Origin of the sequence: Olivibacter sp. EAT-5 (assembly GCF_044784325.1) — a bacterium.
In the GTDB taxonomy this organism is placed as follows: Bacteria; Bacteroidota; Bacteroidia; order Sphingobacteriales; family Sphingobacteriaceae; genus Olivibacter; species Olivibacter oleidegradans.
Genome location: NZ_CP173028.1, coordinates 5,764,943 through 5,822,613, shown reverse-complemented (window position 1 = coordinate 5,822,613; position 57,671 = coordinate 5,764,943). Strand labels below are relative to the sequence as shown.

General features: G+C 40.5%; 51 protein-coding genes (2 of these 51 running past the window's edge). 23 read left to right on the top strand and 28 right to left on the bottom strand.

All coding sequences use genetic code 11. The features are described 5' to 3' along the window. Positions 1-2,168: the 3' portion of a glycoside hydrolase family 2 TIM barrel-domain containing protein gene (locus ACH11B_RS24375; protein WP_377610863.1), read on the top strand. Its footprint begins 715 nt before the window's first position; only the last 2,168 of its 2,883 coding nucleotides appear in the window; its start codon lies beyond the left edge, outside the window; it ends in the stop codon at positions 2,166-2,168. A gap of 82 nt (positions 2,169-2,250) precedes the next feature. Here the strand turns inward: ACH11B_RS24375 and thiD are convergent, their stop codons facing one another. The 4 genes from thiD to ACH11B_RS24355 form a co-directional block, all read right to left on the bottom strand. After that, a complete protein-coding gene (gene thiD / locus ACH11B_RS24370; RefSeq protein ID WP_377610861.1) occupies positions 2,251-3,117 on the bottom strand; it encodes a bifunctional hydroxymethylpyrimidine kinase/phosphomethylpyrimidine kinase in 867 nt (288 codons plus the stop codon). A gap of 183 nt (positions 3,118-3,300) precedes the next feature. Continuing rightward, positions 3,301-4,431, bottom strand: coding sequence for an acyltransferase family protein (locus ACH11B_RS24365; protein ID WP_377610859.1), 1,131 nt, complete (start codon positions 4,429-4,431; stop codon positions 3,301-3,303). A gap of 165 nt (positions 4,432-4,596) precedes the next feature. Next, a complete protein-coding gene (locus ACH11B_RS24360) occupies positions 4,597-6,174 on the bottom strand; it encodes a cellulase family glycosylhydrolase (RefSeq protein ID WP_377610857.1) in 1,578 nt (525 codons plus the stop codon). A 283-nt stretch (positions 6,175-6,457) separates the two neighbouring features. After that, positions 6,458-6,661, bottom strand: a complete 204-nt coding sequence (locus tag ACH11B_RS24355; protein ID WP_130858416.1) for a hypothetical protein — start codon at positions 6,659-6,661, stop codon at positions 6,458-6,460. A 236-nt stretch (positions 6,662-6,897) separates the two neighbouring features. Here ACH11B_RS24355 and ACH11B_RS24350 point away from each other — a divergent pair, with 236 nt between their 5' ends. The 3 genes from ACH11B_RS24350 to ACH11B_RS24340 all read left to right on the top strand — a co-directional run bounded on the left by ACH11B_RS24350 (position 6,898) and on the right by ACH11B_RS24340 (position 9,012). Then, the gene (locus ACH11B_RS24350; RefSeq protein ID WP_013667723.1) at positions 6,898-7,689 is read left to right on the top strand and encodes an SDR family oxidoreductase; all 792 of its coding nucleotides are present in this window, start codon (positions 6,898-6,900) and stop codon (positions 7,687-7,689) included. 50 nt (positions 7,690-7,739) lie between these two features. Continuing rightward, on the top strand, positions 7,740-8,219 hold the full coding sequence (locus ACH11B_RS24345) for a DinB family protein (RefSeq protein WP_377610855.1): 480 nt from the start codon (positions 7,740-7,742) through the stop codon (positions 8,217-8,219). Positions 8,220-8,418: 199 nt separating this feature from the next. Beyond that, positions 8,419-9,012 (top strand): DedA family protein, encoded by a 594-nt coding sequence (locus ACH11B_RS24340; RefSeq protein ID WP_377610853.1) that lies wholly within the window; start codon positions 8,419-8,421, stop codon positions 9,010-9,012. A 5-nt stretch (positions 9,013-9,017) separates the two neighbouring features. On the opposite strand, the gene ACH11B_RS24335 is transcribed toward ACH11B_RS24340, so the two are convergent. Continuing rightward, positions 9,018-10,460, bottom strand: a complete 1,443-nt coding sequence (locus ACH11B_RS24335; protein WP_157622289.1) for a WG repeat-containing protein — start codon at positions 10,458-10,460, stop codon at positions 9,018-9,020. A 131-nt stretch (positions 10,461-10,591) separates the two neighbouring features. Next, a complete protein-coding gene (locus ACH11B_RS24330) occupies positions 10,592-11,581 on the bottom strand; it encodes an AraC family transcriptional regulator (protein ID WP_013667716.1) in 990 nt (329 codons plus the stop codon). Between the two features lie 72 nt (positions 11,582-11,653). Between ACH11B_RS24330 and ACH11B_RS24325 the strand changes: the two genes are divergently transcribed. Both ACH11B_RS24325 and ACH11B_RS24320 read left to right on the top strand, forming a co-directional pair. Beyond that, positions 11,654-12,292, top strand: coding sequence for a CatA-like O-acetyltransferase (locus tag ACH11B_RS24325; protein WP_377610851.1), 639 nt, complete (start codon positions 11,654-11,656; stop codon positions 12,290-12,292). A gap of 141 nt (positions 12,293-12,433) precedes the next feature. Then, positions 12,434-13,405 carry a DUF1080 domain-containing protein gene (locus ACH11B_RS24320; protein ID WP_013667714.1) on the top strand — a complete coding sequence of 324 codons (972 nt, stop codon included), beginning with the start codon at positions 12,434-12,436 and terminating at the stop codon, positions 13,403-13,405. Between the two features lie 79 nt (positions 13,406-13,484). On the opposite strand, the gene ACH11B_RS24315 is transcribed toward ACH11B_RS24320, so the two are convergent. Both ACH11B_RS24315 and ACH11B_RS24310 read right to left on the bottom strand, forming a co-directional pair. Next, entirely contained in the window at positions 13,485-14,498 is a 1,014-nt protein-coding gene (locus ACH11B_RS24315; RefSeq protein ID WP_165447086.1) for a fatty acid desaturase, read from the bottom strand. A 191-nt stretch (positions 14,499-14,689) separates the two neighbouring features. After that, on the bottom strand, positions 14,690-15,430 hold the full coding sequence (locus ACH11B_RS24310) for an acyl-CoA desaturase (RefSeq protein WP_130858407.1): 741 nt from the start codon (positions 15,428-15,430) through the stop codon (positions 14,690-14,692). Between the two features lie 484 nt (positions 15,431-15,914). On the opposite strand from ACH11B_RS24310, the gene ACH11B_RS24305 reads away from it, so the two are divergent. From ACH11B_RS24305 to ACH11B_RS24275, 7 genes are all read left to right on the top strand, one after another. Next, positions 15,915-16,301, top strand: coding sequence for a hypothetical protein (locus tag ACH11B_RS24305; protein WP_013667711.1), 387 nt, complete (start codon positions 15,915-15,917; stop codon positions 16,299-16,301). 10 nt (positions 16,302-16,311) lie between these two features. Next, positions 16,312-16,446: a hypothetical protein gene (locus ACH11B_RS24300; protein ID WP_013667710.1), complete on the top strand. Its 135-nt coding sequence runs from the start codon at positions 16,312-16,314 to the stop codon at positions 16,444-16,446. A 256-nt stretch (positions 16,447-16,702) separates the two neighbouring features. Beyond that, on the top strand, positions 16,703-17,560 hold the full coding sequence (locus ACH11B_RS24295) for an RNA polymerase sigma factor RpoD/SigA (protein WP_130858406.1): 858 nt from the start codon (positions 16,703-16,705) through the stop codon (positions 17,558-17,560). 152 nt (positions 17,561-17,712) lie between these two features. Continuing rightward, on the top strand, positions 17,713-18,153 hold the full coding sequence (locus ACH11B_RS24290) for a cold-shock protein (RefSeq protein WP_013667707.1): 441 nt from the start codon (positions 17,713-17,715) through the stop codon (positions 18,151-18,153). Between the two features lie 961 nt (positions 18,154-19,114). Then, the gene (locus ACH11B_RS24285) at positions 19,115-19,378 is read left to right on the top strand and encodes a hypothetical protein (protein ID WP_013667706.1); all 264 of its coding nucleotides are present in this window, start codon (positions 19,115-19,117) and stop codon (positions 19,376-19,378) included. A 324-nt stretch (positions 19,379-19,702) separates the two neighbouring features. Then, positions 19,703-20,830 (top strand): sensor histidine kinase, encoded by a 1,128-nt coding sequence (locus ACH11B_RS24280; RefSeq protein WP_013667705.1) that lies wholly within the window; start codon positions 19,703-19,705, stop codon positions 20,828-20,830. A gap of 3 nt (positions 20,831-20,833) precedes the next feature. Further along, complete coding sequence (locus ACH11B_RS24275; protein WP_013667704.1) at positions 20,834-21,532, top strand: LytTR family DNA-binding domain-containing protein; 699 nt, start codon at positions 20,834-20,836, stop codon at positions 21,530-21,532. Here the strand turns inward: ACH11B_RS24275 and ACH11B_RS24270 are convergent. Genes ACH11B_RS24270 through ACH11B_RS24260 form a run of 3 tightly spaced genes read right to left on the bottom strand, consistent with a single transcriptional unit; the run spans position 21,529 to position 25,166 of the window. After that, positions 21,529-24,585, bottom strand: a complete 3,057-nt coding sequence (locus ACH11B_RS24270; RefSeq protein WP_377610848.1) for a lantibiotic dehydratase — start codon at positions 24,583-24,585, stop codon at positions 21,529-21,531. The genes ACH11B_RS24275 and ACH11B_RS24270 overlap by 4 nt on opposite strands. Positions 24,586-24,597: 12 nt before the next feature. Next, the gene (locus tag ACH11B_RS24265; protein WP_130858404.1) at positions 24,598-24,984 is read right to left on the bottom strand and encodes a LytTR family DNA-binding domain-containing protein; all 387 of its coding nucleotides are present in this window, start codon (positions 24,982-24,984) and stop codon (positions 24,598-24,600) included. Positions 24,985-25,010: 26 nt separating this feature from the next. Continuing rightward, complete coding sequence (locus ACH11B_RS24260; protein ID WP_013667701.1) at positions 25,011-25,166, bottom strand: hypothetical protein; 156 nt, start codon at positions 25,164-25,166, stop codon at positions 25,011-25,013. An 842-nt stretch (positions 25,167-26,008) separates the two neighbouring features. Between ACH11B_RS24260 and ACH11B_RS24255 the strand changes: the two genes are divergently transcribed. Next, the gene (locus tag ACH11B_RS24255) at positions 26,009-26,665 is read left to right on the top strand and encodes a TetR/AcrR family transcriptional regulator (protein ID WP_377610846.1); all 657 of its coding nucleotides are present in this window, start codon (positions 26,009-26,011) and stop codon (positions 26,663-26,665) included. Positions 26,666-26,682: 17 nt separating this feature from the next. On the opposite strand, the gene ACH11B_RS24250 is transcribed toward ACH11B_RS24255, so the two are convergent. The 8 genes from ACH11B_RS24250 to ACH11B_RS24215 all read right to left on the bottom strand — a co-directional run bounded on the left by ACH11B_RS24250 (position 26,683) and on the right by ACH11B_RS24215 (position 32,932). Further along, entirely contained in the window at positions 26,683-27,252 is a 570-nt protein-coding gene (locus ACH11B_RS24250; RefSeq protein WP_130858402.1) for an NUDIX hydrolase, read from the bottom strand. 166 nt (positions 27,253-27,418) lie between these two features. Then, complete coding sequence (locus tag ACH11B_RS24245) at positions 27,419-27,769, bottom strand: PleD family two-component system response regulator (protein ID WP_157622287.1); 351 nt, start codon at positions 27,767-27,769, stop codon at positions 27,419-27,421. Positions 27,770-28,135: 366 nt separating this feature from the next. Next, entirely contained in the window at positions 28,136-28,828 is a 693-nt protein-coding gene (locus ACH11B_RS24240; protein ID WP_149105962.1) for a sulfite oxidase-like oxidoreductase, read from the bottom strand. Positions 28,829-28,855: 27 nt separating this feature from the next. After that, positions 28,856-29,152 carry a hypothetical protein gene (locus ACH11B_RS24235; RefSeq protein WP_149105961.1) on the bottom strand — a complete coding sequence of 99 codons (297 nt, stop codon included), beginning with the start codon at positions 29,150-29,152 and terminating at the stop codon, positions 28,856-28,858. 437 nt (positions 29,153-29,589) lie between these two features. Next, entirely contained in the window at positions 29,590-30,003 is a 414-nt protein-coding gene (locus ACH11B_RS24230) for a hypothetical protein (protein ID WP_377610843.1), read from the bottom strand. Positions 30,004-30,008: 5 nt separating this feature from the next. Continuing rightward, positions 30,009-30,935 (bottom strand): alpha/beta fold hydrolase, encoded by a 927-nt coding sequence (locus ACH11B_RS24225; RefSeq protein WP_377610841.1) that lies wholly within the window; start codon positions 30,933-30,935, stop codon positions 30,009-30,011. An 89-nt stretch (positions 30,936-31,024) separates the two neighbouring features. Further along, positions 31,025-31,816 carry an alpha/beta hydrolase gene (locus ACH11B_RS24220; protein ID WP_377610840.1) on the bottom strand — a complete coding sequence of 264 codons (792 nt, stop codon included), beginning with the start codon at positions 31,814-31,816 and terminating at the stop codon, positions 31,025-31,027. A 42-nt stretch (positions 31,817-31,858) separates the two neighbouring features. Continuing rightward, a complete protein-coding gene (locus ACH11B_RS24215) occupies positions 31,859-32,932 on the bottom strand; it encodes an alpha/beta fold hydrolase (RefSeq protein ID WP_377610838.1) in 1,074 nt (357 codons plus the stop codon). 410 nt (positions 32,933-33,342) lie between these two features. Here ACH11B_RS24215 and ACH11B_RS24210 point away from each other — a divergent pair, with 410 nt between their 5' ends. The 5 genes from ACH11B_RS24210 (at position 33,343) to ACH11B_RS24190 (ending at position 37,087) form a co-directional block, all read left to right on the top strand. Further along, the gene (locus tag ACH11B_RS24210; RefSeq protein WP_130858396.1) at positions 33,343-34,365 is read left to right on the top strand and encodes a sensor histidine kinase; all 1,023 of its coding nucleotides are present in this window, start codon (positions 33,343-33,345) and stop codon (positions 34,363-34,365) included. Next, positions 34,346-35,107: a LytR/AlgR family response regulator transcription factor gene (locus ACH11B_RS24205; RefSeq protein ID WP_377610836.1), complete on the top strand. Its 762-nt coding sequence runs from the start codon at positions 34,346-34,348 to the stop codon at positions 35,105-35,107. The genes ACH11B_RS24210 and ACH11B_RS24205 overlap by 20 nt, the downstream gene beginning before the upstream one ends. A gap of 119 nt (positions 35,108-35,226) precedes the next feature. After that, entirely contained in the window at positions 35,227-36,207 is a 981-nt protein-coding gene (locus ACH11B_RS24200; RefSeq protein WP_377610834.1) for a heme-binding domain-containing protein, read from the top strand. Then, positions 36,200-36,640, top strand: a complete 441-nt coding sequence (locus ACH11B_RS24195) for a hypothetical protein (RefSeq protein WP_377610832.1) — start codon at positions 36,200-36,202, stop codon at positions 36,638-36,640. Before ACH11B_RS24200 ends, ACH11B_RS24195 begins: the two co-directional genes overlap by 8 nt. Before the next feature lie 60 nt (positions 36,641-36,700). Continuing rightward, positions 36,701-37,087 carry a DoxX family protein gene (locus ACH11B_RS24190; protein WP_377610830.1) on the top strand — a complete coding sequence of 129 codons (387 nt, stop codon included), beginning with the start codon at positions 36,701-36,703 and terminating at the stop codon, positions 37,085-37,087. A 60-nt stretch (positions 37,088-37,147) separates the two neighbouring features. Here the strand turns inward: ACH11B_RS24190 and ACH11B_RS24185 are convergent, their stop codons facing one another. Further along, on the bottom strand, positions 37,148-37,891 hold the full coding sequence (locus tag ACH11B_RS24185; protein ID WP_377610828.1) for a glucose 1-dehydrogenase: 744 nt from the start codon (positions 37,889-37,891) through the stop codon (positions 37,148-37,150). Between the two features lie 85 nt (positions 37,892-37,976). Here ACH11B_RS24185 and ACH11B_RS24180 point away from each other — a divergent pair, with 85 nt between their 5' ends. Both ACH11B_RS24180 and ACH11B_RS24175 read left to right on the top strand, forming a co-directional pair. Next, positions 37,977-38,321: a winged helix-turn-helix transcriptional regulator gene (locus tag ACH11B_RS24180; protein WP_377610827.1), complete on the top strand. Its 345-nt coding sequence runs from the start codon at positions 37,977-37,979 to the stop codon at positions 38,319-38,321. Positions 38,322-38,472: 151 nt separating this feature from the next. After that, positions 38,473-41,430 carry an AsmA-like C-terminal region-containing protein gene (locus ACH11B_RS24175; RefSeq protein ID WP_377610825.1) on the top strand — a complete coding sequence of 986 codons (2,958 nt, stop codon included), beginning with the start codon at positions 38,473-38,475 and terminating at the stop codon, positions 41,428-41,430. Between the two features lie 87 nt (positions 41,431-41,517). Here ACH11B_RS24175 and ACH11B_RS24170 read toward each other — a convergent pair whose 3' ends face one another. The 7 genes from ACH11B_RS24170 to ACH11B_RS24140 all read right to left on the bottom strand — a co-directional run bounded on the left by ACH11B_RS24170 (position 41,518) and on the right by ACH11B_RS24140 (position 53,218). Then, positions 41,518-43,284 (bottom strand): RagB/SusD family nutrient uptake outer membrane protein, encoded by a 1,767-nt coding sequence (locus tag ACH11B_RS24170; protein WP_377610823.1) that lies wholly within the window; start codon positions 43,282-43,284, stop codon positions 41,518-41,520. 34 nt (positions 43,285-43,318) lie between these two features. Next, complete coding sequence (locus ACH11B_RS24165; protein ID WP_377610821.1) at positions 43,319-46,585, bottom strand: SusC/RagA family TonB-linked outer membrane protein; 3,267 nt, start codon at positions 46,583-46,585, stop codon at positions 43,319-43,321. Between the two features lie 421 nt (positions 46,586-47,006). Further along, a complete protein-coding gene (gene ilvD / locus ACH11B_RS24160; RefSeq protein WP_149105953.1) occupies positions 47,007-48,695 on the bottom strand; it encodes a dihydroxy-acid dehydratase in 1,689 nt (562 codons plus the stop codon). Positions 48,696-48,760: 65 nt separating this feature from the next. Then, positions 48,761-49,330, bottom strand: coding sequence for a Crp/Fnr family transcriptional regulator (locus tag ACH11B_RS24155; RefSeq protein WP_377610819.1), 570 nt, complete (start codon positions 49,328-49,330; stop codon positions 48,761-48,763). 82 nt (positions 49,331-49,412) lie between these two features. Beyond that, positions 49,413-50,789: a sulfatase-like hydrolase/transferase gene (locus ACH11B_RS24150; protein ID WP_377610817.1), complete on the bottom strand. Its 1,377-nt coding sequence runs from the start codon at positions 50,787-50,789 to the stop codon at positions 49,413-49,415. 37 nt (positions 50,790-50,826) lie between these two features. Beyond that, a complete protein-coding gene (locus ACH11B_RS24145) occupies positions 50,827-52,332 on the bottom strand; it encodes a family 43 glycosylhydrolase (protein ID WP_013667690.1) in 1,506 nt (501 codons plus the stop codon). A 304-nt stretch (positions 52,333-52,636) separates the two neighbouring features. After that, positions 52,637-53,218: a YdeI family protein gene (locus ACH11B_RS24140; protein WP_130858382.1), complete on the bottom strand. Its 582-nt coding sequence runs from the start codon at positions 53,216-53,218 to the stop codon at positions 52,637-52,639. A 111-nt stretch (positions 53,219-53,329) separates the two neighbouring features. On the opposite strand from ACH11B_RS24140, the gene ACH11B_RS24135 reads away from it, so the two are divergent. Beyond that, the gene (locus ACH11B_RS24135; RefSeq protein WP_130858381.1) at positions 53,330-54,520 is read left to right on the top strand and encodes a thioredoxin family protein; all 1,191 of its coding nucleotides are present in this window, start codon (positions 53,330-53,332) and stop codon (positions 54,518-54,520) included. A gap of 56 nt (positions 54,521-54,576) precedes the next feature. On the opposite strand, the gene ACH11B_RS24130 is transcribed toward ACH11B_RS24135, so the two are convergent. Next, entirely contained in the window at positions 54,577-55,710 is a 1,134-nt protein-coding gene (locus ACH11B_RS24130) for a glycoside hydrolase family 43 protein (protein ID WP_377610815.1), read from the bottom strand. Positions 55,711-55,939: 229 nt separating this feature from the next. Between ACH11B_RS24130 and ACH11B_RS24125 the strand changes: the two genes are divergently transcribed. Beyond that, positions 55,940-57,671 carry the 5' portion of a two-component regulator propeller domain-containing protein gene (locus ACH11B_RS24125; RefSeq protein ID WP_377610813.1) on the top strand. 1,256 nt of this gene lie beyond the right edge of the window, so only the first 1,732 of its 2,988 coding nucleotides appear in the window; the start codon lies at positions 55,940-55,942; the stop codon falls past the right edge of the window.

Sequence of the window (57,671 nt, the reverse complement as noted above, 5' to 3'; positions counted from 1 at the left end):
ACACAGAAGGAAAGTTAGCACATGGATATGTGGAAGCGCAGATAAGCGATTTAGACGGAAAGCTTGTTGGCAAAGCATTTCAAGCGAAACTCGATCACAAATCAGGGAAAGTAACACTGAATAATAAAGTGACTAAACCTGCATTATGGTCGCCTGAATTTCCCAACCGTTATCAGGTAGTTGTTAGATTAAGAGACTATAAAGGCAAAATCATTCACAGCAAGGTCGAAAAGTTTGGCTTTCGAACCGCTGAGTTGAGACGTGGAGAAGGCTTTTTCGTGAACGGCGTGAAAGTGCGTTTTAAAGGCGTTAACAGACATAGCGCATGGCCTACCTCTGGCAGAACAATGAGCAAGGAAATCAGTGAGTTAGATGTTAATCTTATAAAAGACATGAATATGAATGCGGTTCGTATGTCTCATTATTCTCCGGACGCTCATTTTTTAGATATTTGCGACTCGCTCGGACTGTTTGTGATTGATGAATTGACAGGCTGGCAAAAAAAATACGATACCAGCGTCGGACGTAAATTACTTAAAGAAATGGTTATGAAGGACGTAAATCATCCTTCTATCGTTATCTGGGCTAACGGAAACGAAGGGGGGAATAATCACGAGCTCGTTGCCGATTACGCAAAATATGACCCACAAAAGCGCACCGTTATACACCCATGGAATAATTTTGAAGGTACCGACACGCAGCATTACAGAGCTTATGATTGCTGTGTCGGATCATTGTATAATGGAAAAGAAGTATTTTTTCCTACTGAATTCTTACACGGACTCTATGACGGAGGGCACGGTGCCGGGCTGGAAGATCACTGGAACCTGATGAGAAGTAAACCATTATCTGCCGGAGGCTTTTTATGGTCCTTTGCAGACGAAGGGGTTGTGCGGTTGGATCAGGAAGGACGCATGGATATAAAAGGTAACTTGGCACCCGATGGAATACTTGGACCTTATCGTGAAAAAGAAGGGAGTTTTTATACTATTAAAGAGATTTGGTCACCTATAAAGATAGCTCTTGATAAGCTTCCCCAAAACTTTGATGGCTTACTTCCGCTCAGCAATGATTACCTTTATACCAATCTCAATCAGATTAGGTTTAGCTATGAATGTCGGCAATTACCGGCACCATATGAATCAGATACCACCGTGAAAATTCTTGAGAAAGGTGATTTACAAGGACCCAATGTAGAGCCTCAGCAAAACGGCTATTTACGCTTACCCTTTCAGCATGATTTAGCGAAGACCGATGTGTTAGTACTTACCGCTAAAGATCCTTATGGCCGGGAGATTTTCACTTGGACTTGGTCACTAAAATCACCAACTGAAATGAATGAAAGATGGCTCAGCACAAAAATAAGCTGGCCTATTTCCGTTGACGAAGCTAATAATACTTTACGTTTACAATCGAATAAAACTACCATTGCCTTTGATACAAAAAGTGGCTTACTGCAAAGTGTGATTAGTAACGGCACGGTAATTCCTTTGACTAACGGCCCGCAATTGGCGGTAGGAAAGGCATCTTATGTAGGTATGAAACATTACAAAAAAGGAGACAGCCTTTATGTGGATGTTCAGTATACCGGTGCTTGGAAGAAGGTTCGTTATGTATTGGCTCCGAACGGTTTATTAACATTGGAATATGCATACAATGTTTATAATTCCAATCCGCATAACGAGTATCCCTTTTTAGGAATTAACTTTAATTTTCCTGAAAATTTAATTACCGGTGTTCGGTATATGGGACGAGGCCCCTATAGGGTATGGAAAAATCGGATGAAGGGAAATACCTTCGGTGTTTGGAACAAAAAGTACAATAATACGGTCACGGGCGAATCATGGGATTATCCGGAGTTTAAGGGCTATTATCGCGATTTCAACTGGGTTGTAATAAAAAATAAAGCAAAGGATTTTATTGTATATAACGGAAGTGATAAACTGTTTTTGCGGTTGTACACGCCGGAAAAACCAAAAGGCGCAAGGAATGAAAACAATTCTCCCGATTTTCCTGATGGTGACATTTCATTTTTGCACGCGATTAATGCCATCGGTACCAAATTTGACCGAGCCGTGGATCACGGACCTCAAGGACAACTGAATAGAGTGGGCTTTAACGCCATTGAAGGGAAACTGATATTTGATTTCGATCCTAAATTGCAGTAGTAGCCTTGCCTAGACGGCCTCGTGTGAAAGTCGAACATATCGGTTGCTCAGGCGTTAATAATTAATAGCATTCACACGGGCTTTACCTGTTTTTTTGATCTTGCTCGCTCTCCGAAAGAAAAGCGTTTTTTATTAATTTTTCAGGATCGAAAAAATGATTTAAAGGGCCGCGCCCTTTACCCGTTAAGACATCCATTCCGTTTTTGATAGCTTTGTACGTATAGCACTGTCCCGCAACTATTGCGCTTTCCATAGGGAAATCCCGGGCTAAGAAGCTTGTAATAGCAGATGATAGCGTGCAGCCTGTTCCATGTAGATTATTCGTTTCCAGTTTAGCTGACTCATAGGAATGGACTTTACCTTGATTGTCGAAATATAAGGACGTAAGCGTAGATGACTGCAAGTGGCCTCCTTTCAATAAAACATTCGTAGCTCCCAGCTTCAAAATCCGTTCGCCGGCAATATACATATCATCCAGGGAGCTGATTTTCATTTCGGCAAGTACAGCAGCCTCATCGATATTGGGGGTAATAAGATCGGTTTTCGGAATTAGCTTTTCCACAATAGTAGCTACAGTTGCGTCTTGTACTAGTCGATGTCCGCTGCTTGCTACCATCACGGGATCGAAAATAAGTGGAACTTTTGGATATTCTGAAAGGGTTTCTACGATGACATCCACTAAAGTTGCTGTGTGCACCATTCCAATTTTTATAGCTTTCGGAAAAATGTCGCTCAATAGAACCCTTATCTGTTCCTGTATGGCCCGATCCGGGATGGCATAAATCGCTTGAACCCCTTGTGTGTTTTGAACGGGAAGTGCTGTTAACACCGAGGTAGCAAAGCATCCCAATGCGGAGAAGGTCTTGATGTCTGCCTGAATTCCTGCGCCACCACTACCGTCAAAGCCGGCAATTGTCATGGCAATAGGGTATATATACTCTTTTTGCATTTAACGTATTATTACTTTTCCTCACTATTTCAATGCGATCAACTTCAGAGCATGCACTCCACGCTTCTTAGCAGAATTAAAGCTAATGCGAATGTACAAATCTTTAATAAGGGTAAAAAACAAGTCTTTACTTGATTTCGTTCAGCAGAGTAATTGCATCATATTTGTGATGTGCCCATCTCGTTAGACTTTTATATAAATCTTCTTGCGATCAAGTAGCCACCCTACACTCCAGCAGAAAAGCATATAGCATAGTGCAAATAATAACGATCCTGCCGGACCGGGGAGTAATTTCTGAAACAGATGTACATTGATGTAATCAAACAACGAAGTTCCACCTAAAGGTATTAAAAATAGGCTGATCAAAACAATTTCGGATAATAGGTAAACGAATAGCGGATTTTTTCCAAAGATAATAAAGAAATTAGTCCATTTTCTTGGGACGCCATTATCATTTTCTGAAATTGGAACCAACAAAGGAAGAATTAGTAGGTCTAAGCTAATCGTTAATAGCGCAAATGAACTGGACCATATTTTTTTATTTATAGGAAACACCTGATTCCATACCAAGGCTATCAATACACCGATAGCGCCAATAATCAACAATTTACCAAGGCTCTGTACCGTTCCGCCCTTTTCTTGTAAATACTTACCGACCAAATACCCTGCAATTGCATTGGTAATAGCAGGTATTGTGCTCAACAAACCTTCCGGATCAAAAATAATTCCGTGGCTATGATATAAATGAGACTCGCCAAGAAGCCATAGGTCGAGTTTGAATATGGCATTTCCCTCTAATGAATAGGGCGCATCCGTGCCAAAAATTAGTAGGATGACCCAATATATTAATAATAATGCAATCGCAAGCCAAACAAGATACTTTCTTCGAACATAGTACACCGCTAGGGCTGTAAAAAGATAACATAAGGCAATACGCTGTAAAACGCCAAATACACGAGTCTCATGTAAAGGGAAAGATATGATTTCATGTTGCTCCGTTATTTTAAAAAAGGGGAACCAATACATTAAAAAGCCTAATAAAAAAATCAATGCCGCTCTTTTGAAAATGGTCAAAAGTACCTGTTTGGATGAGAGATACTGAAATTTCCTTTCGGAAAATGAAAGTGCGTTCCCAACGGCAAATAAGAATGAAGGAAAGACAAGATCCGTAGGAGTAAAACCATGCCATGTTGCATGGTTCAAAGGCCAATACGGTGTTGCACCTGACCCTGGACTGTTTACAATTATCATGAAACATATTGTCATTCCCCGAAATACATCCAGGGCAGTGAATCGTAATTTCTGTTCCTTCATTAGCTGCGCTCGGCTTATTAGTTGTTGAAGTTTAAGCATAAAACAATCCAATTCACCGTACTAAGTGGCGATGGAATCGGATTGCTTTTACGTGCAATTTACAAAAACAGCTTACAATTACAATTATTTTTCTTTGATGATATTGATAGAGACAAGAAGAATAAATTAGGGATTCGACAAAAATTCAACCCAGTTTACATTGTAGCCGATGCCTTCAAATTCCAGTCGAAGAATTTTATTACTGCCCGATGGTACCGTCACATCACTTAACGTAAAGTTCTGATAGGTCTCCCAACCACCGGTACTTGTAATATCGACTGTTCCGAGTGGAACGTTATCAAGCTTTACGGTGATTTTTTTTCCGGTGGCTGCATCGCCACTTGCTACACGCAGGTTGATGTCGTAGGTGCCGGCAACTGTATTTGATAAGGTGTAAGCAAGCCACTCGCCCGTATTTATATAACCAAGCGTATATCCACCGCCGCCATCATTTGTGGTACCTAGGTCAACCGGTGTGTTACGGTAAACATTTCCTCCCTGATTGTCGAAGGTCGTTTCATGATAGGAGATATCTTGGCCGCCTTCATCGAAATCTTCAATTTCCATTCTGCCAGGAATGTTATGCACCTTAAACGCCGTTTGTGGTCCGGGTGTAAAACCGCCCGCCTGATTGTGATTTTGCAATTCGAAAAGCCAGTCCCGTATAAACTTTCCTTGATTTTCGCCGCTCATTAAATTCCAGTTCCAGTCGAATATCTGTGGTTTCCAATAATTGTCAAAAATGTAGTTAAGCCAACCGATATGGGCGTGGTCATCCATATACGTACGGAACTGTTTGCCCCAACCGCCGGACGTGCCATAAGTGACATTGTCGGAATAATTTGGGTCAGCATTCCATCCAAATTCAGTTATAACAATAGGAATGCTATTTGCAGCATTACCAAATCGAGCATCCAAACTGCTAGTAGTTGCCGACTGATTAGGATAAATATGATACACATAAGCCATATTTGGATCATCAAAAGGGTCAGAAACGGCTTGGTTGACCCGTGTGCTCCATTGTGGGTTACCCATGAGGATGAGATTATTAGGTGCAACTGCTCGGATAGTATCGACAACAGGTTGAATAAAATTTTTCCATGTCGTCCAATTATCGGGACTAATTGGCTCATTGTACACCTCGAAAATCACTTCCGGATTATTGGCATAGTGTGGCGCTACATAACGCCAGAAGTCGATCACTTTTGACTGTGGCGTCCCTCCATCACCATAATTTGCGACAAGATGAAGATCAACAATAACATATAAGCCTAACGAAATGGCCTGTTGCACAAAAGGATCAATGTGATTTGCAAAAGCACTGGCAGGATCGCTGTAACTTTGATGAACACCGATGCGCACAACTCGCGAAAACCATCCTTGGGCAGCATTAGCCTGTAATGCTAACATTTCACTAATCGGTCGTGGGCTACAGGTGGTACATTCATCGTTGCTTTCGTTTGGAAGGAGTGAAAAACCCCTAAGTGTAACAGGATTTCCGAAAGCATCTTTAATTTGATTGCCGTCTACATGTAACGAAGGTAACGGTGAACTAGTTCGCTTAAGTGAGCTAAAGGTCTGTTTTTGGGAAAGAAGTTCACTGGGCTCTATCGGCTTTGTTTCACAAGATGTCAACAGGACTGTCATCCCAATGAACACACAGCCCATCAATTTTCTTTTACAGAGATTAATTGGGGATATCATAATCGTTTTGGTTTATAAATGTTAATATCCTTGAGGACATTAGCTGCCTCTAATAAATGTATAGTATAAAATGCAAAAAAAAGCTTTTTTGTTTTAAAATAATAAACTAATTAATTACACATACATAATTAGCCAACTGACGATACATGCTTCATGCCATGGTGGATTTTGATGCGGTCCTATAAAGACGCAATTTGTATCATCCGTGAGACAAGGTTAAAGGCCTTATATGCCTATTGGCTAATAAGACAGGCATTGGGGCGGGTGGTGAGTAAACATTAGCTCAGAGAGCCCGGTGTTGGTATTCATCACTTACATCGATGTTAATTAAATCTAACAAATGAAGCGAAATTGCTTGTTCTTTCTGCTGAGTTACTTCCACTGCTTTCTCAGATTTAATATCCTTTGCAATGGTAAAGGCTATTGCCGCCATCATTTGATCACGGGCCTTCAATAGTTCGGATAGGTCTTTTGTTGTCGTTTGCATGCCAGTACTTTTGTTTTATATCCAAAGAATAGGGTAAGTTGTCCGCTCGCAAAAATTCAAAAACTACTTTAGCAAATCTTTAAATAAATGTTATTATAGCGTGATTACAAGTTACGAAAAATTTAGAAAAGGCAACTAAACTTTTTTAAAATTCACAATACACTTCATAAAAGCGTAATAGTAGGGCCAGCTAATTTTCGACTTGTATATTTGTGCTGATATTAAAAAGCCAAATTATGTTAAAAGACAAAGTAATAGTAATTTACGGAGCCAGCCAGTCGCTTGCCGGTGCCGTAGCTAAAACAATGGCTCAAGCCGGTGCAAAGCTGTTCTTAAGCAACCGCCACTTGACGCCGGCCGAAGAAGTCGCACGAGAAATAAATGAAGCAGGCGGTTTTGCCGAAGCAGCCGAAGTTGATGCCCTAGACAAGGGGGCAATTGAAAAACACCTTGTCAAGACACTAAAGAAAACGAAGCGAATCGATGCTTCCTTTAATCTTGCGGGGTTTGAAGTGCTGCAGGATGTTGATCTGATTGATATGTCGTTAGACGACTTTGTTCGTCCGATAACGACGGCGATGCAAACTCATTTTCTAACTGCTACGGCTGCCGGGAGAATCATGGCTAAACAAGGTTACGGGGTGATATTAACTTTAACGGCAACTCCCGGCGGAATAGGTTACCCCAAAGTCGGAGGCTTCGGGCCCATATGTTCGGCTGTCGAAACCTTTTCCAAAAATCTGGCAGCCGAATTAGGACCTGTAGGGGTAAGAGTAGTTAACATACGATCGGCAGGATCCTTAGATTCGCGCCCCTTTAAGGAGGCCTTAGCTTTTGGTGGTGATCGAATCATAGAAGTAATCAAAAAGATGAAATCTGATACGATGTTAAAAGAGTTACCGTCTATGCATGACATTGCTTCTACAGCGTCGTTTTTAGTGTCAGATATGGCGAAAAGTATTACAGGTACCACCATCGATGTAACAATTGGCACAACTACTGCGTTGAATTATAAAACAGACATTTGAACCTTATGTAATGGAGAGAAAGATTCACATACAAACAATAATTGGAATCAATGGAATCATTAAATGAATATATGGAGCACCAATATCAATGGGTGAAGCATTCACGGAAAAAACTATTTGACTATTGCAGCACGTTCGTAACCGAGGATTTTGTAAAGCCAATTTCTTTTTTTGGTAATGGAGGTAGTGTTCGGAGCTTGCTAGTCCATGTAGTTAATACCTACAAAGCTTGGATCGTATGTCGTGGCATGGCATTAAACACGGATTTTTTGAAGGAGGAAGTGGTTAGCTCTATGAAAGACGTTATTCCTATCTATTTGGACATAGATGTTCATGTTGATGCCTTCATAAAAAATAGCAGGCAGAAAAAATTGGGCGTTACTTTTATGCGAAATGGCCGTCTATGTACACTAAGTCCTTTTCACCTATTTAGCCATGTTATTACTCATGAGTTTCATCATAAAGGACAAATACTAAGTATAAGTAGATGCCTTGGATATCAACCTATTGATACAGATATAATTAGTTGAGGAAGAAGAGTTGGGTCAAGGTCCAACCTCATATTTCCTTTGCAATAATTAACTGTCCTGACGCAATTAATTGGGATGAATAGTGCTTTTTTTGGGATGAAAGGCTCCTTTGCTTGTTTTTTGCGTATCAACACAATTACCTCCTGCGCGTAAGACCATATTCTTCTTTTGCAAATACTGAAATTAGTATGTTTGTGTCATGTTTGATACGGAAGCGTTGCTAAACCAGGGGGGCTTGTTGTTTTTGATTTTTTCTGTTTATGGACAGATCGGGTTGATTTTTCTCTTTTTCTTACCGAGTGGTGGGTTTATGTTTACCGCCGGTGTGCTAATTGCAGCCGGTAGATATCATTATGACCTGCCGACACTATGTATGCTGCTAACTATCGCTGCTATTGCCGGCAATATAACGGGATATATATTCGGTAAAAAAATAGCACCATATCTGCATACGCGACAAGATTCCCGATTCTTTAAGCAAACCTACTTAATAAGTACACAGCGGTTTTTTCAAAAACATGGCTCTTTAGCAATTGCTGTTGCTTTATTTTTTCCTGTGGTTCGTACTTTTGTGCCTATTGTTGCCGGTATTACTAAGGTCCATTTCAATAAGTTTTTACTGTATGCCGCTGTAGGTTCCCTTTTTTATGTAGTTGGGTTTTCACTCACAGGATATTTAATAGGCAAAGTGCCAATGTTGAAGCCCTATCTCAACTATATCACCATAGGTCTTATTCTTTTACTAACATCACCGGTTCTTGTGCGATTAGTGAAAATTGTTAAGAATGCATAACCGATTTATTTCCTGATTTTATCCCGATATTCCTGTAAGCTCTCAAAATCGACGTAGAAACGTATATATTGTCCGTTCTCCTGTAGGGTAACCATCCCATCGCTATTGATGTCAAAATAGGTCGGGGTAATTAAAACCTCACCTGTTTTTGGACGATAAATACCGTAGGCCTTTTCACGTTCAGGCCTAAAAGACCATAACCCCTTTTCGGCATCCAAGCAGCGGATGCTATAATTATCGGGATTCCAAATCCAACGATTTTCCTGTTTATTCCAAAGGCCTTGTCTCTGGTGATCGCCTCGCTTAAGAGTTATGATCAACCAATGCATATTTTCGGATACATCTTCGTAAGCAATGGCACGAAAATCTTTCAAAGCATTTGGATTGATTACAGTGGATAATTCGGGCCATACGATATCGCCGGTAGGATAACGTAATGTAAAATTATGTTCGCCGGAAGGTTGGGACACCCACCTTCCATCCGATTGAAGAACTTTGTGTTTAATCTGGCCGGTTATTTGGTCGAACGAGCGTACTAAGAAGCAATTTGTTCCGGCAATGGGCGCTAATAACATCGCTTGCTGTAATACCGAATCAGCTAAAATATGATCATCAATTAGAGTTTCGACAGATTGGGGAAATGCTATCTTCATTTCAGGGAAGAGGTACTGCTTGCCTTCTGTATCTTCAAACACTTGCGCGATATTTTGGTAAAGGTAGTCGTCTTTATGCAGTTTAATGGCATGGCTTTCGCCTTTAACAGTATAAATTAAACTGTCTTTTTTTCTAAATATCCGTCCATCTGTTTTTCGGTTATTTCGATCGGTGATATAATAGTTGTTACCGTTAACTTGAAACAATTGGTCATATCCAATAACATTTTCAATATGGTTGCTTATGACCTTTGCTTTGCCATCATTTAGTTGATATAATTTTCTTTTGTGTAAAAAATATCCGTCGCCCAAATTATTAACCTCCATGTGGTAACGATAGCTTTCAGAAGTCTGTACTTCATTATCATAAATAACTTGCTTGTTTTCAATAATAGTGATTTTTAGTTTAGACATGTTAACCTTGGTGTCAAATAAACGGTTATCATTTTTTGAAGATCCCATAAGCGAAAGACCGGGAAGAAAGCGCCAATTCCAGAAACGCCATCGCGTAGTATAAGTCTCTTCCGTCCACATTAACGTGTAGTTGTCCAGTTCTTGAAGATAAATATGTTTATACTTTATAGGCACAACGATATTCCCAAGAGTGTTGATGACACCATATTGCAGTGTCGTATCTTGTACGACGGCAAAACCGGTATGAGTAAACTTATTCGCAGTAATATAACATGGGGAAACCACCAAGCGCATCGCCGTGTCAGCGTAACCATAAAGTCCATTGCTGCCAAGATAAGGATATAGCTGAAGGGAATTGGTTTCTACAGTGGTTGCGATCACCTTCGTTTTGCTTTGACAGGCGTGCATGGAGCAACAGAAAACAACTGAAATAAAAAAAGTGTAGCTAAAGCTCCAGGTAGCCATTGTTGATGTATGATTTCTACATCAAAATTAGTACAGGAAACTCATTTCTATAATCCCTGAAAACAACCATTTCCAAGGGGCTTACTTTTATTCGGCGCGTACCCATAATAGTTTTTAAAGGCACGTATAAAGGAGGCATCAGATTGATAGCCAACCAAGGCCGCAATTGCACCCAAAGGAAGAGCTCTTGCTTGGAGGAGTTTATAACTATATTGCATACGCAAATGGTTGATGTAGCCAAACACTGAATAGTTAAATAAGATTTTGAAGCCTTTCTTTAGTTTGAATTCATTGATACCGGCCTGTCTGGCCAGCCCGGAAAGGTTATGCTGCTTCAGGAAATTATCGTCTAAGTATATTTTTAAATCGTGAAGTAAGTCGACGTCGCGTTGACTGAAAGGAAAAGTGTTTCTTTTCTGACTAAGCGATGATTCATTTAGGATAAGTAATATCAATTCTTCTATTTTATGGGGGACATAGGTAGAAATTAAAGAATCGGCCACCGGAGGATGAATGATTGCGTAAAGGGTTTGTTTTAGTAAGGAGCCAAAATGCTTTGGTTTGTCAAATAAAGTAAAGGGTTGGTCTTTTGCTAGCTTTTTAGCTATTTTCTGCCATTCGGCTCCGCACTGTTCCAATAGTGATGTAAGGTATTGTTGATTAATCCCTAGGCATATATAACTATAGTCTTTCTGTTTTGGAAACGAGAAATTACTGATAGGATCAATACAATTCATTACATTAAATTCACCCTGCTTCATGGGTAGCGCATCCCCGAAACAAGAGATACGCGCGTTCGAATGCCCTTCAAGTTGGAAGTGGAAGCTGGTATGATTGAAGTCTCGAAAGTTAACGACACGTACTTCCTCCTGAAAGGACGACTCGAATTGAAGTATGTTAAAATGGCTGTTGTTGGACGTACGCGTTATAGCATTAAATTGACCGACATGCTTTAACGCTTTATACTGGCCTTTTTCCGAATCAGCAAATTGCCGGTCCACTAATTGGGTGAATTCATGGCTATATAAGGTATACATAAAAATCCGTTTGCGCTGTTTAAAATCCTTTTTTGCACCAAGGCTCCACGAGCAAAAATAGATATTTGTCCCATGAAAAAAGAAGTTTCTTATAACCAAGTCAATACGCTGAACTGGAAACGGCAAGCTCATTACTACTTTTTTAGATCCTTTGAAAAACCGTTCTGGGGTGTCACCACGCAGTTAAATTGTACGAAAGCTTTTGCATATTGTAAGACTTATAATGTCTCGTTTTTTTGCTATTATTTATACTTATCGCTGCGGGCGGCTAACGAAGTGCAGGCTTTTCGTTATCGCATACATGACAACAACGTGCTGGAGTATCACGAAATTGGTGGGTCCATTACCGTCATCAGGCCTGACGAAACTTTCGGCTTTGCCTATTTTGATTTTTACGATGAATTTGAGCGCTTTCAAGTAGAACTAAAAAAACAAATTAATTTAGAAAAGCAGTCGCGTGGATTACAAACGGATGCAAATTGCCGGGATGTTATACACTATTCGGTGCTGCCCTACATTTCCTTTACACAAATGGAACATGCTTTATATGGGGGGCAAGACAATGGCATACCAAAAATCACCTTTGGGAAATACCTATTTCAAAATGATCAGATCTTGCTTCCCATGTCTATACATGTACATCATGCGCTGTGTGATGGGGTTGATGTTGGCAAGTTCGTTACCACATTTCAGGGATATCTGGAAATGTAGCTTAGGCATTTTCCTAAACCGAAAACACCCATTTGAAAAATGGAAGCTATGGTTAAGAAAAGTCTATTCAGTCTAAAAATTTCGTGTATGGGTAAAAAACGATATCTTTATTGACCATAATAACTATTGAATACCATATTTATGAAGAAGAAACTATTTTTAGGCTTAGCATGTGGTTTATTGTTTGCTGCAATCGAGCCTTTTTGCGCACAGGCACAGGTAGCGCCTATCCACAGCAATGCGGTGCAAGGAGGGGAGCTCATCGGTCGTTGGGATATCACCGTCGAAGAGAATGGCAAACCGGCACCATCTTGGTTGGAAGTGGAGTTGTCGGGCTTTAAAACACTGGTGGGACGTTTTGTTAGTACAGGAGGTAGTGCACGGCCTGTTGCTAAAGTTAATTTTGAGAATGGAAAATTCAGTTTTGCTATTCCTCCACAATGGGAGCGCGAAGACCGTGACTTGGTCTTAGAAGGAACTGTATCGGGCGATCGCATTCAGGGGACAATCACTACAAGCGCCGGTGTAAAGCAGTCTTTTACTGGAGTAAGAGCCCCCTATCTAACAAGAACAGCTGAACCCGTTTGGGGAAAACCAATCGAGCTGTTCAATGGAAAAGATTTAACAGGGTGGACGGCACTTGGGAACAAAAATCAATGGGTAGTGAAAGATGGAATTCTGACGAGTCCGGAATCGGGTGCAAACCTGGTGTCGGAGAAAAAGTTTAACGACTTTAAGCTACACGTGGAATTTAGGTATAAAGAGGGGAGCAATAGTGGTGTTTATTTGAGAGGCCGATACGAAGTACAAATCATTGACAATCCAAAAACAGATCATCCCAATAGTCATTTGTTCGGTGGAGTTTACGGCTTTTTAGTGCCAAGTGAGATGGCGGTAAAAGGTCCGGGCGAATGGCAGAGTTACGATATTACACTGGTGGGGCGGATGGTTACCATAGTAGCCAATGGTAAAACGATTATTGCGAATCAAGAAATACCAGGTATTACCGGTGGTGCGCTCGACAGTAATGAAGGTGAGCCTGGTCCGATCTATTTTCAAGGAGACCATGGTCCGATTGAATTCAGAAAGGTTGTTATTACACCCGCAAAGTAGCTTTATACAAATAAAGATAGCCAGCCTCTTAACTAGATCGCTGGCTATTTTTGCCTCTCCAACAGGAGTAGTCGTTATTTTATGCCCCGTTATATCGCTTCATAAAAGAAGCTTTCGAATCATGGTAAGTGATTACGCCACCGATAAAGTGCAAGAACTTTATATAATACCAAGCCAAGTCTACCTGATGTTTTAAAAAGCCTGAACGCGCACTGCTCGGGTATAAATGATGATTATTATGCCATTCCCCTGCAACAAAACCTGGCCATAATTGATTAATTGACATATCTTTTTCGTTTAAATCATAGCCTTTTTTACGCTTATCTTTTCCTTTTCCATGTCCTTCATAATTAAACGTTCGCACGCCTATTGCCCAGAAAGCTGCGGCACCAAAGAGTGCGCAAGCCAGCGCATGACCGCCAATTAAATAAAATATACCGTACCATACCAGCCAATTTACTAAGCAAGCAGAGATAGCACGCATTGGATGTACAACTGATCCCCATTTCTGATACTTTCTATAGCAATTAGCTTTTACACCGGTGTGTGCCATTAGTTGCACAGTTTGCTTATATTCCTCTGCACTGAGGTCTTTAGCAATAGGTTGATGATTTACATCTGCTAAAAAGCAATATAAGAAACCGCCATTGGCATTATAAGGATCGCCCGGCTTGTCTGATTTCGCGTGATGCACGTGGTGCGAGATGGCATAAATTTCTTCGGGAATCATGCTGATCGTTAGGTTTTGTGTTAGCACCCGCCAAAATCGATTCTTAAAACGGTAGGCTTTGTGCGTGCAATACCGATGGTGCCAGATCGTTCCGTGCGTTCCCATAATGATCATGCTGTAAATAAACGCGGCAACTAATAAAGCGACGCTGAAATAGTTGAATATAAAAAGAAATAGCAGCGGAATCAGTAAAAGTACGCGAGCCCAGCTAAATAGAGGTAACCAATTTTTTTTGGATTGAAATATATTAATACGTTTTAAAAACTCGCGGAGTAATTGCTTGGTTGTAGGTTTACTGAAGGCCCCATCCCGATCCGTCCATCCATACGATGGCGGATCTAACACTTTATCTAATAACATCATATTTTTAATTGGTGTAAGGTACGTCTTTTAGTCGGTAGATTTTCAGCATAGCCCAAATCTTAACATAACTTAACATTTGCTTCTGTTCGGTACAATGATTTCGTTCCGGAAGCTGCATCGACACTTCGCGGCGCCTAGCACTAAACCGCCAAAAAAGCAATAAACCAGATCGTTATTCGGCTTTTAATGAGTTAAATTACTGGAGTAAGTTTGGGAAAGCGAATAATCCGAAGCCACTTCAACAAAACAATGATGGGATAAACAGGATCTATTTCATGCCAGCGATTTCCGAAATTTACAGATGAAGGATGCTTATGATGATTATTATGGTACGATTCACCAAGCATCAATACATCAATAACCAATAAATTTTTAGCGGTGTTTCGTAACCTGAAATTTATATAGCCATATTTATGCGCAAACCAATTAACGATCGCGCCATGAAACGCACCCATCGTGATTACAATAGGCAACAGCAAAAACCACCAATAGGTGTTGGCAAAAAATAGAAAAAAAGCGAAATAGGCAGCTACCCACAGAAGTCGCGATACTCCCGAATGTGCCCAGCGATCAAATCCTTTCCACTCAGGCAAGTTTTTAAGAAACCGTGTTTCTATCGGTTCTTTATTGTTAACAATATTCCCGTAAATATTTCGTGTACGCCACATCATACTGAAGATATTAGATGAGAACCGAGGAGAATGAGGATCTTTCTCGGTATCAGTATAAGCGTGATGCATGCGATGCATAATGGCGTAGGCTCGGGCGCTCATGTAAGAAGAACCCTGGGTGAGATAGGCGAAGATGAAAAAAAAACGCTCCCAAAACTTACTCATCGTAAAGGAGCCATGTGCTGCATATCGATGTTGAAAGAAGGTTTGTGAAAAAAGGGACAGATACCATAGTCCGATAAAAAAAATGAAAATAACCATAAAACTAATTGTGTAAATAAATCAAGAATGCAGAAAAAATTTGAAGCCCACTTTGGCAGTGTAGAAAGAAGGAAAGTGGTAACCTGTAGAATGCTAACTGTACTCTAAAATGTAAAGATAACTTTTTTGGTTGGTAATAACAAAAAAAAGCAATGATTTAAAGAGGGAGACTTAAAAAAATAAAGTGGTACAATTCATTGGTTGTCAATTATTTTATTACCTTTATTGCATATCTCCAAAAGAAAAGGGTAAAATTGGTTGATATAGGGCTACTAGGTAGCTCGAGGCTACAGATCATGAACCCTTGGAACAATACTTCTTTTTTTATCAAATTATTTAGCAATCGATATCGACTGAGCGGTAATTTTTAATAGAATAAGATCATTATGGTAATGAAGCAATGCATCTCATCATTCATTTTTTGAATGGATGCTCTGGCAAGTTCCTTCCTAAAAGAATATACTTTACTTAAAAACAATTTACGATGAAGAGCTATTATCGGTACTACCGGGTCTCAATAAATAATACCGAAATTACTGAGATGTCTTCGAATGATTTCACTCGGATTAATATGAAGCCTTTCAAGACAATTTGGAAAGACAACCATCCCGTGAAAGTGTATTATTCGTTAACCAATCAAGCATATTCGCTTACCGGAATGCGTTCTATTCAGCAGGATTTCGTTGATAAGATTACGGCGATGGAACATGCAAAAAGTGGCGCACTACATTACATATCATCTCTTATTGCACAGGCTGATGCGGTGATAGCAGTATTAAAGCAATACCGTATCGACCATTATGATGATCTAAACAAAAATTTACTTGAGGATAATATCCGTCGGTTAGAACGATTAATGGGAAATAATTAATAAATATACCATGAGCAGAGACAAAAAAACACCCAAAAGCACCGAGAAGAAGGGTTCTTCTGATTATCAAAACAGTAAAAAGACCTCTTCAAAAACAGAAATAATAACAACCGGAAAATCTAACTTAACAAAAGGAAAGAAGTAATAAGCTTAACAAAAACCATTATGCAGGAGGGAATAGTAAGAATTTTTAATGGATCTCGCGGTTTTGGCTTTACAATACCACAACGGGGAAAAATTCATGAAAACGATCAAGTTACCTACAAGGTAGTACAAAGGTCTAAAGGCCTAAGCGCCATCGAACTTAAGATAGCCTAAGCTATCCGCATATGTAAGAGCATTCTTTTTAGTCGAAGAATGCTTTTCGCTTTTAGGCATAACGTATCCGTAAAAAAAAATCAATGAGACAATTAAAAATATCCGATTCAATTACCAACCGTAATAACCGTTCCCTCAGTCTGTATTTAAATGAGGTTAGCAAGTTTGAATTAATCAGTGCCGACGAAGAAGTGTCTTTAGCTGAAAAAATAAGAGAGGGAGATCAACTTGCGCTCGAACGTTTAACCAAGGCCAACTTGCGCTTTGTGATTTCTGTAGCAAAGCAGTATCAACATCAGGGATTGGTATTGGAAGATCTAATCAATGAGGGGAATGCCGGCTTAGTAAAGGCTGCTAGACGCTTTGATGAAACGAAGGGTTTTAAATTTATCTCTTATGCAGTATGGTGGATTCGACAGAGTATCATGTCCGCTATTTCCATTCAGTCTAGAGCGGTCCGACTTCCGGGAAATCAGATTAGCAACTTGATCAAACTGCGGCGTTCCCAGGCTGAGATGGAACAACGCCTAGAACGCGAGCCGAGCGTGGAAGAATTAGCCGTCGAGCTGGGAACTACTACCGATCGTATTATTGCCTCTTTTGCAAATGCTGAAAGGCAGCTGTCGATAGATGCTCCATCAGTATTCTCGGAAGAAGAGCGATTGTTGGATAGTTTAGCTAGTTCAGATCCTGCCACTGATCAGCAACTGATTCAAGACTCGCTCTTTCTGCGGATTGATTTGGTGCTGAAGAAACTTTCATCACGTGAACGGCAAATTCTTACCATGTTTTATGGATTAAGCAATAGTGAGCCGCAAACGCTGGACGAAATCGCCTATCAGTTAAAACTTACACCGGAGCGTATCCGGCAGTTGAAAACAAAGGCGCTTCTACATATTAAAAATTCGTCTTCGGGACGCGATTTGTTGCAACATCTTTAGCTTATATGCTCTCCTTCATAGGAGATGTACAAATATTTTCGTATATTTGACGAAAACCTCACTTACTCTGTTTCCGGTCTCCTTTTTCCGCAGGTCTCCTTTTTCATTGTAAACACGGTCAATTTCATTTATTAATTCATAAATAATAACGTATGGGTAGAAGTCAAGAAACATTCAGAAAGAAAGAAAATATTAAAAAGCGCGAACAAAAGAAAAAGGATAAAGAGCTAAGAAAGGAAAATAGGAGTAGTCAATCTGACAAGGGAAAATCGTTGGAAGATATGTTGGCGTATGTGGATGAGAATGGAAACTTGACTACTGAAAAACCTGCAGAATTTAGAAAACAAAAGATTAACGTCGAAGAGATCCAGATTAGCACACCCAAAATGGTGGAGGAAGACGATGTGCATAAAGGAAAGGTGAAGTATTATAATGAACAGCGTGGTTGGGGCTTTATTAACAACGAATTTGGAGAACGTGTGTTTTTCCTCATTGCCGAGGCACCTGCGTCTATCAAAGTTGATGATGTTGTGAATTTCAGAACCCGAAAGGGACCTAAAGGCTTACAAGCCTACGAAATTCAGGTGGTATAAACTATAATCTTATGAACTAGCTTGCAATGGGCCGAATACCTAATAAAACGAAAGAAAATTTCTATACCTCAAAACAAAAGCTAACGTTGAGGGTTAATAGACAACAGTTATATCGCATTAAACACCAATGCTCAGCCTTGCCGTCGCGATGACCGCAAGGTTTTCTTTTGAATGGTTTACAAGCAACCTGTTTGTCAGTGGTTTATTAAACGGATCCGCTATAACCGTAAAAGAGTAATCGAATTTTTGCGCGTATGATAGTTGATGTTGCAGAAGTGGGCGTTTACTGCCAGCTTTGTTAAAATATGTTAATCATTTTGCAACATTGTCTCTTTAATGCGATATTTGTGTCATCATAATTTAGGTTTATAATTGGTTAGTAAAGGCCTTCAATCTCCCCGGTTGAAGGCTTTTCTTTTTTCGATACATGGTTTTTCGGATCAAGCAAAAAGGTTGCGGAAGAGAAAAGCCGATCTTGAGATTTTAGGGAATACGGTTTATGGATAAGCTACAGCTATATAAACCTGCGTATGGGCGTATGCTTCGGAGTAATTGACACAAACTAAGTTTAATAAAAGCGAAAAGCCCGGCTTTTGGGATCGCCGGACTTTTCTAATCAACCTAAACCTGTCCTTCTACTATCAAATCTTATGCCGAAAGCTGAATACACATTATATAGGACTTTAGCAGACAAGCTGTCAGGGTGAATGACATTTTATTCGCTTCATTGAGAGACGCTTTCCATGTGGGGTTGTTATGTAGCTGACACAGATTTTCGTGTAAGGTAGGGCTGTTTATGTGTAAATTTCTTTCCCTGAAATTAGTGGTTCCTTATTTTTGCTATAAATAAAACAGAAACAAAGTCGTATCATCAACAGAGGCCATCTCCGATTGAAAAGTGATCGTCATAACTGCATTACAAAGTTTATGGTTAGATGCCATCTGCTTTCTAAATCAAAACATGAGAAATAGAATATCCTATATATTGATCTGTCTAATCATTGTTTTACTGTTGGGACCTAACTTTTCCCTTTGGTTGCAGCATGGAGGTTTGCAGTTTGGACAGCCCTTCTCTTACCTCGAAGTGCAGCGTTTTGTATCTTCTCATGGTACAGATACATCTGTAGGTTTAATCCCTACCAATCTGTTTATTGATATGATGCTAGGGCTCGTCTGCTTTTTGCTATACGTACTCTGGATGTTTTTACGTAAAAAAAATGTCTAAACGATTTAATAATCATACTTATCTTATGGTGGACAGCATCCCCCATGTACGTTATATCGATCTGATAGATGGAACGATAAGTTAAGGGAGCGATTTTACATCATAATAAAAGCCGCTTTCTCAAGCGGCCTTTATTAAACTGTGCTGTAAAGTATGCCCTCTTGTCGAGAGTTTCGCTAAAATAACCAAACCGTATTAGAATGGTCTAAAAATAGTTGTTCAAGAATGGGAAACTATTTGCTAAACTATTTTATTTTTAAGCATTCCGATATAACGCATTTTGGAAATAAAGCCTATTTTTATGGCACTTAACCTGTCAATAAGATGAATGTTAGTGAGCTACGTATTCCAACGTCAAGTGACTCAGTATTTTCGCGGCTGGGTTTACGTTTAGCTTATCATAGTCTCTTTTGGCTATTAATCGCTGTAGTTTATTATTTTAACTACTATAGATTGATCGGTAACGCCGAGCACGTATGGATATTTGTAATAAAAGAGTTATTAGTGGTGATGATTGCTTTTTATTCACTATCTTCTCGAAAAGTTGTGTCTGTTTTCTCCAATCCACGTGGTATCCCTTTTGTGCTGTTATGGATAGCAGTCTTGTATGTAATTTGGGCCTTAACAACTTACGCTGCATGTTTTATCTTTCAGGCTACATTCAAAAACTATGGACCGAGATTCGGTAAGTATCTTGAGCTTGTACTGACAGATGGACCTTTAAGTATAGTGAAGAATGTTTACATTTTTGTGCTTGATTTTATCTTTCTTATTTCACTCCCCGTTGGGCCGAAATTCGTGAAAATCATGTTAGAACAAGTACTTACTAAAACAAGGCTAGAGCGCGACAACCTCGAGCTTGAGCTTAATTTTCTCAAGTCGCAGGTAAACCCACACTTTTTATTTAATACCCTAAACAATATCTATCAACTACTCGATACGGATTATGATAAAGGCCGAGATATGGTTCTGCGTCTTTCGACGTTAATGCGCTATACGCTATACGAATCCCAAAATCATTTTATTCCCTTACGAAAGGAACTCGAATTCCTTAAAGATTTTATAGCGCTTATGCATATTAGATACGGTGAACGCGTGCAGATCGAAGCGTATATTACGGATATAAAAGAGCCTTATAAAATCAGTCCATTGATGCTTATACCATTTGTGGAAAATGCTTTCAAGCACGGACCGGATAAAAGCCCTAACAATAATTTCGTTTACATTAACATTGACGTAAACGACGATTGGATATTTTTGCAGGTAGAGAACGAAGTAGAATCTACCCAACACATCGCTAAACCAAATGATAGTCAATCCGTAGGAGGGGTGGGTATGTCCAATATTCTCCGAAGATTGGACTTACATTATAAGGACAAGTATTATTTGTCCTATGGGGTACAAAAAAACGTATATTCAGTACATTTGAAAATTAATCTGAAATCTAATTGAAATATGCTACGATGTATAATAATTGAAGATGAACCGTTGGCGAGAAAAGGCATAAGTGAACATATCACTCAGATCCCCTTTGTAAGTTTGGAAGCTAGTTTCGAAACGGCGATGGATGCAATCGTTTTTTTAAGCAAAAACAACATCGATGTGGTCATTTCAGACATTAATATGCCTGGTATTAATGGGGTTGATTTCCTGAAATCGCTATCTAAAAGACCGCTTTTCATATTTATTACAGGACGAGCAGACTATGCATTGGAAAGCTTTGAATTGGAAGTATTCGATTATATACTGAAGCCTTATTCATTTGAAAGGTTATTCAAGGCCTTATCGCGAGCACAGAGCCATCTTACTCGAAATGATGTAGTAGAAAAAGTGCAGACTGGTACGTTTGCTATTAAAGACAATTATAGGAACTATCTGGTTCCCTATCACGAAATACAATACGTAGAGGGCGACCGGGAATATATCAGAATATCCACAACTGAACGGGAGTTCCTGATCATTTACTCATTAAAAAAAATCACCAACGACCTACCACAGGATGTGTTTCTGAGGACCCATAAGTCCTATATTATCAATAAAAACTTTGTGCGAGCAGTCGATCCGGACAAGATCATTATGAGAGGGAGTATAAAAGATATCCCAATAGGTGTTACCTATCGGGATGAGGTTTATAAAAAATTAGTGAATCACTAACTTGGACATAGTTCTCCTGTCGTAATTGCAAAGATGGTAGCGCTTTCATTCTTCGATCGAGCTATCCTTGATCGGTAATTTTTAGCCAAAAAGCTATATAGGACCATTTCGTTGGCTCGCTGATCCGAAAAGAAAAGTCGGTTAAAAAACATATGGCAGATGCTTCCAATTAGCTTATTTACCTCAATCTTATTTGGCTTCCATTTTTGTAATATATGGGTAATACCTTGGAATCGCTTTTCAAGAAGATCTTTCGCGAAAATCCAGGAAGGCTCTTGATGCCAAAGCAGAGCATCAATGGAAGCGGCATGATTTCGGTAATTTAGATTCATCTTTTTTTGCTTTACCTTATCAATTTTAAATTCTCTGGCCAGCGCTAAACTCCATTCTTCAGTTAATTCGAAACGTTCTGATAGATTTATTCCGAAAGCGTTAAATAGTTGATCAACGGCCTTTAATCCAAAAAGCCATCGCACATTTACGTCGTCCTTGGGCAGCGTTGCCAAAAAATCCAAAACAACCGCTGAATCAATTGAGAATATCGATTCGCAATGCTCGATATTATCAACGCCATAACGTTCAAGTTCTCTCACATATGTATCGTATTGAACTGTCCAAATTTTGTTTTGAGAGGCCAAATGTTCCATGGTGAAGCGTAAAATTTCTCGTAGTTTATTATAAGCCTTTTTACTGTTATTGGGTGCGTGTAGGCGCAAACGGATATGGAATTCGGGGTCATGATAGCGCGTAAAGAAACACTTATCGATGAGTTGCCATTCTTTAAGCTGTCTAACTAAGTTCATGATATCTTCAGCCAATATTTCATCCGCAGTTTTCTGTGGACAATAAAGCTTTATATAAATCCATTCGCTTCCAGGCAAGAAACTCCGTTTCACTTCCTTGTTCTTCAACGGGGTCATTTCGATGAACGCGCACTTTTTTACAATCGATTTGAAAGGAATGATAATTTCGTTAACAAAAGCATTACCGTTTGTATCCTTAATAATAGTGCTATGGTGCACTAAAGACTCATATAATATTACATCCCCTAAAGCCAGTTTGTCTTTCAATAACTGCATTCCCCAACTGGTTCTGATGTCAATGTATAATTCATTGTCGCCTTCAGCGATCAATATTTCGTTCGGTAATCGTAGATCCTTTTGCAGCTGCCTAAACCAATTTATATCGAACTGGCGCCTTTGCTTTATATACCAGCGCGCGCGAGATAAGATAAGATGTTTATAGCTGATTCTAGGTAAGAACGGAGCCATTTTATATTTGTCCCAGTTCCAATAGATGGAAAAAGGGGTGTCTTGATATTGCAAATCGCATAAAAATCGATAAACGGAGATTCCTTGTCTAAAATTGTGAGCGCAACTCAACCTTGGAATAACCCTTTTGTCTAGTTTTTTGGAGAACAAAATAACCTGGTTGTTTCTCACAGTTACTGTAAGGTCCGAAAGAGGGATTTGTTTTTTATTTTTTGTACAAGTAAGTCCCAATACGGGTATTTCATAACTGTACAGCTTCGGCCGCCGCAAGATGTTACCTACTTTATTCTCCGGTATATGTTTGATATCTGCCAGAATCACATTATCAAAGCATTGTTCTTCATAAATAGCGCAGCTTCGAAGGTTATTCTTCAGCGCCTCGTCCATATAAGCAAAGCGCGACATCAAATTTACTGCTGACGATCCACTACATGCGGCTAGGTGAAATTGAAAATTGCCGTTATCCAAATCCTCTACTTTTTTTGTCAAAAGATTGCCAATGGCGTAGCAGGTCGGCGCAACAGCACTGTTCTCCTGTCTCTTTTCCAAAAGAGGATAAATTGTTTCCAGATCTATATGCCGTGAACCAGAAAACAACGCATTAGTCATCACTTGTTCTTCAAGCGTAGATGTGAGCTGTTTCTTACCCTCGCTTATATCCAGGTTGTTAATTAAAGGATGTTCGCTTTTATATTGATTATCGAGGTTTCCATAGCCGATACCCAAATCCCCATCAAGTACTTCCAGCAGTGGTACCTCCATCATCTCGTATCGCCTTTTAAATTTTTGAATAAAAACCTGCAGTTCTTGTGGTATTGATGATGTAAACAACGGATGTAGCTCACACAATTCTCTAGCTATTAGCTGTATTACAGATTGTTTCAGGTTGACCTCCTTTGCGATGAATTTTTTATCAACCTGTGGTAGCACAACGTTGAATGGGAATTCATCTAAGGTAGCTATTCTGTTGGGGCAAGATGACAAAGTTAATAGGTCTCGCATCTCTACAACTGCGGCATCCGTTCCCTTTAACTTATGAGTAAGCTTGTGAATATCTTGGTCTTCCAAAATCGTGGGCTCTAATTCCGATATTAGAAATTGATTATCTAAGAGCTTAGATAGATAGGCTGTTATCTCGTTTCTCTCAATATCAAAGTCCATAAGAAAGGTTATGAGTTCACTGAAAGTTCTCCCTTCCCTGGCATAATCATAAAGCAATTTCAATAAAGGGTTTATCTTAAGTTTAACCTGAAAAAAAGTCCTTTTGTCTTTTACGGTTTCAAAACGTATATACCTGAAATAACCGCCTACTGCGTAAATACTATTATTCGTGTAGAATACAATGTCGTTTAGCCAATCCTGACTTTGTTGTAGCTGATGAAGTTGACGCATCAAGTGATCTAGACTCACACGAGCATAGATAGTTGCGTGCCCTGTAAGCGTTAATGTACTCGTATTATCATTGATATGCCCCATGCAGACACCGGCAAAACTACCAAAGGGAGTAGCGCGAGAAGCCATGCGAGAGACATATTTATACAGAGTAACCAGTAGCTTTAGATCTGGCATATATCCATTCTCTAACCAGCTAAGATAGGTATGATAGAGATCTTTGCTGGCAAATGAAATAGCTTCCAATACTTCCGGATTACGACTGAGCAAATCATGTAGGTTTTCGGCTAGGCTGGCCGTATTATCGGCATTGATCCTTTGAATTTCCTGCAATGGTAAACTTGGCAATCTTAATAAAAAGAAACCAAAATGTTCAATATTACTTAACATCGCATGCAGAGTCTACTGGAAGTGTCCTATTCCTAACAAAAAGTCAATGCATTCATTGAATTTTTCAAGCGAAAAGGGCTTCAATAATTCATAAACCTTATTATTGTTTTCTATTTCTTCTTTATTTCTGAAGTGGGATAGGGGTGAAGCAGATGTGTTGATAACAATTGAATTAGGTGAGATTTGATCCAGTATTTTGTCAACATCGCCATCAAAACCAGGTGTTTTGAAATCAAGGAAGATGATATCCGGCGTAATTCTTTTTATAATCACATGAAAATCGTACACATTATCAATCGTAGCTACCAACGTTAAATCGGACCGTTTACTGATATAGCCCTTGAGCATTTGTACAGCGAGCGGCTCATCCTCCACGATAGCGCATATCAAGCATCGCATATTCCTTTATTTTAGCAAGGTGAGTATTAAATGAAATTCGATGTGGTAAAGGTCATGCTGCTCACTGTTTCGTCACCATCTCGAAGATGCTGGTTACTTTCGCGCGGTGCGTCTATAGTGCAGATACACTCTGCTTCGATTCTTAAATAACTTTCTAAAAGACTTTTGTTAAACTTTTCCATGTTGTTTATAATTTATCCTAGGCTAATTTGAGGGGAATGAATTTGATAGGCATGTTTATTTAATCAACCGCCTATCTTCTTATACCAACTTGCATATACGCTCAACATCGTTTTGCCAAGAATTTTTGCTACCAAGTTGGTATGAAGAAATCTGTTGCTCGTGACGACTTATATTAGGTATTTAATAAATCATCAGTCAACCACAAATTCATTTTAGTGTAGAATAGATAATTCGGCTTCTTTAGTGCTTGATGTGCGCAATTGTCACCCGTTCTTTTAGGATATAACCGAGGTATTTTCTGTAAGTTATTGATTATCTGTTGTAATAAATGATTTTATCAACAAAATCAGAAAAGTGTAGCAATAATTTAATGAAAGTGATCTGCATCTGGTGGAGGCTCGTTCAGAGTGATTATAATACTTACATTTGCTCAAGGATATTTCATATTGAACAATATATTATTGTCAATTTGGAACATGATCGAAGGTATTCCAGTACTATGCTGTTTATTGAAAATTGGCTAAGAAAGTGTTATGCTCTCGCTTCAAACTATGTCTACCCGTAGTGAATACGGCAAACTTTCCGAAGAGAAACAACATTACATCAGCAACGTCTGGTAGCCGTTTGAGAAAGTCAGTCTGTAGACTGGATACCATTCGACGTGATATGAGGCCAAACCTAAGACAAATTAACTAAATCGAAGTATAAGCTCGCATGGCTCAGCATGCGAAAAGTAGACCAAGAAAACGAATTGATAGATGCTATAGCACTGTTCGTAAAGTTAACTGTTAATTGCAAGGCAAACCATGCAATTTCGTGTACACCTATAGATAGGGTTACGATGGAGATAGAGAAAAAAAACGCACAGCGCACAAGAGCTATTATTTTAGAGGCAGCTGCCAATATCATACGAGAAAAAGGTCTTCAAGCACTAAAAATAAGTCGTCTCGCCGATAGATCCAAATTCACCCGGTGGACGATCTATAATCATTTCGGTAGTTTAGATGGTGTAAAAAAAGAACTGTACAGCCGACACGACTACCTTATTGCGAACTTACCCCAAATAGTCGCTTTAGCAGCGAGACAGGAGGAAGCCATGCGATTTGAACTCTTAGCGCACCTTATCGTTCAACATTTTGATGCACTTATGAGAGATCCCCTATACCGAGAATTCGCAGTTGCCGAATTTATGGGAACAGATGCTGCGATCGCGAAAATGGTATCGGCTCGTGAACGACGCATGTTGAAGATGATGAAAACATCCGAATTAGCTGACTCAACGGGAAAGCCGTTTCTCCTCGAGTTTCTATTCCCGATTATTTTAGGTGGTATTACGTATATGGCGTTTCAATACAGAATAGGTGGACATGCTTCTTGTTTCGGTGTTATGTGTTTGCAGAAAGAGTTCAAAATAAATTTGAGACAGTTTTTAATATATTTAATAAAAACCGCTATTAACGGTTTAGATGGAGATATAGCTAATCAACAAATGACCTAGTCGTAAGCAAAGGATTCTTAGACATTAAAAATAGCCGGATATTTTCTTGCTGCCATTAATATTAAATTCATTGAATCCGTAACCCAAATTTCACCATTTTCAACCATACGAAGCGCTTCCGATGCCGGTAACGTAATTACTTCTATATTTTCAGTGATGTCCAGACGTTGTACAGCATTGAATTCAGCATTAAATAAGATATAGCCATAGGTTATTTGTTTGAGTTTAGTTGGATTAATAGCAAAACGACAGATAAATTTCAAATCTTCCTCAGCGGCTTTGATTCCACACTCTTCTTCAAGCTCGGCTACGGCTGATTGTTTTAGCGTTTTATCCTTTTGTTGCATTCCTCCGGGCACTTCGATTAGAATTTCGCCAAGCCCATGTTTATATTGACGAGTAAGTACCACCTGATTGTCAGGAGTAAAAGCTAAAACCTGCACCACATCGCCCAGTGGAGATAAAAAGTAATCATCTACGATCAGACCATTTGGTAATTCTACTTTTTGCTTATGTAGAGGATACCAGACGCTTGGCGAAATATCCTCGTCTTCTAAAAGAGTCCACGGTTTTATTCTATCAGACATGACGTAAAAGTAACTGTTTTAACTTATTTGTTAACTAATTCAGTACAATTTTATAGGAGGAATAATGATAATACGGCTACTGCTCTGATAAATGTCAGTACCTAAGTATTGCAGAAACGGTGGAAAATCAAAATGGCGATAGACCGTCATGAATAATCAGCTTAGACTATGAATGCGCGTAGTGTAGATTGATTGTCGACATAATATCATACATATCAAAGGGTTTACGTATATATCCATCTGCTCCGCATTCCAGTGCAATTGATGGAATATCCCATAGTCCGGATATCATAATTACCGGTACATGCTGGTAATTACTTAAGGATTTAAGCTGCTTACAAAGATCGCTTCCCTGACACCATCGCAGATTTTCATCCATTAAAATCATGCCTACCTCATGTTCATCCAGCAATCTATACAAGTTTTTCCCGGTGTCCATGATAACTTCAATACCTTCATAATCGAGAATATCCATAATCAGACCTTGCATCTCTGAATCGTCTTCAACGTATAACATTGTTTTTTTCTTAGTCATAGCGGTATAGCATAACTTCGCACAAATTACACAAGTGAAAAAAAGCTTTATATTGTTTAGCCTCTAACGGCAAAAGGAACTGCGCGACATGAAGTTATAACAAATACCGTGCAAAATATATGATAATATTAGTTTTATTTGTTTATGTTGTTTATTATCAGTTTGTTTAATATAGTGTTAATTAAAAACATTAACGGTTTCTTTGTTTTCTTACTTCAATTCAATAGGTCAAGGTTTTTGAGAAGTTTCCATGCATAGGAAACGAATAGATTTCATTTTTGATTTGGCCACCCTTTTGGATCCGGGTGGCTTTTTTATCAAAATTTGATGAATAGAATCGTTCTTTGGTTAATCATAACGATCATTACGCCAAGGATAAGCGGTATTCGAATAACCACGCTCCTCCCAGAAGCCTGGTTGGTCCTGGTTCAGGAATTCAATTCTTTTTATCCATTTGGCGCCTTTCCAAGCATAAAGTTGAGGTGTAATCATACGACAAGGCCCGCCGTGTTCCTTCGCCAGCGGTTGGTTCTCAAAGGTATGCACTAAAAGCACGTCTGGCTTCAAGGCCTCTTCTAATGAAAGGTTAGTAGTATAAGTATCATAGCCATGACAAAGAATATGAGTTGCGTCTTCGTGAGGTTGCACAAGTGCAGCTAAATCCAACATACTGACACCAATCCAGCTCATATCCAGTTTGGACCAAGTAGTGACGCAGTGTAAGTCGGATATGTCATGGGTCTGTGGTAGTGCCATAAAATCTTCCCAAGTTAACATAACCGGATGCTTTACATTGCCGTCTATCCTTAAACGCCAACGATCTAGCGAAATATCGGGCTGATAACCGAGGTCTAAAACCGGCCATTTGGTAGTTACAACCTGTCCTATAGGAATAGTTGGCATCCCATGCCGATTTATTTTACCCGTCCCCATGGGTTTGTCGTCCGCCATAGAGGGCGTATCTTTCATTTTTGCTGCGAAACGTGCTTTTAATTTCATTCTCGCCTCTACAATACGATTCAATTTTGCTGATCCTTCCATATCGGGTTTCATTAAGTGTCTGTCATATCAGTTATCCTCTTCATCCGGGACGGTATATTTAAATCGGAACAGCTTAAATAAACCGAGAACAAGTAGTACTGAAAAAACGATGTCGATAAAAAGATACCCAAAGTGAAAGTCCTTTATTTCAGCAAAAAGTCCTGTCTCCACGTTTTGACCAACTGATTTTCGGAGGAATATAAGCGGAAATCCCATCGTTGTATCATCGGTGTAAGGCATACCGCCACGATAGGAAAACGCAGTAAAAAAAGTAAAAAGTAAAACGGTGCCCGCTCCCCAAAGTAATATTCTATATTTTTTCATAGTTGGCGACAGTTTTTTAGTGCGTTTACAATGCCACTAACTTTCCGTTACGATAGTTACTTACAAACTAAGATAAATTGTTTTATACATAATATCATCGAATTGCATAAAAGTCGTATAGCTGTCTCTCTTCCGCTTCTTAAGGTTCTTTTATAGAAAAAATACAAGTACACTAGCATATTATTTCACATGTACAAGGTATAAATTATCTGTTGAAAAATGTAAAATTGATTGGTCAAATTTAATGTGTATCGCACCGAATGTTCATTTTTCCAAACAAATTTGTTGTAAAAAATGACGTAGGCATTGTCGTGCTCAATGAAAATGCATCTTCACCATCGCTATATTCAGTCGTTACTGAACGACAAATCTAAACCTCATATAACAAGGAACTGTACAAATCAGAGAGGTTATTTGGAGAGCACGAATGAGTAAAGTTAATAATTCCGAGCAATTGGTTCAGGAATAAAATAACTGAGGTCATTACAGGGTATAACTTCCAGCGAACCGCTAAAGACAAACTTACCCGGCAACTTCAAGTGTTGTTTATAGAGTGCAGCTTTATCGTATGACTCCCGTCCAATTGCAAAAGACGTTATTAAGTCCAAGCGCTGGCCAATTGGCGGGTATTGGTTGATTTCCACGGGTTCGCTAAAGGGAAAATATACAAAATCCGCTTGTTTACTGATATAGCTCGGCGATTGCGGAAATTCGGATTTTGTGACGCCTATAGATAATAATTTACTAGGTGCCAATTCTTGTGATGACCTTATCCCCCTTGGGGATAAGGATTGGGCGTTGGCTGATACACTAAAGGAAAGGGCCAACATGAAAGCAGTTATTATTTTCATCCGTTTTAATTGTTTAAAAACTCAATTGCTTGCTGTACGAAATCAAGTGCATATTGAAAAGCAGCCGCATGACCCGCATCTTTATAGACGATCAGCCGCGCATTTGGTATATGCTCAGACATCTTTATAGCATTTATCACCGGAGTGGGAACATCTTCCTGACCTTGTGCAATCAAAACCGGTTGTTTAACTGTTGCCAACTCTTTCAGGGCATCCGGGTAGGGGGTAGCCCATTTCAGTACCGCGGTTAATTCTGCTGTGGCACTTTGTGCACTCAAGGGAAGATCGCGATCGATTACACGCTTTTGAATTCTTTCGTAGACGCGTTTTCCTGCTTGCCGGCTAGCGTTGGATTTAGTGAAACCAACATGTAAAAAACTCTCCTCCGGACTCAGATTTGCCGTGCTTTCCAGCAGCTCTGGTAACTTCGAAAGCCCTTCACTACCTTTGGGTCCTGTTCCGGTTAAAATCAGTTTATTTACAAGGGTAGGTTCAGTTAATATAATCTGCTGACTGATAAATCCGCCCATTGAAAAACCCAGAAGATTTACTTTCTTATACCCCAAAGCTTTTATAAAGGCTACCACACCCTTAGCCATATCAGGTATATTTTCGGGCGTGTGGCCGCTTGAAGAGCCAACCCCTTCAAGATCAAATAAGATTACTTTATTCTTTTCGGCTAAGCCATTTGTAATGGCAGGATCCCAATCATCCATAGAGCTACCCAAAGGAGAAATCATAACGAGCGGTATATCATCCGTTTTGCCTAAAACCCTGTAAGCAAATTTAACTTCTCCTACTTTAATAAATTGGGTGCTTGCTGTTTGATGATAATCTATTTCATCCATATTGGAGCCTTCTTGCGGACCGTCCTCTTTTTTACAGGATAATAGTTGAAGCGCGACTAGTACTGATAAGATAATTTTTTTCATATTGTTGTTTTTAGTTAAGGCAATAGGCTAATAAATTGGACTTCGTGAAAAGGAATCGGCACATCGTTAATATATGTACTGTTAACTTGTTATAGCTGAGTTGCTGCTTTCATAATTACCTCTGCTACTGCTTCCGCTTGTGAAATAAAAATTACATGACTACCCTTAATTTCAGTGACATCAGCGTGCGCGCGCTTATACATAACCCGCTCCGTCTCCGGATTGAGGACCTTATCTTCCGTGGCAACAATGGCGTAGCTTGGTTTCATTTTCCAAGCCGCGTTTTCAACGGGCTCCTCAAAACACTTTCCGATAATCGGTACCTGTGAAGCGTTCATAAAGTCGCTCTGCGCTTTACTTAAATCACCGGCAAAACCAGCATGAAATTTCATCGGATCAAAATATACAAACCCAAACCTGTCCGCTGCTGTAAACCCAGCTTCAGGTGCTGCAGGCGCGGCTGCAACCCATTTTCCAGTTGTTTCACCTTTATCTGGCATAAAGGCAGCTACATATACCAAACCACTTACCTTTGGGTGTAAACCTGCTTCGGTAATCACGGTGCCTCCCCAAGAATGACCTACTAAAATTACCGGGCCATCCTGCGCTTCAATAACACTTTGCGTTTCGGCAACATCGTCCCTAAGTGAAGTCAATGGATTCTGGACAATACTGACATGGTAGCCCTTTTTAGTAAGAATGTCGTAAACTCCTTTCCAACCCGAACCATCCGCAAAAGCGCCGTGCACCAGTACGATATTCTTTACAGGAACGCCTTGTGCATAAGCATTTCCCGTGGCTATAAGTAATTGACAGCTTATCAGAAGTGTAGCTACAAGGGTTAATTTGATGGTATTAAACCATTTACATGTTGTTTTCATTTGTTTTGAGATTTGTCGTGAATATATTTGTTGATTTATCAGCTATTGTGAAGCTTTGGCGTAATCATCAGCTTCTATAATGGCTTTGGCAAAAGCTTCAGGTGCTTCCTGCGGTAAATTATGTCCAATACCCCCCTGAAGAGTTCTATGTCTGTATTTACCTTTAAATTTGGCAGCATATATAGCAGGGTCGGGGTGAGGAGCGCCATTTGCATCGCCTTCGAGTGTGATGGTTGGAACATTTATCACCGGGCCCTCAGCCAGCTGTTTTTCAAGGGAGTCGTACTGGCTTTCACCTGCCGCAAGACCCAAACGCCAACGATAATTGTGAATGACGATTGCAACATGATCGGGATTATCCAAGGCAGGTGCAGACAGCTCGAATGTGGTATCATCAAATTCCCATTTGGGTGAAGCCGTTTGCCAAATAAGCTTTGCAAAATCGCGCCGATTTGCTTCATAGCCCTTGCGGCCACGTTCGGTTGCAAAATAAAATTGGTACCACCATGATAACTCTGCTTTTGGCGATAGGGGATTTGCATTTGCTTGTTGACTTCCAATTAGATAGCCGCTTACAGAAACCATCGCTTTACAACGTTGCGGCCATAAGGCAGCTATAATATTGGCCGTGCGGGCCCCCCAGTCAAACCCACCAATAACAGCCTTATCGATTTTCAGTGCATCCATCAACGCAATAATGTCCATCGCAATTGCTGACTGCTGTCCATTTCTGGGTGATTGGTCCGAAAGAAACCTTGTACTGCCATGGCCACGTAGGTAAGGTACAATAACTCGATAACCTTCGTTTGCCAATAAGGCGCTAACCTCCGCGTAACTGTGGATATCATAAGGCCAGCCATGTAATAAAATAACTGCTTGACCGTTGGTTGGACCAACTTCGGCATAACCAAGGTCCAATACGCCGGCTTTTACCTGCTTAATTATATCAAAAGATGAATTTCGGAATCGAGGGCTTATGCCATTCTCAGTTAAAAAAGGAATTTTACTGTTCTCTGCTTTCAATAGACCTATGCCGCTCATTTCTGCCGCAACAACGGTTAATGCAGCGACGCTTAAAAAGCGCCGACGCCCATATTTGACTATTTGTTCCATCATGATAAAATATGAATTTAACACTACTCCTTACCGTCGCTTTGTGATTGGTAAGTGGAACAAAAGTAGTTCGGGATGAACTCCCAGAGAATCATTAAATGGTTGAATAAGGCAGATTAGGTCTTGAATTTGGCATTTTTCATTGTCAAACTTATTTTATTCCTTTACCTATTTCGAATGGCAGTTTGTACCCGGTTTTAGACTTGTCTAGTTCGGCCTGCGTATTGTCCAGATCAGATGTAAACCGGTCCATTTCGATAAATTCATAGAAGTATTATCAATCCAATTTGTTAAGTTTGATGCCATATCCATTTATATGAATAGCAATTTTTTCCGAAAGAAATATCAAACAGATTGTTTGTTTAGCGATCTGATTTAATCAGCTAGCTATATGAAGCTTTTTTTAGTTTTTTATGAAAGCAGTGAGGACATTTAAAATTTCCCATAGGCTCATCTGGTTCAGCTCGCTTTTTTTAGGAATGCTCACGGCCGTACCTAAAATTGCAGAACACCAGTTTCGCCCTTACGAGGCTTTAGTCGATTCATCCGTAACCTTTCTATTTGCCTTGATTATATGGTATTACAATGTCTATAATTTGCCAAGATATACGGCCAATAACCCGAAAGGTGGTTTCTCGACAAAGCAGCTGCTGAAAGGGCTTTTCTTTGGTTTGGTGCTCATGTTTTTGCTTGCTTGCATACAGCAATATCTCTTATCACATCTGCCTTTTGGTCCCGTGATGCTGATGTTTGAGGTGCGTAGTATCCTCATTAGCAGTGCCTTCTATATGTTTATCCATCTTTTGTATCAAAGTTATCTTAATCAACAGGTCAGCGTAGAACTGGAGCGGACAACAGCTGCAAATGTATGGGCCCAATACGAATTATTAAAGCAACAGGTAAATCCACATTTTCTATTTAATAGTTTAAACACACTCAAATATATGGTTGAAAGCGGAGATCCGCAGGCAGTCAATTTTATTTTAAAACTATCCGACTTTTATCGTTTCACGTTAGAAAGCAGAAAACTTGATTTGATTGATCTTTCAGAAGAATTAAAGATATTAGAAGCCTATATGTATCTGTTGAAAGCACGCTTTGAAAACGGGATTGAACTATCAACCAACTTGCCGGAAAAAGTACATACTTCACCGATTCCACCTTTCACTTTGCAGTTATTGATAGAGAATTGCATAAAACATAATATTGTCTCCTTAGAAAAGCCCCTACAAATACGCCTTTATTTGGATACGGATTATTTGGTGATAGAAAACAATATCCAGCTGAAGCGAGAACCGGAGTCTTCCACCGGATTAGGACTTGAGAATATTAACCAGCGCTACCAACATCTTTTAGACAGGGAAATAGTAATTGAAGTCACCGATAACACATTCACCATTAAATTACCAGTTATTTATGAAAGCAATCATCATTGAGGACGAGATCAAAGCGGCCAAATCTTTAGAGAATATGATTGTAAAATTGCGTCCTTCTACCTGCATATTGGCTAAATTGCAAAGTGTAGAGGCATCCATAAGTTATTTATCAAATCACGAGATGCCGGAAGTGATATTTATGGATATTCAATTGTCCGACGGACTTTGCTTCGAGATTTTTAAATCCGTGAATATTACCTGTCCTATTATATTTTGTACTGCCTACGGGGAGTATGCCTTAGAAGCAATAAAGGCTAACGGTGTTGACTATCTACTGAAACCATTCGCTGAAGCCGATCTTGAAACAGCTTTTGGAAGAATCGATAACTTTAAAAATTTCTTTCAACAACATACAGGAACCAATCTGCAAGAGCTGATTCGTAGAATGAATGTAGATGATGGAAAAAAAAGTTTTTTGGTTTTTAAGAACAATAAATACCAAACGGTACAAACCGAACAAATTGCCTATGTCTATATTAATTATAACGCTCCATCTATCGTTACTTTCAAAGGAGATGAGTATGCCATTAACCAATCATTGGATCAAATACAGAATCAGTTATCGAGCAGACAGTTTTATCGATTAAATAGGCAATACCTTATCAACTTTACGGCTATAAAAGAAGTAGAACATTACTTTGCCAGAAAACTGTTTGTCCGCTTGCATATCGCTACACCCGAAAAGCTTTTAATCGGAAAGGAAAAAACAGCGGCATTTCTGCACTGGTTGGAAGACCGATAGTCTGGCCAAGCCTCAAAATTCCGTCTACAGGTCCTAATTTGTCTAATCCACCAAGATATTCGTTTCCTTCCGACGTTTCCATCACTATTTTCGCTATTGAAAATAGAAAAACACAGATTATGGAGGCAATAAGAAGAAAGAGAAAACAGCGATTATACCTGGCATTGCTTGGGATAATTAGCCTGTTTATCGGTATTCAGTTTTTTAACCAACCTTTAGCGGGTAAACCGATCACCGGTGCTATTGAAGCTCCGAAAGAAGTACGGGCCATTCTCGAGCGGTCATGTTATGGATGTCATTCTAACGAGCAAAAGCTGAACTGGCTAGAGCGGACTGCCCCAGTTTCTTGGATAGTAAATAAAGATGTGAATCGGGCACGAGAAGTATTAAATTTTTCCGAATGGGGAAAATACTCGCCAGCAGAACATGAAGGGAAAATGTACGCCATACTCAACATGCTAAAGGCTGGGAAAATGCCTCTACCGGCATATACCTTATTGCATCCTACCGCAAAAATCTCGAAAAAAGATATAGCAGTGATTAACGCGTACACTTTATCCTTATCAAGAAAGGACACTACTGCAAATAGCTCTTTCGCACATCCGGAAGCAATTCCAACTATTTCGGAAGAAAGGTTTTCTGTTTCGCCCAATGGTATAAAATATACGGACGCTTTTAAAAACTGGAAGGTGATCAGCATGAGTACGCTGTTTGACCATTCTATCCGGGTAATTTTTGGAAACGAGATCGCCGTAAAAGCGATTGAAGAAGAAAATTTTCACCCCTGGCCTAAAGGCAGTTTAGTAGTGAAGGCCGTTTGGGAGCAAACAGAAGGGCCCGACGGCGAAATCCGAGCAGGTAAATTCATCAATGCACAATTCATGGTGAAGGATGCTGAGCAATATAAGAATACAGAGGGTTGGGGCTTTGCCAAATTCAGTGGCCAACAATTAATCCCCACTGGCAAAACGGCCTTATTTGCACAGCAATCCTGTATCAGCTGTCACCGCCAGCTAGCGGAATCTACCGGGTATCTTTTTGATGTACCCTTAAAAGTAAATCGTAAAGAACTAATCTCAAAAATAATAAGAAATGAATAAAATGATTTTTATGCTAGTGCTTATTGGTACGTTGCTTAACAGCTGTGTCGACAAAGCGGAAAACAAGGGTTATAGTCGTGTTGTATTTGATCCTGGGGCCTTAAAATTTATTGCATCTTCCGTGAATAAAAAGCACCAAACCATGGCGGCCTTATATGGCAACGAAAAAGCCTACCAAACTTTGTCAAAAGGCGATAGCTTACCTGCGGCAGGTAGCGTTCTACGCTTGGTTAGGTGGCGCTATCATGATAATCCCCAATACACTGGAGGCACCATAAACGGTGAACTCTTAAGTGTCGAATCGATTGAAAGTGATGGAGTGGGTGCCATATCGTATCAGCTTAATAAAGGGACGCCGCAAAACGGAAATAATAAGCCGGAAGACCAGCAAAAAAGAATAAGCTATATCATGGGGTACAAACCGGTCTTCTAGCCGCTAACTCACTCGGCGAAGCTATACTATCTCATCTTAAATTCAATTACTAAATAAAAAATGAAAACAACAAAAATTATTTACTGGTCAGGAGTTATCTTTATGTCGCTTTGGTTTGGAGCGAGTGGCTATTTCGAACTGACGAGAAATCCAATTGTATGGGGTATCACGCAGCAATTGGGATATCCATCACATTTTATCTACCTATTAGGTGTTTTTAAGCTTTCAGGCGTTGCCGTACTCTTGCTTCCTAATAAGCTCATTCGACTAAAAGAATGGGTATTTGCAGGAATGTTCTTTGATATTATCTTCGCTTTCTTTTCTAAAATAAGTGTAATCGGTTTTCCTGCTACGGTTGATGCACTCGTTGCTTTTAGCGTATTAACGATGGTCTACATCCAGTTTAGAAAACTGTATCCCATAAAATATACGACGTTTTCCCTATAGTAAAAAAAGCAAACCGTAAAGGTTTGCTTTTTTATTTTGAATAAATCACCTTTAGCTCTACTAAAGCGTTATTCCGCCATCCACAATAATTTCCGTACCGGTAATAAAAGACGCAGCGTCATCACATAAGTAAGTGACCAATTTGGCAACATCTTCCGGTTCACCCATTTTTTTCAATGGAATATCGTTGATTAGCTGTTCTGTAATGCTTTTTAACGCCATTTCTTCCAAGCCTGTTTTCCTCATTATTTCCGTTCTATGCGGGCCTGGACTTACAATATTTACCCTGATTTTTCTTGGCGCCAATTCTGCCGCTGCTGTTTTCGCTATTGAATTTAAAGCCGCTTTGCTTGCCTGATAAATAGAACTGTTTGGTTTGTAAGTAGACGCTACGATCGAGGAGAGTATCACAACCGAAGCACCGTCACTTAGTAAGGGAATAAATTTGCTCAACGTGAAATAGGCACCTCTAAAATTGATATTCATCACACGATCAAAATTTTCTACACTCGCTTCCTCAATGGCACCTAAGGTTCCGGTAATGCCAGCGTTGATGAACAGAATATCCACTTTACCAAATTGTTCATTAACCGATTCGACTAAAAGTTTCGTATCACTTAGTTCCGCTTGATCAGCCAAGAAGGGAATCGCTCCTAATTCTTTAGCCGCTGCTTCTATTGCTTCTCTACGCTTCCCGGTAATAATGACTTTTGCACCTTGCCCAATCAGCTCTTTTGCCGTTGCGTAACCAATGCCGCTATTCCCGCCGGTTACAAGGGCTATCTTATTTTTTAAATTATTCATTTTTTTATTTTTTTATAAAGATATGCTGAAAATGGTATACTTTTGTAATCAGTATAACAGAGTATATCAGGTAACATAAATAAAAATGGAAAGAAGTCAAGAAGAAGAACTCAGGGCTTTGCAAGACACCCTATACTTTATCGGCGGGAAATGGCGGATACCTATCATTAATTCCATTTGCAACGGTAACAGGCGTTTTCGGGAAATTGAACGGAGTATTCCAGGTATCACGACACGGATGTTATCTAAAGAACTGAAGGAGATGGAATTAAATAAATTGGTGAAACGAACGGTTTATGTAGACACGCCGGTATTGATTGAATATGAACCAACAGGATACTGTAGAACTTTCGGTAATATTATCCAGGAAATGATTAATTGGGGGAGAGCGCATCGGGATGTAGTAACAAAAGAAGCCGCAGAAAGTTAACCAAGTCGTTTATGTGTATAGGAGTATCTGATGTGCTAAAAAGCATTTTGAAAATAGTATTAAATTTGGCGACGCAAAATACAAGGCCTGTTTGCAGCTCTCCGAGGTTGAATCGGTTAAACGCCCTGCGGCAGAACAGGAAATAAAATATATGTCGAACATCCTAAAAAAAATTCTTATTAGCTTGGGCTTAGCCTGCACTTTGATTCTGCTTGCCATAACTTTCATTACTAATTTTCTCTTTAAACCTGAGAAGATAACGCCCATAGCACTTAAGGCGATTAATCAACAATTGGATGGACAGGTTTTTTGTAAAAGCGTCGAATTAACTTTTTTTTCTTCTTTTCCACGCTTCGGTGCTCGTCTACATGACGGATATATTCTTTCGAGAGACAGGAGAGATACCCTAGTTATTTTCAGTGACTTTCGGGGCGCCGTCAACATGACTAAATTACTTTTAAAAAAAGAAATAGATATTGAGCGAATTACATTGCGCAGGCCGCGACTTCATTTGGTAGTGGATCAGCACGGTAACGCAAATTATGATATTCTGAAGAAGGAAACGGCTGAAGCTACTGACACAAGCGATGTCCAATCGGCAATAAAAAAAATTCATATTAAATCGCTTCGCATCGAAGATGCCAGTTTTCACTATGAAGACAAAGGATCAAGACTTGATTGCCGAATCCCGCATTTGGCTATTAAAATTGGGTTTGTTTACGACGAGGATCACCTCCTGTTAAAATTACATTCAGATAGTAAGCAGCTAACGGTCACGAAGGGTGGATTTGTCTTTATCCGGCAATTGAACAGCCTTTTGGATACGGATATGAAGCTTGATAAGAAAAGTCGAAAACTCAGCTTTACCAATGGAACGCTAAAATTGAACGATATAGACTTTCTGCTGGACGGCGTCTTTGAACGACCCAATGGCAGAAAAGCTGTAAATGTATCATTGCAAGCTAAAATGAAGGTGCCATCGCTGGCAAATTTATGGAAAATGGTGCCAAAAAGATACCTTAAGACAACAGATGTTGATGTTGGCGGTAGGGTGTTTTTAGTGTTGCAGACAAATGGTGTATACGGTGAAGGCAAGCTGCCTGTATCAAGGGCACAGCTTAAAATACATGGCGGTTCTCTGCGTTATAAAAAGTTTCCGGGCCAAATTACCGCCCTAGAGGCAGATGTAGAAAGTCTTTTAGACTTTAATGAGCGCCAACGTTCCGCAGTACGTATCAATAAGATGCTAATAAGAGGAACGGGCATACACCTTAGCGGTAGCGTATCAGCACAAAACCTGTTGGATAACCCGGAAATTGAACCGGATGTCGAAGCAAATATCGATCTTACAAAAATTGGGTCAACATTTCCTATTGTCGAGGGATTGCAGCTCGGTGGAAGAGCGTTCATAGATCTCGCGGGAAAAATTACGTATACGGCTCAATCGGGCTTTGATTATCGCGATCTGTCATTACAAGGTAATGCTAAGCTCGCGGATCTACAAATAAACATGGCTAAAGAGGAGCTTCTTTTTCATACACCTTATACTGCACTGAGGCTGAAAAGAGATGAAAAGAATGGATTGTCCGGACAATTGGATATAGATAGGCTTAATCTACAATACGGAAAAAAACATAAGCTTACGGTGCAGGCACTTCATGCGCAGCTTTCAGGATCTAAAAAAGTCGACAAACGCTTACCGCTGAAATCGAAGATCAATTTGGCGGCTCTTCACTATCAATCTACAGACAGTATGAATGTACGCATTGAGAAAGCTTCCATCGCTGCTGCGGTTGGCCCAGGTAAGCTGCCACGTGCTCCCCATTTTGTTACTAGCTTCGACGCGCAGAATTTAGCCCTGCACTATGGGCAAATGACACTGATCGTTGATAAAGGGTCTTACCAATTCAATGTCGAGAAAAATGAGCAGAAGCAATGGTGGCCAATAGGATCCTTTAGCTTTTCGAAGCTTAAGGCGGCCATTCCTAATGTCGGTATGCCGCTGTCGGTTAATCGTTCCCTTATTACTGTAAAAGGACATGATATTCACCTAAACAATGCTTTTGTGGCGCTTGGCGACTTCAAGATGAAGCTCGACGGCGAGGTACGCAACATCTTTCCGGTAGACAAGCGGGATACGCTTTTGTATGCTGATTTAAATCTGCATGCCCGCTATTTGGATATTGACGAGTTAATGGGCGTATTGAAAGCCGAAAGCGCTAACGCAGGAGTTATAGAGCGTATGGCGGCGCCAGCGTTGACCGCCGCGCCACCCGTAACACCTATAGCAGACTCTACTCGTTTTACATTACCTACCAATATTCGTTTTACCTTTAACTCCTTTATAGAGCAATTGAAAATGGGATCATTAATGCTGAACAATCTTAAAGGTCAAGCCCGTGTTGATAACGGGCAGTTGAATTTACATGATTTCAGTTTAAAATCCGGTGAGGCTTCTCTGCAAACCAAACTGCGTTATAAACCACTGGCGAATGGTCAAGCTAGAATGCAATACGTGATTGACGTACGTAACATGAAAATGAATCAATTGAAGGATTTTGCCCCCACGTTAGACACTCTTTTCCCTGTTATAAAATCACTGGAAGGTAATGCAGATTTCAGTATAAAAGGCTCTGCTAATCTGAATAACGATATGGAGATCGATATCGGATCAGTAAGAAGTGTAGCCGCGTTGCGAGCTACCCACTTGGCCGTGCAGGACAATGAAGCGTTTAGGGAGCTGGCCAAAACCTTCAAGTTTAAAGAGAGAGATAGCACTTATATTGATTCACTGAACGTAGAAATGTTAATTAAAGATCGGCAGCTAGAGATTTTACCCGCTTTGGTCGAAATTGACCGTTATCGCCTAGCAGTAGGAGGCATACAACATATTGATCTGTCCTATGATTATCATATCTCGGTACTAAAATCTCCGGTCCCTTTTAAAATGGGCGTAGATGTAAAGGGTAAGATACCTGACTATAATATTAGCATGACAAAAGCCCGATATAAGTATTATTTTACCGATAAAGAACGTTTAGCCAAAAAAGCCGATAGTACCATTATCCGTAAGAGAAATGCGGTTCTGAAACTGGTCAATTTTGAGTAAAGGAAACGCTAAAGAGAGTTCAATTAGGTGATTTCAATCGGTAAAGTTTGCATATAGAAACTTTACCGATTGAAATCATTATTTGATTTATTCTAAGGTCGGATTAAACGTACCACCCCAGTTATTGTTCTGTTCAATTTTAGGATTTTTATCGATTACGCTTTCCTGAATCGGAAAGAAATAATAGCTTTCAGGTAACGAGTTTACTTTAACGCCTGATAGGGGAATTTGTAAAATGCTGTATTTAAAATTGTTTTCCATCAGTTCGTATTTATCGGCAAGTGCCCGTGCCTGTCCCATCGCCATTTCTGATCCATCATCATTAATCGCAATCGCTTCTACACCATGTTTTGTGGTGCCGTCTAAACGATTTAACATTCGTAGCCGACGTAAATCCCAAAAGCGATGTCCTTCGAAGCAGAACTCTATATTACGTTCTGCCAGAATCGCCTCACGCATTTGATCTCTCGTTATTGCTTTGATTCCGTAGTTACTGTCTCCACCAGCTTCAATACCGGCCCGTTGGCGTATTTGCTTTAAAATATCCATCGCTTCACCGATTCTCCCTGTTTCATTAGCGGCTTCTGCATAATTCAGCATAACTTCCGCAAAACGCATTAGCACAAAATCGACATCATATTGTTGCACTTCCGCCTGTGTTAGTTTCAGCAAACTATTTTTTTCGATAAAAAAACCACTGTACCTATTGAGATTGGTTGAATTCACACCAGCTTTTGGATTCACACCAAAATCATCCAATTCATGTGCTATGCCTAGTGATGTATATTGCCGTTTTCCCGTTTTGCCGGAAACAGCATAGGGTTTTCCGTTCCAAACGATCGACTTATCGAAACGGGGGTCTCTATCTTCCCAATATTGCTGGAGAAAGGCAGCCTCCGTTTTATAATAGGCGCTCGTGGGATCGTTATATAGTTTGCCATCTTTCATCGGGAATTCTTTTATGAACTCCCAAGTTGGACATGCATAGGCGGGGCCACGGCTTTCGGATCCCGGTCGGACACCATAATCCCATGAGGCGACTTTATTGGGATAGGAATTTACCACGGCAAAGATTACTTCGGGGCCTTTTTCCACTAAAGCGATATTCGCATAGTCCTCCGTCAACCGATAACCCCTTGCCTGCAAATCATTAAAGGCCTTTTTGTTTTCCTGATAAGCGGCTTCCCAGTATGAATTGTTCCAAGGGTTAGCAGGATTGAATTGAGGAGAGGCCTTATAAAGAAGTACTTTTGCTTTAAAAGCGAGCGCAAAACTAGCGTCAATTTTTCCATAGTCAGTAGATGAGGTAGCGATGCGCTCCGGGAGCTTAGCAATTGCTTCATCCAAATCACGAATAATTAAATCGAAGCACTCGGCTGTAGAGTTCCGCGCTACATAAAGGTCATCTTCATAGCGATCTTGCGGTACGGTGATATAGGGTACACCGCCATGATATACTACCATCCAAAAATACGCATAAGCACGCATAAACAAAGCTTGACCAGTTATGCCGTCTTTTGTGGCTTGGTCTAAAGCACCGGCATTGACATCCCTGATAGCTTGATTTATTAAACGTATATTACTGTAATTCCATGATTTAAACTCGCCATTCGAAATCGTCACCCGATCGGGATAAAAATTAATGCCGATCAACTGCTCGCTATCCGAATCGGCGCCTGGATTCCAGTTGCCGAACATGGGGTAGATATTAGCCATATAAGCGTTTGCCAAATTGGGGTCATTCCAAACCTGCTGTGGGTCGTAATTGTCGATATCTTCAATATCAAGTACCTTTTTGCAAGAGCTTGCAAAAACACCTATAAAGCATAAAATAATATATATATTCCTTTTCATCTTGTTTCTATTTGTTACCGTATTATTTGCCTCGTTAAAACCTGACATCCAAACCAAAAGTGAAGGTCTTCATAATAGGATAGGAGTCGTAATTTTTTTGCTCGGGATCTTGAAACTCCTTCATATCTGACAGCACAAATAAGTTGGTTCCGTTAAAGTATAATTGCGCGTTTTCCAGCTTTAGTGCAGATACCCAAGATTTCGGCAGGTTATATCCCACATTAAGTGTTCTCAAACGGAGATAGCCCCCATTTCGGATCCAGAAAGAAGACGCACCTGTTCCGGATTCATACCAATTCTGCCCAATTGGGCGAGGATATTCACCATCTGGATTTTCCGGTGTCCATACCTTGTCAGATGCCCATACAGGATAATAAGGTCTTACAGTACCTCCGTGCTGCCTCATACCTGCTCCTTCTTGGTTGCTGATAATTCGATCGTAATTGAGCACGCCCTGAAAATGCGCTTGTAAAGAGAAGTTCTTATAAGCGATGTTGAAGCCAAAACCATAGTTAATCCTAGGAGCCGCATTTGTCGAGAGCAACTGATTATCATTACCGTCTATTTTTCCGTCAGGTCCCGGAGCGTACCCATCACCCCGTACATCCTCGAAGTATAAACCACCTAAATAGGGATCACGTCCAAATTGTTTAAAACCTTGTGCGAGTAATTCATCCAGTTGTTCTTGGGTTCTTATAATTCCCAGTGTCTTTAGACCGATAATCCTTTCGGCAGGTTGTCCAATACGCGATTCGAAGTGGCGATAGCCACCAGGTCCATAAGCCGCACTTTCGTCAAAAATATCCCAGCGGTCTTTTGCATACCCCGCATTTGCCATAATGGAATAGTTAACCTCATTATTGGCCGCATTGTCGTTCCATTGTAAAGTGATTTCGCCGCCTCTCCAGGATCTAGCTGCGTAATTTTCCGGTGCTAGCGCCTGCCCATAATTATCAGGTAAAGTCACTAAACGAGAGCCGAGAATATCCGTTTCTTTCCTTAAAAATAGATCGAGCGTTCCACTCAAGCGATTATTAAAACCTGCCGCATCCAAACCGATGTTATAACTCGTAGAGGTTGCCCAAGTTAGATTCGGATTGGGCGTCGCCCCTGGTGCGATGGCTCCGTAAAAGCGATCGCCAAACATATACCCGCCGGAATTAATGTACCTTGCTACATAAGAAAAAGGATTTATCTTTTCGTTATTGACGTCTAAGTCGTTCCCGGTGGTTCCGTAAGAACCTCTAATCTTCAGTTCATTAAAAGCATTGGTGAACTTCTTGAAGAAGCTCTCTTCTGACAGACGCCAAGCGGCAGAGACTGATGGGAAAAAGCCCCAACGCTTATTTTCAGGGAATAAGGTATTCCCGTCGTAACGGAAAGAAAACTCAGCGATATATCGACTGTCAAAATTATAGTTTACTCTTCCTATGTATGATTGCCGGGCGCCTATTTCTTCCCACCCGTTCGCTTCGCGGAATTGCCTGTCGGTAGGATAAGCAAACATCTGATCTAATGAAGTTAGCGGATTTTCGGCTCTTGCATAGGATGCATAACCGCCATTCTCAGCCTGCTCAAAAACAAATAATGCATCTACACTGTGTTTATTGAAGGTCCGCGTATAATTTGCAAACCAGTTGAACTGATAGCTCCAATCGTTCGTTAGTTCATAGCTCATAAAGGGCTGATTTTGGCTGAAGGTAAAAGTGTTTGTCTTATTCGGGTCAGGAGGCCCAGGCAAAAAGCGATTACCATCCGGATCTGCTTGATTGAAGACATAGTTCTTTTGGAACGTTAAATATTTTTTTCGCATGTAGTCTTCACCCAGATAGCTTCCTACCACTTTTGTAGAGAGGCCCGGAATAAATTTATCCAGCTTAATGTTAACCGCTAGTATCGGATTGAATTGACGTTGCCGGGTCTTGATATAGCGATCACCTACGACCTGATCGATCACGCTCCAAGCCTGCCAACTCCCCATTGGCGTCTGGATAGGATAGGGAGTTACATAATTGGCTGGTGTCCCATCTGCTTCGACGTAGAAAGGATAAGTTTTTGGCCAGTTGAAGGTTACCCGATATAAATCGGACACATCAAAGTCATCATCGCCGGTAAAAGGCCAATAAAAGCGATCTAGATTTTGTTGGTACGCAGAGAGATTCAAATCAACAGAGATACTTTCACTGATTTTAGCCGAGACATTACTGCGAAGATTAAATTTACCATGATCTACCGTTTTATACGATCCGTTCTCGCCACGATAGCTTAGTAATGAATAGTAGGTTATCTTCTCGGATCCTCCGCTAACGCTCAACGCTTGGCGATGACTCGTTGGATTTCGCCAGATCATGTCGTGTACATTGTAGCTTTTATCCTTAAAATAGTCGAACTCTTCTTGTCCGTTAGGTGGAGGTGTTCCGTTAAATTCCGCCACCCGATTTTGGTAAATTAATTCATCCGTTGCTGTTGTGAGGTCAGATAGCAGTGGCATGGTTGGGCTGGACGTTGTATAATTAGATTGAAAATTAAAGGTAGGTTTTTGCTCAATTCCTTTTCGGGTTGTTACCAGCACAACTCCATTTCCAGCTCTCGATCCGTAGATAGAGGCCGTTGCAGCGTCTTTCAAAAAGCTCATTTGGTCTACTTCAGATGCCTCCAATGCGTCAAAAGCGGCTTTGTCTCGCACAACACCATCAATAACATAAAGCGGTTCGCCAAAACTACCCCTAATTCGAATTTGAGAAGTAGCGCCTGAGAGCCCGGATGTATTAGTGACGTTTACACCTGGGGCGCGACCGGCTAGTGTATTAGACAGATTTGCCGGTGCAATATTCGTCAGTTCCCTGGCGTTAACCGAACTAACCGCCCCTGTAAGATTTACTTTCTTCTGCGTTCCATATCCAACAATAACAACTTCTTCAAGATCGCTGATCATATCTTTTAATACTACGTTAAGTTCGCGTTCTCCTGCGAAGTTGAGTTCTTGTGTCTCAAAGCCCAAATTGCTAAAAATCAAAACAGCCTTAGGGGGCACGTTTAATTGGTATCTTCCCTCACTATTGGTTTTAGCGGCTATTGTTGTTCCTTTTACAGAAATTGTTACTCCCTCTATGGGGGCGCCACGTTCATCGGTGACTGTGCCATATACACTTGTTTGACGAAAAAACGTCGATAGTCGCTTACTTGCATGTGCATGAATGGATATGCTGCTTCCTGCCGTGCAAAATGAAACAAGGAAAACATATAAAAGATTGATTGAAATGTGCCTTTTTTTAGGCAATAGGAATCCTGTACTAATCATATAGCATAGTTTAAGGGTTTTTGTTAATAATTTTGTTGCTTTGTTTGGCGTGACGTCCGCCTACAAGAATAAGTTTAACGCTCTCTCATAGTTCTTCATAATTTAGTAATACACACAATCATTCAGTCGAATACTTCGTCCTTACGGTAAAGACGAGTTCACGATTTTTCCTAGTTTATTGTGGTCAAATTGGTTACTGCGTGAGCAAACATATTCAAGCCTATATAAAAAAACAAATTGGTTTCGAGATCAATCGATTGCGTAGTTTACGCACACGTGTGCGTAAACGCAGGCTGTAACAACAAGAGGAGAGGGGGGTGAAGGCCTCTCTTAAAGAGGCCTGAATTGCATTTTTGTTACCGTTGCATGTGAAGAGTAAGATAACCTGAGAAACTTCTAGGCAATAAGGCGGCAGTCGCTACTATAGATCCGTCTTTAAGACAGCCCCATTGCTGGCATTTGTTACTAAAGCCCTGTATTGGCTAAGCCATCGCGATTGCAGCTTTTTTTTGAGGGGCACAAAATTCGCTTTTCTCTTCCCAATTTCCTCATCACTTAACTTAACCGATAAGATGTAATTGTCTACATCGATATGAATTTCATCTCCGTCTTCGATTAAACCGATCATACCACCCTCAGCCGCTTCCGGAGATACGTGTCCAATGGAGGCACCTCTAGTTGCTCCGCTAAATCTACCATCTGTTATTAGTGCAACAGAGCTTCCCAAACCCATGCCCATAATCAAGCTTGTGGGCGTCAGCATTTCTTGCATTCCAGGACCGCCTTTTGGACCTTCGTAGCGGATAACTACCACATCACCCTCTTTAACTTTTCCGCCGATTATGCCATCGACGGCTTCCTGTTGACCATTAAAACAAACGGCTTTGCCGGTAAATACCCTAGAACCCGTAAGCCCTGCGGTTTTGATAACGGCACCTTGTTCGGCCAGATTTCCATACAGAATTGCTAAGCCACCCACTTCACTGTATGGGTTATCGATGGTACGTATAATATTTTTGTCCTTAATTTCGGCTCCTACTATAAGTTGTAAAAGGTTTTCGCCGCTGATTGTTAAATTGTCTATAAGAATATTATTACTCCTTTTGGTCATCTCTTTCATCACAGCACTAACGCCACCTGCCCGATTAATGTCTTCCATATGAACATTCGTTAGGCTTGGCGAGATTTTAGCAATGTGCGAAACATTCCGTGAAATTGCGTTAATATCTTTCAGTTGAAAATCTAAACCTGCCTCATTTGCAATAGCAAGCATATGTAAAACAGTATTGGAACTACCACCCATTGCCATATCAACAGCAAAGGCATTTCGAACGGCGTTTTCGTTCAATATATTTTTCAGGGTGAATTTTTTACGTGCTGTCTCTTCTTTTGCAATCTCACAGATGCGTCGAGCCGCTTTTCTATAAAGTGTCTCCCGTTCGACTGTTTGGGCAAGGATAGTTCCGTTACCCGGTAGGGCTATGCCCATTGCCTCCATCAAGGTGTTCATAGAATTAGCCGTAAACATACCCGAGCAGCTTCCCGCACTTGGACAGGCATTACATTCGATATCCCGAAGTTGTTCCTCGCTAATAACCCCAGCCTCGTGCTTGCCCACTGCCTCAAATGCAGATGCGAGATCGATGGGAGTACCATCTTTTTTATAACCTTTTGCCATGGGACCTCCACTCACAAAAATGGTAGGTACGTTTACACGTAGTGCACCCATGATCATACCAGGTACTATCTTATCACAATTTGGTATAGCAATCATGGCGTCCAATTTGTGTGCGTTCATTACACTTTCTATTGAACTGGCAATTAATTCTCTACTCGGAAGCGAATACAGCATACCGTCATGTCCCATAGCAATGCCATCGTCAATTCCAATGGTGTTGAATTCAAAAGGGATGCATCCGTTTGCACGAATCTCCTCCTTAATGATGTTCGCCACCTTGTTCAAAAAAAAGTGTCCGGGAATAATCTCTATGAATGAGTTGGCTACACCGATAAAGGGCTTCTCGAAATCTTCATCCTTTAATCCGGTGGCTCTAAATAAAGACCGGTGTGGCGTTCTATGGTATCCTTTTTTTACTTCATCACTTCTCATGACTGATTTGCTTATTTACTTACCAATTTTGTTTTTGAAACGGGTATGCCGTTTTGATTCTACTATTATAAATTTGATTTTAACCTACTGAGTGTTTCGGGTGATATATTCAAATAAGCCGCTAAGTTTGCATTTGATAACCGCTGTACAAGTTCCGGGTTATTTTTTAGTAAGTTGCGATAACGTTCTGTTGCGCTCTGCGTAAGTAATCCGCTAAGCTTCGATGTAATAACGGTGAGACCGTATTCTAGGATATAAATATACATTTTGTCCCATGCCGGGATCGTCGTCCGCAATCGAAAAAAATCATGGTAGGAGATCACGAATAATTCCGAAGTTTCTACAGCCTGTATATATTCAGGTGCCGGTGTTCTTGAAATAAAACTAACAATTGACGTTAAAAAAGTATGCTCAAAAGCCATAAACCTTGTCGATACGCCGTGGTTATCATTATTGTAATAGAGCCGCAGACATCCCTTTTCAATAAAAAACAGCTTATCTGCTACAGCACCCTCTGCAAGTAATAATTCGTTTTTTTTGGCGACAAGTGGCTTGAAATACCTCAGTATCTCGAGAACCTGCTTTTCTTCAAGTTGTGTTTTTCGTTGTATAAGGTCCTTTAGCATGTCAGACATCACCGTGAATTACAAGCCAAAGTTGCATTAAATAACTTTTAAAAACATTGACTTGCGTCAAAATCGAGCAACCGTATTCATGTTAAGGATTAGCGCGGTCGGCCGTTAATTCAGGTAAATAAGCCCGCCAAGTAATAAGCTTCGTTTTTAAGTCAGCTACGATATCCGAATGCGATGCGGCAACATTGTTAGTTTCATATTTATCATCCACGATATTATATAATTCTACATTATCAGCTTGGTAGTCAACTAACAGTTTCCACTTACCCGACCGGATCGCTAAGTTCGGACTCCGGTCTCTTCCTTTGGGATAGTTAAAAGCATAATCATTTCGCCCATATTCCCAATACATATCTTTTTCTCTTGAGGAGGGCTTTCCTAAGAATACCTTCATTCTATCCTCGCCATCTCCTTTGTAATTAGGTGGTAGTGGAGCAGCGGCAATATGTGCCAAGGTGGGAAACAAGTCGCTTGAATTCAAGACCGACACACTGTCCGTCTGACCCGCAGGTGTATGGCCTGGCCATCGCACGATAAAAGGCATACGAATACCACCTTCGTAGAGTGAGAGTTTCGTGCCCCGCAAGCCGCCCGCCCTGCTGCCCTTAAAGCTCGGTAGCGGACCATTATCACTGGTGAAAATGATCAGCGTATTTTCAGCTAAACCCAGTTTCTCTAAGCCGTTAAACAACCTGCCCATTTGTTTGTCAAATTCAGCTAATACCAGTTTAAAAGCCTTCTCTTCGTCCGGATTCATTGGGAATTTACCCGATTGCCGACGATTTTCTTCCGGTACCCATGGCGTGTGCATGTCATCCGGCCAAAGGTTCACGAAACAAGGTACACCCTTATGCCGACGGAGGAAATCAAGCGTTTTATCTACAAAGTAAGCCGTTCGGTCCCAACGTTTGATGCTGTCCTCATCAGACCAGATCCAGTCCCTTGCAGTTAGGGCAGGGTCAGGATCCGGACTTTCGTACGTGCTGGCGTGCTCGTCAAAACCATATTTCTTAAAGCCCGGTGCATTTTTAATATCGCGGCCACCGCCCATATGCCACTTTCCAAAATGCCCGGTGGCGTATCCCGCTGCTTTTAATACTTTTGCCAATGAGGGGGCGTTTACATTCAAATAGTTTGCTTGCTCTGCACGCGCATTGCTTCGCCGATCATTCAGGAAGGTCGTGAAATTCCATTCAGCAGGGAACATACCCGTCAGGATACTGGTACGAGAAGGGCTGCAAATAGGAGCGGCGCTATAATACTGCGTATATTTAGTGCCTTCTTTAGCCAGTTGATCCAAATGGGGGGTGGGAACAAACTGGCCTCCAAAAGTGCCTATGTCGCTGAATCCCATGTCATCTGTAAGAATAATAATGATATTAGGTTTTTCTTGACCACGCAAATTGCCTGCCAATAATAGCAGACAGAAAAGACATATAAACTTACAATATAGTTTCATTTTTTTTCAACCCGATTAATTCAGGTGACTTAAATTTTTACTCTCCTTTAATGTAGGCACCCGCTTCTGCAAGTCCGGGTTGCTGCTGACTATCATAACCAGCCAACGGGACTAACTTAAAGTACCTACAGGTACGCCTTACATCTATATTTAAGTATTGTTTAACCAAATTTACATTAGCCAATTCAAAAGTTCCCAGACTTTCCCACGAACTGTTGTCGTCGCTTATTAAAATTTCTATTTCTTTAACTTTTCGATCACCGCTTTTCTGCGCGAGCATAAAGCCATCCACTGTTAGGGATTCCCCCATATCAACGGTAATCCAATGATCGGGATAGTTTGTTGGATTGGATGAGTATCGCGTTATCCAGTACGAATTTACGTCATTATCAATCAATTTACTAGCCAAACGATTATTGACAGTCTCCTCAGAACTAAAGCTTGCAATAGACCAGTTATCAGTACGATATACTTTTCGAATGGGTTCGCCAGAAGGTTTTGCAATAGGTACACCAATCTTAACGGGTATACCGAAGTTGGGGGTTCCATCTGCATTCCAAGTAAATTGCTGAATGCGGGCATTCCGACCGTTTCCATCCCCACCTCCAGGTAAGCTCCGTGCATGATAAATAATCCAGTCTTCGCTATCGTCCGGCGATTTGAAAAAACCATTGTGGCCGGGGCCATAAGCGCCGCTTTCGGCATTCATAGAAAAAACAGGTTGCGGTGTTTTTACCCAGTCATCGGGATTCATTGGATCTCCATCTATGTTCAGGCTTAGTAAACCTAAGCAATAGGTGTCAACCCAATAACCACTTGCTGAATATACCACGTGTACGCGACCACTCGGACTTATTAATACCTGGGGACCTTCGTTAATCGCACTACCATTCATTTCCCAAGGATGTATCGGACTAGAGATAGCCACCTTTTCGCTACTGATAGTCCATGGATTGCTCATCTTTGCAATATAGATACGTTGCGGAGCAGCACCGGCGTTTCCACCCGACCATAACATATAGCGTTGCCCTTTATATTCAAGTACGGTACCATCAATGGCCCACTCGTTGGACGGGTCGGCCACCTTTCCCTTGAGCACCCACTCTCCGGTCGTAGGATCTGCTGCCGCATTTTCTACGACATACATTCGATGATTTGCATTCTGCCCATTGTCTGCAGCAAAATACATATACCATTTATTATCAAGGTAGTGTAATTCCGGCGCCCATAGATTTTTGGAATATGGCATACCTTGTTCGGGTATCCACGCATCGTGGGCGCTCGCCAATGCCAACTCAGACATGTTTTTTGTTTTATACAAGACTAATTTGCCCCCCTGCGTGTATGTAAAGTAGTAAAAGCCATGTTTGTGCGTCACCCATGGATCGGCGCCTCGTGGTATTATGGGATTAGTAAAAGTGCTATCTATAATAAAACCCATCATATCCATTGTTTCAGGGTTTGGCTGCATCTTAACGTTTTTTTCACAAGCGTACAAGAGCAAGAGACATAGATAACATAAATTGATCGTAATCTTTTTCATAATTTGGACATTATAATGGTGAAATAATCGTACTTTATACGCTACCGGTGCAGTTCATCAACACCTTCGTTTGTCCGTAATTTTAGAAGAGGCCCCAATCCGGTTCTATAGGACATAATTGGTTTTTAACAAACTTGCAAGAAACCCCTCACTCTGTAGGCAAATAAAAACAAACAAGCGGAATCGAATTGCACAATATGTCTCTATTTTTCACTAATTTTTATCAGTGTTTTGTGCGTTATTTGCAAAAGGATGTGGAATTAATTTCGGAATGATTTTGATAGGTATGCCGAGTAAGTACAAGTTAAAACGGTTTCGGTTTCATTCCTTTTGAAGCGAGTGCAGCAATCTGGTGTACTCGTTCCTGTCTTGTTTCAGGCCGCTTGGCTAGAACCAACCACTGTAACATTGCCTTTCTTGCGGACTTGCTCAGCCCTTCGAAAAATGATTTTGCCCCGGTATGAATCATAAATGCAGCTTCTAAATCCGCCGGAATTTTAAGTGCTTCCACTTCATCTAAAATCGTCCAGGACCCATTCTGTTTCGCCTTTTCAATACACTCCAAACCAGCTTGTGTCATTAAGCCGCTTGCTATCAATCTCTCCACTTTATCTTTGTTGATTTTTGACCATGTGCTTTTAGCTTTTCGCTTGCTGAAAAACTGATGGGATCTTTCAGGGTCTATTTTTATCTTTTTACTATCTATCCATCCAAAGCACAAAGCAACGTCTACCGCCTCACTCCAGGAAATGGAAGGTTTGCCTGAAGATTTATTATAAAGAACGAGCCAGACGGATGATTTTGATTGATGGTTTTTCTCCAACCATGCCCGCCAGGCTGTCAAATCCATTGGATAAAATATTTCGGTGTCTTCTTTTTGAATCATAACTTAGTTACTGTAATTAGATATCCGTGCAAACTTATATAAATATTAAATGGATGTTTACAATTTTCGCAAGTACACAAACAATATGATTACATGTTGGTATATTAGCATATGAAATTCTTTAGATCGAGCCCTTACGTTATTGTGATTGGCTTTTTACTGACTATATCGTCATGCCAACACCGCGAACAAAATAAACAGACGGACACTAAAAAGCAAAAATATCTTTATACACCCGAGAAAGGCGCGCTATCGATTATTAGCGAAACAGCGAATTCCGAAATAAAAAAAGTTTCTTTGTTCAAGGACAATGAGAAGGATTCCGTTATATCCGTCCCTATTGAGAACGGGAAATTCAAACTCAAGCTGGATACCGCTAATCTTAACGAAATTTACTTTATAAAAATAGAAGGAAAGTCCACAAAACGCGGTACCAGTGGGTTAGTTTGGGAAGCCTCCATCCCGGTTTTAGCATCCGCTTCTACAGATCTGAAGCTTGTACAACGGCCCTTTAATCACCCAGGCTCCATAAGCAAAACTGCCTTTTCGATTCAAGGTGGTGGAAAAGAACAAGAGTTATTAAATAAATGGCATACTGTACTTGCCGAACTTGAAGCGGAAGAAGAAGGACAGACAGAAAGTTACAGCCTTGGCGGGGCAGGCGTCACCAAAGTTTCGGGTAAGAAAGAACTTTCGAAAAGTCCTGCTTCAATTACTGAAGATTTCATCAAAAAACACCAGCCATTAATCAGCTCATTTTATTTGTTATCACGGGCGGGAAAACAGCGTCAATACGCAAAAGCATACGGGAATCTGTTAGAACAGGCGCCAATTGAGGTAAAGCAGAGCAAGTATGGCCTAGACTTTGCCAAACGACTCGAAAAGGTGCAAACGAAAATACAACGGTTAGATCTTCAAAAACAGGTAGTCGCAACCGATGCACAGCTTTCAGAAATTCCATGGGATTCTTTTAAGGATCGTAAATATTTGCTGCTGTCATTTTGGAATAGTGCAGATCAAGCGTCCGCCAAGGCGGTTAAGCAATTGGAACAAGAAGTGCCAGTTTTGGAGAAAAGAGGAATTGATATATTGCCGATTTCAATGGAAAGCCAATTCAGTAAGTGGAAAGAGAATACGGAAGGCCTGGATTTTAAATATAGTTATAGAATGAGAAACGAAGCACAACAGGACTTAATCAATACCCTATATCTTTCTGAGCTACCCAGATTTGTCTTGGTAAAACCCAACGGCGAAGTGATTAATGATGATTTCGATCTTAAACAACTCGACACGTTAGACTGAGCCAACGTTTCCTGATCAAAAGTAAAGGGAACCCACTGTGCAGGAGGTTCCTTTTTTTATCTGCTTGGAACTAGTTGAGGTGTCGTAGTCGGTCCCTCTACTATCAATTTCCCGTCTTCTGTTATCTTCATTCTATCAATAAAAACAACACGTTCTTCACCCGTTGATAAGGTCCGTGCGTGATACACGCAGAACATTTCCTTTCCGTCTGGCGAGTAGGTCACACTATTATGACCGGTTCCTGTTACCACACCACCATGTTCGCTGTTCTTCTGCAATACAGGGTTATTAGCCGCTTTGGTAAATGGGCCGAGCGGACTTTTGGAAGTCGCGTATCCTACGGCATAATTCTTACCCCCAAAATAATTGGCCGAGTACATCATATAATAAGTGTCTCCCTTCTTAAAAATAGCGGAGCCCTCTGTCCACCGGCGATTAACTTCCTTTGACGTAACCGAACGACTTTCCCACTCCGCTTGTTTGTCGCTCATTTCTACAGGAGGTCTTAATAATAGGACGGGCTCGCCTATAACGCCGCTGAAATCAGGTTTCAACTCAACACCATACACCCAACTTTCCTCTATTGTATCAAACCATCCCTTTTTCTTAGCCCAGGTAGCTACTTCGCTTTCCACGGGATGCTTATAACAGCAGCGGGAATAATAAAGATAAATCTTACCGCTGTCATCAAAAAGTACATTCGCATCGATAATAGGGTATCCAGAATCAAAAATTGGTTTATCGGTTAAGTCAACAAATGGCCCCGTAGGCTTATCCGCCACAGCTACTCCAATGCGAAAATTTTCAACCTCCTTGCCAGGGTTATCGCTCCATTGAGCGGAGTAAAATAGGTAGAACTTGCCGTTATGCGCATATACTTCCGGTGCCCAATAGGCTCCGTTCCAAGCCGCGGTAGAATCGCTCCAACCATTTGGGTTACCGGCATAAAATACTTGGCCCTCATCTTTCCAATTCACAAGGTCGGTCGAAGAATAAGCAGCAAATCCATTTTTTGCAACTCCACCCGTGCCGTACATATAATATTTGTCGCCCGATACGTGCAGTACGTAAGGGTCACCAAATGCAACCGGCAGCGGGTTTTGATAGGTGTTTTGCGATTGAGCAAACAGCTGGTTATTAAAGGATAATGTTAGTGAAAAGAAAGTGAAAATGCTTATAATTCGTTTCATTGTTGGTCATTCGATGCCGACAAATATAAACGCAGGAAAGTATAAAAGAAAATAAAAAAACTGTTCTTCTATCGATTCGTTTGGAGAAAGACTTTGGAGAACACTTTTTACCCAATTTTTATATGTAAAAAAATGAACAGAATGAATAAAAAAGATGGACAATATTTCGCTTAATTTATAATTAAAGTTTCGCACCAGATCAGATGGATGTGTTCCATTCTACCTATTCATGTATATTAGAAAACCTTTCTTGCTTATTGTTTTGCTTACACCTATGTTGTACGTGTACTCCCAAGAAGAGGGATTTATCTTTCGAGATGCCAAGTTTCCCGAAAATTTGCAGAGCCAAGTTATTACGGATGTTATAAGAGACAGTGCGGGGCTTCTGTGGATGGCTACTAGCGGTGGATTATGTCGATACGACGGAAACGAAACTATCTTCCTGAATAATAAAAGTAAACCCGCTATTCCGAACAGTAGAATTAAGACCCTTTTTCCCGACAGGCAAAACAACCTTTGGATCGGAACTGAAAATGGCCTCGTACGCTTCGATTTGCGAAGTTGGGAAATGAAATTTGTAAAAAACCCGGAATTAGACCAATATGTTCATAAACCGGATATAGAGTGTATTGGGCAAGGGCGCAACGGCAATATATATGCAGGGTCGTTTGATGGTAGACTCTATCAGGTCAACGGTGATAGCCTGAAACTTCTGCTTGATATCAATCGGGATTATCCAAACCATTTCAACAAGCCTTCTATCGTTTCCATCTCAGAACCTTATGCCGGAGAACTTTGGGTATCCACGAAAGCAGGGAAAATGATCCGTCTCCGAATCCGGGAGGGTTATTTATCACCTCCGACATACTTTGGCTTACCTGAATTGAATAATACAGAGATTGAACAAGTGCACTTTCATCCCTCGGGAAAATGCTTGTTAAACATTAAAGATCGTGGTTTGTATCTTTTTGATACTCAAAACGGAACTTTTGACCAAATTCCGGCATTGGAAAGGAATCAGGTTGGTAAGGACGGTACCGTATATATGGCACCTTTCAATAATGATCACATCTTGATATTCACGAATAAAGCAAGTATCGGTAAAGAACAGCTGTTTACATATAACTTTCCGACCAACCATGTAAGCAAGCAAGAAATGACCTACCCCGACAACCTAAAAGATGATCATATCGTATGGTTTAAAAATTTAGGTAATAGCTTGTTGATGTCGCTTAACAATCATGTCTTAGAGTTATTGCCCACTAATCATCGATTTCATACGCTCCTTAGCAATGGTACGTCAATCAATAGTATACGAAGCATCTATAAGCACAGTGACGGCACGCTCTATGTCGGATCGTACAAAGATCGATTTATTGCCATAAACGAGCGGACCGGAGAAAAGGAAACACTCGGTGGGCAGTTTGTTTATCGGATACTTCCATGGAGTAAAGACACCTTATTATTAGGAACAGAAGGAAGTGGCTTGCTTTGGTTCGATCGAAAAAAAAAACGACTTTCATCTATTAGGCTTAGTTTGGCGGCAAAAAGCGAAAAACTGCCAGTTGAAGCCATGACAACGTTGACGCGTGTTTCGCATGATTCTGTATGGGTAGGCACTTATGCAGGCTTATATATGGTTAATCCTTATTCAAAAACATACCGGGTAGTGAAACACCCTAAACTTGCACGATTAAAGATATTACATGTAACACCCGTTGGAAAAAAATTATGGATTGGTACGCCCGAAGGGCTATTTATCTGGGATTGCCAAACTAACAGCTTGCAAACAAATGCCTTGGGAAACGCAGTGTATTGTATTACGCCGGTAGATGATACGTTTTGGATAGGAACACACGGAGAAGGCGTTTGGATATTAGACGGGAATGGCGCGGTACGGCAGAAAATCACCAATGAAGATGGCTTGGCTGATGATATTGTGTATAGTATATTAACCAAGG

Coding starts and splice junctions, on each gene's coding strand:
- ACH11B_RS24265 (WP_130858404.1), bottom strand. CDS start 24,984: ATGCGATGCTTGATATGCGCTATCGTGGAGGATGAGCCGCTCGCTGTA.
- ACH11B_RS24320 (WP_013667714.1), top strand. CDS start 12,434: ATGAAGAAGAAACTATTTTTAGGCTTAGCATGTGGTTTATTGTTTGCT.
- ACH11B_RS24195 (WP_377610832.1), top strand. CDS start 36,200: ATGAATAAAATGATTTTTATGCTAGTGCTTATTGGTACGTTGCTTAAC.
- ACH11B_RS24210 (WP_130858396.1), top strand. CDS start 33,343: ATGAAAGCAGTGAGGACATTTAAAATTTCCCATAGGCTCATCTGGTTC.
- ACH11B_RS24350 (WP_013667723.1), top strand. CDS start 6,898: ATGTTAAAAGACAAAGTAATAGTAATTTACGGAGCCAGCCAGTCGCTT.
- ACH11B_RS24165 (WP_377610821.1), bottom strand. CDS start 46,585: ATGATTAGTACAGGATTCCTATTGCCTAAAAAAAGGCACATTTCAATC.
- ACH11B_RS24245 (WP_157622287.1), bottom strand. CDS start 27,769: ATGTTATACGTTGAAGACGATTCAGAGATGCAAGGTCTGATTATGGAT.
- ACH11B_RS24270 (WP_377610848.1), bottom strand. CDS start 24,585: ATGTTAAGTAATATTGAACATTTTGGTTTCTTTTTATTAAGATTGCCA.
- ACH11B_RS24250 (WP_130858402.1), bottom strand. CDS start 27,252: ATGTCTGATAGAATAAAACCGTGGACTCTTTTAGAAGACGAGGATATT.
- ACH11B_RS24240 (WP_149105962.1), bottom strand. CDS start 28,828: ATGGAAGGATCAGCAAAATTGAATCGTATTGTAGAGGCGAGAATGAAA.
- ACH11B_RS24190 (WP_377610830.1), top strand. CDS start 36,701: ATGAAAACAACAAAAATTATTTACTGGTCAGGAGTTATCTTTATGTCG.
- ACH11B_RS24260 (WP_013667701.1), bottom strand. CDS start 25,166: ATGGAAAAGTTTAACAAAAGTCTTTTAGAAAGTTATTTAAGAATCGAA.
- ACH11B_RS24285 (WP_013667706.1), top strand. CDS start 19,115: ATGAGAAATAGAATATCCTATATATTGATCTGTCTAATCATTGTTTTA.
- ACH11B_RS24170 (WP_377610823.1), bottom strand. CDS start 43,284: ATGAAAAGGAATATATATATTATTTTATGCTTTATAGGTGTTTTTGCA.
- ACH11B_RS24180 (WP_377610827.1), top strand. CDS start 37,977: ATGGAAAGAAGTCAAGAAGAAGAACTCAGGGCTTTGCAAGACACCCTA.
- ACH11B_RS24130 (WP_377610815.1), bottom strand. CDS start 55,710: ATGAAACGAATTATAAGCATTTTCACTTTCTTTTCACTAACATTATCC.
- ACH11B_RS24205 (WP_377610836.1), top strand. CDS start 34,346: ATGAAAGCAATCATCATTGAGGACGAGATCAAAGCGGCCAAATCTTTA.
- ACH11B_RS24215 (WP_377610838.1), bottom strand. CDS start 32,932: ATGATGGAACAAATAGTCAAATATGGGCGTCGGCGCTTTTTAAGCGTC.
- ACH11B_RS24280 (WP_013667705.1), top strand. CDS start 19,703: ATGAATGTTAGTGAGCTACGTATTCCAACGTCAAGTGACTCAGTATTT.
- ACH11B_RS24150 (WP_377610817.1), bottom strand. CDS start 50,789: ATGAAACTATATTGTAAGTTTATATGTCTTTTCTGTCTGCTATTATTG.
- ilvD (WP_149105953.1), bottom strand. CDS start 48,695: ATGAGAAGTGATGAAGTAAAAAAAGGATACCATAGAACGCCACACCGG.
- ACH11B_RS24300 (WP_013667710.1), top strand. CDS start 16,312: ATGAGCAGAGACAAAAAAACACCCAAAAGCACCGAGAAGAAGGGTTCT.
- ACH11B_RS24135 (WP_130858381.1), top strand. CDS start 53,330: ATGAAATTCTTTAGATCGAGCCCTTACGTTATTGTGATTGGCTTTTTA.
- ACH11B_RS24145 (WP_013667690.1), bottom strand. CDS start 52,332: ATGAAAAAGATTACGATCAATTTATGTTATCTATGTCTCTTGCTCTTG.
- ACH11B_RS24305 (WP_013667711.1), top strand. CDS start 15,915: ATGAAGAGCTATTATCGGTACTACCGGGTCTCAATAAATAATACCGAA.
- ACH11B_RS24365 (WP_377610859.1), bottom strand. CDS start 4,431: ATGAAGGAACAGAAATTACGATTCACTGCCCTGGATGTATTTCGGGGA.
- ACH11B_RS24175 (WP_377610825.1), top strand. CDS start 38,473: ATGTCGAACATCCTAAAAAAAATTCTTATTAGCTTGGGCTTAGCCTGC.
- ACH11B_RS24140 (WP_130858382.1), bottom strand. CDS start 53,218: ATGATTCAAAAAGAAGACACCGAAATATTTTATCCAATGGATTTGACA.
- ACH11B_RS24230 (WP_377610843.1), bottom strand. CDS start 30,003: ATGAAAATAATAACTGCTTTCATGTTGGCCCTTTCCTTTAGTGTATCA.
- ACH11B_RS24345 (WP_377610855.1), top strand. CDS start 7,740: ATGGAATCATTAAATGAATATATGGAGCACCAATATCAATGGGTGAAG.
- ACH11B_RS24340 (WP_377610853.1), top strand. CDS start 8,419: ATGTTTGATACGGAAGCGTTGCTAAACCAGGGGGGCTTGTTGTTTTTG.
- ACH11B_RS24360 (WP_377610857.1), bottom strand. CDS start 6,174: ATGATATCCCCAATTAATCTCTGTAAAAGAAAATTGATGGGCTGTGTG.
- ACH11B_RS24255 (WP_377610846.1), top strand. CDS start 26,009: ATGGAGATAGAGAAAAAAAACGCACAGCGCACAAGAGCTATTATTTTA.
- ACH11B_RS24310 (WP_130858407.1), bottom strand. CDS start 15,430: ATGGTTATTTTCATTTTTTTTATCGGACTATGGTATCTGTCCCTTTTT.
- ACH11B_RS24355 (WP_130858416.1), bottom strand. CDS start 6,661: ATGCAAACGACAACAAAAGACCTATCCGAACTATTGAAGGCCCGTGAT.
- ACH11B_RS24275 (WP_013667704.1), top strand. CDS start 20,834: ATGCTACGATGTATAATAATTGAAGATGAACCGTTGGCGAGAAAAGGC.
- ACH11B_RS24295 (WP_130858406.1), top strand. CDS start 16,703: ATGAGACAATTAAAAATATCCGATTCAATTACCAACCGTAATAACCGT.
- ACH11B_RS24235 (WP_149105961.1), bottom strand. CDS start 29,152: ATGAAAAAATATAGAATATTACTTTGGGGAGCGGGCACCGTTTTACTT.
- ACH11B_RS24200 (WP_377610834.1), top strand. CDS start 35,227: ATGGAGGCAATAAGAAGAAAGAGAAAACAGCGATTATACCTGGCATTG.
- ACH11B_RS24185 (WP_377610828.1), bottom strand. CDS start 37,891: ATGAATAATTTAAAAAATAAGATAGCCCTTGTAACCGGCGGGAATAGC.
- ACH11B_RS24225 (WP_377610841.1), bottom strand. CDS start 30,935: ATGAAAAAAATTATCTTATCAGTACTAGTCGCGCTTCAACTATTATCC.
- ACH11B_RS24325 (WP_377610851.1), top strand. CDS start 11,654: ATGAAAAAAGAAGTTTCTTATAACCAAGTCAATACGCTGAACTGGAAA.
- ACH11B_RS24155 (WP_377610819.1), bottom strand. CDS start 49,330: ATGTCTGACATGCTAAAGGACCTTATACAACGAAAAACACAACTTGAA.
- thiD (WP_377610861.1), bottom strand. CDS start 3,117: ATGCAAAAAGAGTATATATACCCTATTGCCATGACAATTGCCGGCTTT.
- ACH11B_RS24290 (WP_013667707.1), top strand. CDS start 17,713: ATGGGTAGAAGTCAAGAAACATTCAGAAAGAAAGAAAATATTAAAAAG.
- ACH11B_RS24330 (WP_013667716.1), bottom strand. CDS start 11,581: ATGTATACCTTATATAGCCATGAATTCACCCAATTAGTGGACCGGCAA.
- ACH11B_RS24220 (WP_377610840.1), bottom strand. CDS start 31,816: ATGAAAACAACATGTAAATGGTTTAATACCATCAAATTAACCCTTGTA.
- ACH11B_RS24315 (WP_165447086.1), bottom strand. CDS start 14,498: ATGATGTTATTAGATAAAGTGTTAGATCCGCCATCGTATGGATGGACG.